Here is a 57671-nt window from a genome sequence, read left to right on the forward strand (position 1 = left end):
TCACCCCCTACTACAGCTTCAAACACGGCTCCTTCAGCTGGATTAAGTTTGCCGGTTAAAGGCTCTCCCTGCCCACGTGCCGAAGGTAACACATGTCCCGGCAAAGAATAAACTTTTCCTTCGCTATCAAAAAAGAGGATTTGTTGATTTGAACGCGCTATTGCTTGCGCTTTAAAATCATCGCCTGCTTTATAGCTTAATTCACAACCATTTATATCATGCCCCTTTGCAGCCCTAACCCATCCTTTTTTTGAAAGTACTACTGTAATAGGCTCATTAGGTAAAATATCTTCTTCTTTTAATGCTTGTGATTCTTGACGAACAATAATGGGTGAGCGACGAACATCACCAAACTCATCTCTGTCATTAATAATTTCTTCTTTCACTAATTTTTTTAGGCGCTGCTCTGAAGCTAAAATATCCTGCAAATTATCTCGTTCACTGCAAAGCTCGTCCAGTTCTCCTCGCAACTTGATTTCTTCTAATTTTGCTAAATGACGCAATTTCATTTCTAAAATGGCTTCTGCCTGACGGTCACTGATATTAAAGCGAGCTATTAATCCTTGTTTGGGCTGTTCATGCTCACGAATAATGGCAATAACTTCATCGATATTCAGATAAGCAATAAGTAAGCCTTCGAGTACATGAATACGATCTAAAACTTTTGCCAGGCGATATTCCAAGCGTCTTTTTACTACAGATATCCGATATACTAACCATTCAGCTAAAATCTCAATCAACCCTTTTACTCTTGGCTTACCATCAAGTCCTATCATATTGAAATTAACACGGTAACTTCGTTCTAAGTCGGTAGTAGCAAATAAATGAGACATTAACCCTTCAATATCAACACGATTGGAACGAGGAACAATGACCAAGCGCGTTGGATGCTCATGATCTGATTCATCACGTAAATCTTCAACCATTGGCAATTTCTTTTGTTGCATCTGTAGCGCGATTTGTTCTAATACTTTGGCTCCTGAGACCTGATAAGGCAATGCAGTAATCACTATATTTTGTTTTTCCTGGTTATACACTGCTCTCATTTTTATAGAGCCATTTCCTGTTTCATACATGGCACTAATTGCTTCAGGTGGTGTAATTATTTCAGCCTCAGTAGGAAAATCTGGCCCTTTAATATATTGGGTGATCGCAGCTAAATCTGCCTGGGGATTGTCTAATAAGTGCACACATGCATTAGCAACCTCTGTTAAATTATGAGGTAAAATATCAGAAGCCATCCCTACGGCAATGCCTGTTGCCCCATTTAATAAAATATTAGGTAAGCGTGCTGGCAGCAATGAGGGTTCTTGTAAGGTGCCATCAAAATTATCAACCCAATCCACAGTTCCTTGTAAAAGTTCTGCTAATAAAACTTCAGCATAGCGGGATAATCGAGCTTCCGTATAACGCATTGCAGCAAAAGACTTAGGATCATCTGGAGAACCCCAATTTCCCTGTCCGTCCACAAAAGGATAACGATAGGAAAAGGGCTGCGCCATGAGTACCATAGCCTCATAGCAGGCACTATCTCCATGGGGATGAAATTTGCCTAATACATCCCCAACGGTGCGCGCTGATTTTTTATATTTGGCCGTAGCTTTTAGCCCTAATTCGGACATTGCGTAAACAATGCGTCTTTGTACTGGCTTTAATCCATCCGCAATATGAGGTAAAGCTCTATCTAAGATAACGTACATGGAGTAATCCAGATAAGCTTTTTCGGTAAATTCGGCTATTAGTTTTCGTTCAGATACATCATTCATTGTTTTTGCATTCATTGTATTAATATCACTATTTCACCATTGCAATGTTATATTGCAAAGTGATTTTAACACAGAATTGATGATGTTGATGTTAGATAACTCACTTTTATTAATTGTGAATAACTTTATATCGCTCTTTCATAATGAATGCACATATCCTTTTAACTTATTGAAAATTAATTATTTTTTATAATTGCCTTTTTTTAAATCATTCCCATCCTGTGGATAACTTTGTGTATTACCATAGGATAAGAGGGCTAACTTATTGTAAATAACACAAAATTTACTATTAAATATCGCAGTTCAATGAACTAAGAAATAGTGATGTATAATTGTATGAGGAACACTTTTAATAATTTGTTATGGACAACAAAGGCATCTTAACTTCTAAATTTAGCAAATTTTTACTTTACGCTATTTTTATCCTTGCACTTACTCTTGTATCAAGCATGGGTTTTTTAGTCTATCGTGAATTGAATAAAATGTTCGACGCTAATAGTTGGGTTACTCATACTTATAAAGTTATTCAAGCTACCGATAAAATACTCATAGCCATTCTCGATATTGACTCGCAGCAAGAGGCCTATCTTCTCTCTGGTAATAAACAGTTCATAGCCAATATTAATAAAGTCAAATTTAACTTAAAACAAGATTTTGATAATTTACTCGATTCAATTAAAGATAATTCAGAGCAAACAAAGCGAGCGTCTCATTTTCTCGACTTAACCAATCAAAGATTCACGCAATTAAATCAAATCATTCAATTAAAAATGGATAACAAGCTTCATACCTCAGAAGGAATGAACTTTTTACTTCAAGAGCATGACCTTTCCAATCAAATTAAGGGCGTTGCTCAAGAAATAAAGTCCGTTGAACTCGTCCTATTAAATGAAAGAAACCAGCTCGCGATCAATAGTGCTAAAATGACTAATATTGCCATTATTCTAGGCAGGGTAGTTAGCATATGCGGTTTAATCATCGCTTTTATTTTAGCAAATAAAGAACTATCAAGAAGTCTCTCCGAGGAACATAGCAGAAAAAATATTGAGAACCAATTAAGAAGCATTTTAGAAGGGGCAACGGATATGATTGCTGCTGTAGATAACAAGTATCGCTACATTATGTTAAACAAAGCATATGAGCGTGAGTTTAAGCGTTTATTTGGCAAACCCATAACCATTGGTATGACCCTGGATGATATTTTTAAGGATAGCCCTAACTCAAAAAATAAATTAATAAAACAGTGGAAAGAATTCCTAAAAGGCGGCGAATTTATACGAAATATTGAATTTGAGATCAATAAAGAACATAACGTTTATGAAATTACATCCAGCGTGATTCAAAATGAAAATAATGAAATCAATGGAACGGTACATATTATTCGTAATGTTACCAAACATGTTCAAGAGCAACTCGAGCTGAAAGAGTCTTACAAAAAACTGAATGAAGGAATACAGGCTTTACAAGATAAAAACGAACAGATAACCCTTCTTGTTGAGATGAGTGATATTATGCTTGCTTGCAGCTCTCAGGAAGAATTATGTCATGTGATGAAAAAATATTGTCAACGCATGCTTCATTTTGCGAGTGGTTATTTATATGTCATGCACCCATCAAAAAACTATCTAGAAATTGCAGCAAGTTGGGGTTCACCAAATACTCAAGAAACAATATTCACCCCCGATGAGTGCTGGGCAATTCGCTTAGGGAGGATGCATCAGGTAAGCCATTCTCGTAATGAATTAATTTGCAACCATGTGAACGCCTCCGGTGAACACGTTTTATCATTTATTTGTATTCCATTAATGGCTCAAAATGATATTTACGGTTTATTATATATGGAAATTCCCCAGGAACCTGCCATTGCATTTTCGCAAAATCAGCAACTCATAATTACCGCTTTTTCTGAATTAACTGCCCTAGCATTTGCGAATGTACGCCTAAGAGAAAATCTCCGTTATCAATCAATGCGAGATCCATTAACCGGATTATATAATCGTCGTTACTTAGAAGATTTTCTTTTAAAACAAATTCATCAATCCGAGCGCACAAAAAGCCCTATTGCCCTCTTAATGTTAGACTTAGATCACTTCAAAAAAATAAACGATACCTACGGTCATGATGCAGGAGATGTTGCTTTAAAAGAGCTCGGTAAAATATTACAAGAAGATATTCGTGTTGGCGATATTGCAGCTCGCTATGGTGGAGAAGAGTTTATTGTGGCTTTTTACAATACCGACGAAGAAACGAGCAAAGCACGTGCCGAACACATTAGGCAGGCTGTTTCTCGACTTCAAATAAAATATGGAGCGCAACACGTAGGTCCCATTACCATTTCCATAGGATTGGCCCTCTATCCAACTCATGGGCGTACTGCAATGGAGTTGATCGAGGCTGCTGACAAGGCTTTGTATTTTGCAAAAGCACATGAAAGAAATAAGGTTATTTTATATTCAGATATTGATAGTAAAAAATCCCATCTCAACAAAAAAAATGAACTCTAGAGATTTAAGGCTATTTGTTTTTATGAACTAATTACCGCATCAGCCAAAAAAGATGATCGGTTTTTTATTGAACGGCTTTTAGAGTATAAGTCAACCCAATTGTATAATTCTTGCATTTCAAAATAAAATCGATTTTTTAAACATCTATTTGCTCATATCGCCTATCCATTGTAGTATCCATTTAAGAAGCAGATACATCATGTAAACTCTATTCATTACTCTTCCAGGATGGTTAAGGCTAATGCGGGATAAAATCTTAGTACTTTACTTGCTTTCGATATTATTAGGTTTATTAACAGGAGCGGTGGGCTCATTGTTTCAGCTGGCAATCCATTGGTTAAATAATGCTTTAATCAGCTGGCTTAATTTCGCAGGATCAAAAGGTTATAACATCGGTATCATTTCTGCACTGACCACGATGGTCATGGTTTTCATCGCCTGGGCATTAGTAAAATGGATTGCAACTGAAGCATCAGGAAGTGGTGTTCAGGAAATTGAGGGGGCTTTGCTTCATAAGCGTCCGATTTTTTGGCGTAGATTATTACCTGTAAAATTTGTTGGTGGAGTCCTATCAATTGGTTCTAAAATGGTGCTTGGGCGTGAAGGGCCTACTATTCAAATTGGCGGTAACCTTGGTGAAATGTTAGGCGAGTGCTTCTCCTTAACAAGAAAAAGGCGTGACTCCCTTATAGCTGCAGGTGCTGCAGCAGGCCTTGCTACAGCATTTAATGCGCCTCTTGCTGGTGTTTTATTTGTACTTGAAGAAATGCGTAGTGAATTTAATTTCTCCTTTACAAATTTTAAAACAGTCGCCATATGTTGTGTGTTTGCTACCATCATGTTGCATATCATTATTGGGCCTCAGCCTGATATTAAAATGGTTGTCTTTACTCCAGCAAGCCTTCAATCGCTTTGGATTTTCTTTGTTTTTGGCTTAATTGTAGGTGTAATAGGCATTATTTTTAATACATTCTTAATGAAGTTACTCTACAGTTTGGATAAGCTAAAGCCATGGATGAAAGACATTTATGTATTAATTATTGGGCTCACAGTTGGATATTTGGCCTATAAACAGCCTAATGTTGTTGGCGGTGGCTATCACATTATTGAACACGCTTTAATTGCTTATCCTGATTTTTCAGTCTTGATGATGTTATTTATAATCCGCTTTATTATGACTTTACTGTGTTACAGCACAGGTGTACCTGGTGGTATTTTTGCGCCCATGTTAGCTTTAGGGACTATTTTAGGATTAGCTGCTTCGCATGTTCTTCAAGCAGTTTCAAGTGAGATAAATATTCATCCGGGGGTATTTGCAGTGACTGGCATGGGGGCCCTATTTGCTGCTTCTATAAGAGCACCGATTACAGGCATTATTCTTGTTGTTGAAATGACACAAAATTATTTATTGATATTGCCATTAATGATTACCTGTTTGACCTCGACCACAGTGGTTCAGTTAGCAAAAAATGCGCCCATCTATACTCAACTTTTGCATAGAACATTAAAAAGGGAAGCAGCTTCATAGCAAGTCTATATACCAAGGTTTTTCGAAGTACTTGTCTGTACTTTACCGCAACAATTTAGGCAAAGCTCCGCAGAGTGATTGGGAATTCCTAAGCTAGGTTCAGGCTCTAAACTGGTGCTGTGACGTAAATAGCTAGGCCTAAATGCTCCCGGTATATTATTCTTAGCCGGACCCCTATTAATTAGGACAGGGTTTTTCTCATAAAGTGACAATCCCTATCTTCAACCCATTTTGATACGGTGCCTATACATTTAAATCCTAATTTTTCATAAAAAGGGCGTGCTTGAAAATCAAAAGTATCCAATTGAATGTAGCGACACCCCTTTATTTTACTGAACTCTTCAAGCTTCAAAATTAATTTTCTACCTAATCCCTGATGACGAAAGTCTTCATGAATCCATACTAAATCAACACGCGTATATTTTCCTTTATAAAAACCCGTTAATCCTGCAATAACGTTTGATTGAATATCTTTTATATAGATGGTAAATGGCTGGGAAGGATTCGCGCCAAAAAATGGAGCGTTATAATCAATTATCCCTTTTTTTATGACCGTATTAATTGCTGAATTTTCAGTTTCATCAATAAAAATAGGTTCATTTGCTATGTTCTTCATGTGAATCATCCTCAAAAATTGATTTGTAATGCTCAATTGTAAACATTCCATTACTCCTCATACTCATAATTAAAATATTTCTATTTAGGACAATAGGCTATAAGATTAAGAAGACTTATTGAACTAGATGAAACAAAAATAAATTTATGAATAAAATGGACACTATCTCTTCAATAGACATGAAAAAATGCTGTGGAATTCAAAGAAAAAAACAGGGAAGAGGCTTTGTTTATTACACCTCTAGAGGTAAAAAAATAAGTGATCCAAAAGTTTTAGAACGCATAAGATTACTCGCCATTCCTCCTGCCTATACTCATGTGTGGATATGCCCTAATGGAAATGGACATATTCAAGCCATAGGGCATGATAGTAAAAAGAGGAAACAATATATTTATCATCCTCTCTGGGTAGAGAAAAGACAAGAATGTAAGTTTAGATCATTGTTAGATTTTGGTTATTCTCTCTCCTTACTAAGAAAGAAAATTAATGATGAAATTCATAAGCCGCCTACTCTCGATAAGAGTCAAATTATTTGTGCAGTACTTTTTTTAATTGACAATTACTCAGTAAGAATAGGAAATGACATTTATGCTAAAAGCAATCAAACCTATGGAGTTACTACCCTTAGAAAAAAGCATATAAAGTATCAGAAAAAATTCGTTTCATTTAAATTCTTAGGAAAAAATAAACACCTTTGGAATTTTGAAGTAACAGATGAAAATATGGTTCAAATTTTAAAGCGGTGCGATAACATTCCAGGGTATAAACTTTTTAAATATTATAATGAACAAAAGAGCATACAGACTATTACTTCTCAAGATGTGAATGAATACTTATATTCCCTAACCCAACATAACTTTACAGCAAAAGATTTTAGAACTTGGATTGCTACGAGAGAGTTTTTTTCACGTGTTATTTCTCTCTTAGATAAAAATATAAGAATGAAGTATATAAAAAATAGCCTGCTGGAAGTTGCTACCTTATTAGGACATACACCTACTATTTGCAAAACAAGTTATATTCACCCTCAAATCTTAGAATGGCTAAAGACTGGAAAATTAATGCAATGGAAGCTTAAAAATAAAAAGTATATTAAAACTAAGAGCATAGAAGAGATGTTGCTGCTTTGGTTAGAGGAGCTGTATTCGTCTGATAAGCGTCACGGTTAAACAATTGAACACTTCCGCTCTTTAAACAAATCCCTGACAAGACTTTTGACCTAATCTATCGCTTTAAGCGGCCTAAGTACATTGATGGTGCCGCTTCTTTAATGAATAATAGAGAAAGTAAAAAATAAAATTTAGAAAATAAATCCGCTTATTTCAGGCCTAATGACTCTATGGGCTCATTAGTTTCCTCGAAGGGAATAGTGTTGCGGGCATTTTTCACCGCTACACCTCGAGAGAGGAAGAAAGTAATTACCCGATTATTTGTCAATAAATGTTTTAGTATTTTTGCTATTTAAACAGCGATAGGCCTCAACAAGATATTCCATAAAAATTTTATGGTGATAAGACATATATTGGTTACGAGGATGAATTAACCACACAGTGAGCGGTGGGCAACGATAGTTTGCTAAAACTTCCACTAACTCCTCTTTGTGGAGATGATTTTGAAAAAAATAGTGCGGGAGGCGAGCAATTCCTATGCCTTCCATAACAGCCTCCAATGCTAAAGCAGAATTGTTGACGCGTAAATTTCCCGAAGCAGTGACAGAGATTAATTGATGATTCTCTTCAAAATCCCAGATTTCGCCTTCATATAAATTAATTTGATGAATAATACAATTATGATGAATCAAATCATGAGGATGTTCAGGTATCCCATGGTGCTGGAGATAATGAGGTGAAGCACAACAAATTAACTGATGATCAATAAGCTTTTGGGATTGTAAGGTGCGGGTGTGAACTTCTTTGTAACGGAAATAAAAATCAAAAGTATCCTCAATGAAATCGGGATAAATATTACTTTTGAAATAATTAATTTTAATCAGGGGGAATTTTTTAATGAATCCCGAAATAATGGGGATTAATTCCATGTAGCCTGAATAGGCAGCAATACTGAGATGAAGCGTGCCTTTGGGCGATTTAATTTTATCCGCAATACTCTGGTGCAATTCCGACACTAATCCGGTAATCATTTGAAAGTGTTGATAACAATACTCGCCATAACTCGTTAATGAAAATCGCCTGGTATTACGGTTTAAAAGAGTGACACCCAGGGAAGCTTCTAATTTAGCAATTTTTCGAGTGACCGATGCAGGAGAAATATTTAACACATTTGCTGCTTTATAAAAACTATTGCTATCAACCACTTGTATAAACACTTGAATCTCAGAAATCATACCACATCGATTATTGCAAAAATGAAATAATATATTACTGAAATAAGCTATTGATTACAAATGAAAAAAAATAAAAAATATCCTGGTTTTCAACAACAAAAGGACAATATGGATATGTTAAACGAGCAAATTTCCAAGCATACAAAAGAGACGTTTTCACCTAAAAAAATACGCAAATTAAGTGAAACTTTCTTAAAACAAGGGATGGTTAAAATACCTGATGTGGTTAGCAATGAGCTTAAAACGCTTGTTCATGCTGAAATCCATCAATTATTAAAAAAATATGCCGAACGCCGTGATTTGATTTTAAAAACCACCGACAATACCCCGCGTTATTTAAGCGTGGTCCGAAGCGAGCTCATTGCAGAACATAGCACTTTCTTAAGTGCAGTCAGAGAGTCGCCGGCATTATTGCAATTTTTGGCGATGCTTTGTCAAGAGCCGCTTTTCACCGATGTGAAAGAAGATGAAAAATTTGTCATCACCAAACAAGAGTTCAGTGGTGATACTCATGGGTGGCATTGGGGCGATTATGGTTATGCTTTAATTTGGATTGTAGAAATGCCGCCAGTAGATTGCGGTGGGATGTTGCAGTGTATTCCTCATACCAGTTGGGATAAAGAGCAACCTGATGTCTATCAATACCTTTGCGATCATCCTATTAATACTTATTCTTTTGTTCCCGGTGATGTGTATCTCTTAAAAGCGGACACCACTTTGCACCGCACGGTTCCCTTACGCTACGATGCAACGAGAATCATGTTGAATATGACTTGGGCAAGTATCCGTGATACGAATAAAAGTTCTCATGAGGTGGATGACCGCTGGTGGGATAATGTGAATGCAACGGCGGCTCGTCATGTCGCATAAAGTCAAACTGGCTGATCCCGCTGTTTTACAGCGGGCAAAGCAGCAATTATTGCGTTACCCTACTTTTGCCGATAAGCGCCATCACTTTATAGAGACTATCCATTGTAATCAAGAATGGCGCATGCAGCGGTGTATCAATTTGGTTGCTGCAGAAGGTCCGTTGAGTCCAACAGCAAGATCTTTATTGTCTGGCGATCTATGTATACGAACAGCAGGAGGCCATATTGGAGCGAAGCAGCGTTATTTTGCCGCAACTCAGTGGATTGATGAAATGGAAGCTTATACTTATGAGAGCATCAAATCACTCTTTCAATGCCAATTTTGTGATTTTCGGCTTATTGGCGGCACCCAGGCTTGTCAAGTGGTCTATTCTCTCCTTACCAAACCAGGCGATACGGTCATTGCTGTTATGCCGGAACAAGGCGGGGATTCAAGTCATAGTGAACAAAGTATGCCGGGGTTATTACAACTCCATGTAATACCTATGCCTTTTTTGGAGGATAACCTTAGCATTGATCTAAACCGGCTGGAACAATTGGTTGACCAGTATCATCCCACACTGATTAGTCTGGGATTATCGGTGTCTTTATTTGAGCTGCCATTGCAAGCGATACAAACCATTGCTCACCAGCACGGCGCCAGGGTTTTTTACGATGCAGCCCATGAATTAGGATTAATAGCCGGAAGATGCTTTACCAATCCTTTTTTACAAAAAATCGACGTAGTGAGTGGCTCCACGGGAAAAACATTCAGTGGCCCTCAAGGCGGACTTTTGTTATGGAATGATGAAACGCTTAATACGCATTTTTCATCATTGATCTTCCCAGGTTTTGTCGGTACGTACCAGTTAAATCGTGTTGCCGCATTAGGGCTAACCGCACTGGAATTTTTAGAGCATGGAAATGCGTACATGTCACAAGTTATTAAAAATGCCCAAGCATTGGCTCAATCTTTAGATGCCTATGGGATGACGGTTTGGGCAAAAGAAAAGGGGTTTACTCAATCTCATCAAGTCCTCCTTGATATGACTGCGTATGCAGGAGGGTGGCGTGCCACGAGGAGATTAGAGCACTGTGACATCATTGGAAATCCTGTTTTCGTTCCTGGAACAGCATCTACTTTACTCACAGGCTTAAGATTAGCAACCACTGAAATGACGCGCCGAGGCATGAAGGAACCTGAAATGAAAATTATTGCGAATCTTATCGCCAGGGCATTGTGCACGGATGAGCCAAGCAGTCAAATTGCGCATGATTCAAATAGTCTGGCTGCCTTGTTTCAAACAATCCATTACTGTTAAGGATAACAAAATGACTTACTTTTTAATGATGGCTATTTTATTAAATATAATGCCTGGCCCAGCGATGTTTTACGTAATGCATCACAGTATGCAAAAGAATAGCCGCAGGACATTATTGTCGCTGTTCGGAATTGAGTGTGGTACTTTTATGCATACTATAGCGGCTACCCTTGGCTTAACCGTTCTGCTGCTTAAAATTCCCTTCTTTTTGATAGGAGCCAAATATTTATGCGCTCTATTTTTAATTTATCTTGGAGTATCGGCCTTAAAAAAGCAAACATTAAAACCAGCAAACAATTTCTCTTTAACCAGCAAAGATTATTTTATCTTTTGCAAAGGTGTAGTGATTAATCTTTTGAATCCTAAAGTTCTTCTTTTTTTTATAGCCATTTTACCACAATGTATCACCATTGAGGCCTCTGATGCGAAATATCAAATTTTTGTACTCGGCTCCCTATTTTGTCTGTTTGGCATCCTTATTCGGGGAATAATTAGTATCGCCCTGATGATTACCTTACCAAAACAGCGAGCAAATCCATCAGAAAAAATATCCTGGTTGGATAAAGGCATGCATTCTTTATTTATTTTATTTGGAGTTATCTTATTAACTTGGCCTAAGTAGTGTTACAAATTGGGCAATAAATGTGTCGGTTCTAACCCAATAAATTCGATGATTAGCCATAATCTTTCTACTCTTCAGGTTTTTTGCTGAGAATGTTCTATTATATATAGAATAACCTCCGCTGCCCTTATTCAATGGTTATTCAATTGTTGGAAGTATAAATATGAAAAACTTATTAACCGATTTGATAGTACAAAGGTTGAATGAAGCTAAAGACGATTTGAAAAAGCAATTTTTCTTTGAACATCCCATAAAAGTTGCTCACTTTTTCGCTCTTGATAATCTTCTACCGACTGAAATTGCAGAAAAAATATATGAAAATTTTCCTAAGCCAAAACAAATGCGCTTATTAAATAATTATGGAGAATTAAAGTTAAAATATAGCTATGTAAAGCGGGAATCCAGTTTATTGCAAGATCTTCATTCTGCTATTCAAGATCCGAAGGTTATTTCTGTAGTTGAAGAAATAACTGAAATTAAAAATCAAGTTCCTGATAAAACACGTCTTGCTGGTGGAATTAGCACTCTACTTAAGGGTCATTATATAAATCCTCATCTAGACAGTTCGCATGATGTGGATGGAAAGCTCTATCAGGCAGTAAATTTACTTTATTATGTTTCTCCGAATTGGAAACTCGAAAATGGTGGTAATTACGAAGTATGGGATGAAGAAATAAAGAATTGCATTGTTGTTCCGAATTTTTTTAATCGTTTAGTGGTAATGGGAGCAAGTCGAACAGCTTGGCATGCAGTTAATCCCGTTTTATGTAATGCACCTAGATGTTGTGTATTTAATTACTTTTATACTGAAGACTCACCTGAGGGTGAAGAATATTTTCACAAGTCCACCTCTTTATTGTTTAATTCATTAATTAAACCACGTCCTGAACAAAAAATTCGTCGTGCTATTAAGGACATATTACTAAAAAAGATATGGTGAGGACATCTATAAATAATTTAAAAGGCCCCCACTGATTTTTAAAAAAGCAGCTTTAGGCAAACTCAACGGAAGAGTTTACCGCCTACTTTAATTGATCTTGTGAATTTACGGATAAACTCGCTCAGAGCTCCTTCGGCGCCGGCGATTCGAAATCCTAATTCCATCGCTTATCCATAATTGGCGTGAGCTAATATCTTTTAAATATTTGTTATTTTACTTTCTTTATAAACTTCAGAAATTCGTGCACCGTCCCAAATATATCTTAAATGACATCCTTGCATAGGTAGAGTAAGTGCGGGAGGTCTGAATATAGCCATACACAGACCATTTAAATTTCTTACACTTGGATAAAGTAAACCCCAGTATTTTTCTTCATGAATTTTTTTTCCAAACTCCTGACTTTTCTTATAATAAGCTGGGTCTGAATTTAATAAGCCTTCATACTTTTTATTGGTAATATCTATTAAGGGCTTTTTTATCTTCGCAATATACTCTCTCATGGATATAGTGCACGGTTTTTCATTTGATGCACTATAAAACCTTTCTCGATGGAAGCTCGTTTCTTTGATTGCTGTTTCAAGTGATGAGGCAGCATAATAAACACCAAAACTACCATCACTAAATCGTGATTCAAATCCAGTATGTGTAAACGCAGCCATAACAGGAGTCGCTCCTGGGCCGCTGAGCCAATCCTCTTTATCTATCAAATTTATTTTCCCATACTCTGCAAGAATTCTTTCATTAGTCAGCCCCTCAAGAAGAGCAATTTGTTCGAGCTCTTCTGCAGAATCGGCCCAATCAAATAAAGTGATTGGTGGAAACTTGGAAGGTATCAGTCTATAAACCTTTTCATTAAAATTAATAAAGGGATACATCCTAATAGCCCCTCCAAAAATCCAGAAATTTTCTTACCTCTGCAAGACGAACCATTCCCCCTTCCAGCATATATTCTTTTGGAGTTAAGCCATTAAAAGGAGGTAAATTATTTTTACGATTAATCCATGTTCTAGCTTGCTCCCCATCTTCGAACAAAATACGTAACGATTTATAAATTCCTAAAAGGTAAGAAACACGCTCTTTTTGATCTCTATTTAATTTTGCTTTATGAGAAGTATAGGTGGAACGAGGCATATCCCCCATTAAAATGCGGGCTTCACTTTCTTTTAAATCAAAACGATCTACAAGATTAGTTAAGGACTTCCATACAATTTCATCGGGTATGTTTTGTAAAGAACGGGTATTAGTTTGCATAGTAAACTCCTCGTACTTTTATTATACTATAGCACGCATGGAGACAAAATGTCCACAAAAAGACATTTTACTCGATAAATTGTTAAAACGATAGCTTATTTATAAAGTGCCTACTTCATTTTGGATGATGTCTGCCGTGACGTTGATGAAATACATAATACAATCCGGGCAAAACAAGTAATGTTAAAAACGTCGATGACAAAATCCCACCAATCACGACAGTTGCTAAAGGTCTTTGTACTTCAGAGCCGGTCCCTGTTGCCAAAGCCATAGGGACAAAACCTAATGAGGCAACAAGAGCAGTCATTAACACGGGACGAAGACGCATAAGAGAACCTTGCAATACTGCGTCCTTTAAATAAAATTTCTTTTGTTCGTGCAGTTTATTGATAAAGGTAATCATTACTAAGCCATTTAATACAGCCACTCCAGAAAGAGCAATAAATCCAACACCTGCTGAAATCGATAAAGGAATACTACGGATCCACAAGGCAAATACCCCACCTGTTAAAGCAAGAGGAATACCTGAAAATACTAATAATGCATTTTTTACATTGCCAAAACTCATAAACAACAGTAGAAAAATTCCAATTAATGTAATAGGAATGACTATTTGCAACCTGTGAGAAGCGGATTGCAATTGTTCAAACTGTCCTCCCCAAGTAATCCAATAACCACTGGGTATTTTAAGATTTTGTTCGATACGTTGTTTGGCATCATTTACGAATGAACTTAAATCAATACCACGAACATTTGCACTCACTACTACACGTCGCTTGCCAATTTCACGACTGATTTGATTAGGACTTTCACTACGCACCATTTTGGCCACTTCACTTACAGGAATATAATGACGTACACCATCTTTAGTAGGAGGCAATGGAATAAAAATCTGTCGCAATACATCAGGACTTGAACGTAAAGACTCGGGCAACCGAACGATTAAATCAAATCGTTTATCTCCTTCAAAAAGCTCTCCACCTTTTTTTCCACCTGTGGCAATCACAATAGCATCTTGGACTGCGCCAATTTGTAAGCCATATCTCGCTAAGGCATCACGATTAATTTCTACGGTTAACAGAGGCAATCCACTTACCTGTTCTACCTTGACATCTGCAGCCCCAGGTACTTTTTTAAGTTGAGTACTGATATTTTCAGCAATATCCAATAAAGTATTCATATCATCGCCAAATACTTTAACAGCTACATCACTACGCACTCCTGAAATTAATTCATTAAAGCGCATTTGAATAGGTTGTGTAAATTCGTAATTGTTACCTGGAATTTGCTTCACCGCCTCTTCAATTTCCTGTACCAGTTTTTGTTTGGTTTTCTTAGGATCAGGCCAGTTTTTCCGTGATTTTAAAATAATAAAGGTATCAGCAACATTCGGTGGCATAGGATCAGTGGCCACCTCAGCGGTCCCCAGCTTCGCAAATACTGTTTTGACTTCAGGAAATTGTCGCACACGTTGCTCAACCAAGTCTTGCATCTCTATGGCTTGGGTCAGACTCGTTCCTGGAATACGCATGGCATGCATCGCAATATCGCCTTCATCAAGGCTCGGGATAAATTCCCCTCCCATACGAAAAACAATTAAAAAACTAATCATCACTAAGGCTACAGCAGCACTTATAACCCATACTCGAGCGTGAAAACAATACCGTAATATACGTGCATAGCCTTGAGAAATATAATGAACGAGCTTATTTTCCTTTTCTTGTACCTGCCCTCGTAAAAAAATTGCAATCGCAGCCGGGACAAAAGTTAATGCAAATAGCATTGAAGCCATAAGGGCAATAATGACTGTTTCAGCCATAGGCAAAAACATTTTTCCTTCCACCCCTGTCAACGTCAGGATAGGAAGATAAACTACCGTGATAATAAAAACCCCAAAAATACTGGGTCGAATAACCTCCGTAGTGGCATAGGCAATCACCTTCAAACGCTCTTCAAGGAGTAAAAGACGCCCTACCTCATGTTGTTTTTCGCCTAAATGTTTCATGCAGTTTTCAACGATAATCACTGCACCATCTACAATTAAACCAAAATCAAGTGCACCTAAGCTCATGAGATTAGCGCTGATTTTATTGGTCACCATACCTGTAATAGTGAGTAGCATGGATAAAGGTATCACCATCGCCGTAATCAGTGCTGCGCGAATATTCCCCAGAAACAAAAAGAGAATAATACAAACGAGCAATGCCCCTTCCAATAAGTTCTTTTTCACCGTATTAATCGTGGCATTCACCAATACCGTACGATTATAAACGGTGGTCGCCTCCACTCCATCAGGAAGTGACTTGTTGATTGCTTTCATTTTAGCAGCCACTCGTTCAGAAACAGTTCTGCTGTTTTCGCCCATCAACATAGACACAGTGCCTAATACCACCTCTTGGCCGTTTTCAGTAGCAGCTCCTGTGCGTAACTCGGTACCTAAGCCCACTTGAGCTACATCGCGAATTCGTATTGGCGTGCCTTCAAAGCTGGCGATGACAATATTTTCAATATCAGGTATGTTTTGCACTTGTCCAGGAACTCGAATAAGGTTTTGCTCTCCATTATGTTCGATATATCCTGCCCCCACATTTGCATTATTGCGTTGGAGCGCATCAACCACCTCATTTAAGCCTAAATTATAACGGACCAATTTCGCCGGATCAGGGGTAACGTGAAATTGTTTTTCATAACCCCCAATTGTGTTGATTTCAGCAACACCCTCTACATTGCGCAATTGAGGCTTAATAATCCAATCCTGAATTGTACGCAGCTCCGTGGGATTATAACGTTGGGCTTTAGGTACATTCGGCTTATTGGTGATCGTGTACATAAAAATTTCACCTAGTCCCGTAGAAATGGGGCCTAAGGTTGTTTCTGCTTCGGGCGGTAATTTATCTTTAACCTCTTGTAGGCGTTCATTAATTAATTGCCGAGCAAAATAAATATCTGTCCCGTCTTTAAAAACGACGGTAACTTGTGATAACCCATAACGCGATAGAGATCGAGTATAATCAAGATTAGGTAACCCACTCAGTGCTAACTCAATGGGAAAAGTAATGCGTTGTTCTACTTCAAAAGGAGAATAGCCAGACGCTTCCGTATTAATCTGTACCTGAACATTAGTAATATCAGGAACCGCATCAATAGGAAGCCTGTGAAAATTGTAAATCCCAAGCAGAGCAATAATGAGCGTAAACAACAGAATAAACCAGCGATGTTTTAAAGAAAAGCGGATGATTTTTTCCAGCATCTTTGATCCTTAGTGCTCGTGGCTTGCGCCTTCTTTGCCAAGTTCGGCCTTAATATAAAAACTGTTTTTAGTCACATAGCACTGTCCTGCTTCAAGCCCTGATAGTATTTCAACCCATTGCTCATCTCGTTGCCCCAACGCTACTGGTGTTGCTTCGAAATAATCTCCTTGTTGCACAAAGACCACGTCTTGTTCATCCATACGCTGAAGTGCAGAAAGTCGCACTGCTACCGGCACTATTCTCTCTTTGATTATAATTTCACCATTTACATACATACCAGGCAGCCAAAGACGGTTTTCATTGGGGAGAACCGCCCGCGCTAAAGTCGTTTGCGTGTCTTCAATCCCTAAAGGTGCTATATAAGAAATGCTACTGGTCGACTTGGGTGTTCCCTCATCGCCCATTACAATAATACTCATCCCTTGTTTTACCAACGGCGCTTCCTTGCGATATAACGTGAAATCAGCCCAGACATTATTTAAATTAGCAATTTCATAAATAGGTTTGGTGTTTTGCGCTAACTCACCATTAGTGGCATATTTTTGCACTATGGTACCGGTAATAGGCGCAGTGATGTTGTAATTTTGTAAACTTTCATTACTTTCAATGATTGCCAATAGCTCTCCTTTAGTTACTTCATCTCCTAAATTTTTATTCATGGATTTAATAATCCCTGAATAACGTGCATAAATAGGAGCCATTGTGTCGCGATTAGGAGTAATTTTCCCCACTACTTTGAGTTGTGTTTTAATGGTTTGGCGTTGTGCTGTTGCCGTTTGTATCTCTGCGGCTTGAAGCATGGCAGGGGCAAGCTTTACTCGGCCCTCATAAGCTGAATAATGCCAACTGTAGGATTTTTCAGAATAGGCTAATTTAAGCGACACATCAAAGGAATGAGGCTCTTGAATCACTTGCTTACTTTGTAAAAAATTATCAACAGGAACAAAGGTAACTCTCTCTTTTTTTTGATTAAACCGGGTTAGTTGTATGGTGAGTTGGGTGTGTACAGGAGAAATTGCTTTTCCCTTTTGGTAAATATAAGCACGAAAATGAGGAGGCATTCCACGCTCAATGAGCAGCAATTCAAGCGCCAAATCTCCTTTTCTAAAAAGTCGACCGCCCTGAGGTCCTTTTTCAATTTCATGCTGCTCGTCTTCTGCTTGATTATTCTCACTAGCCCACAGAGAAAAAGAACTTGTTCCAAACAAAAAAACAAATAGAAATAAAAAGGGAATGAATATTTTTATAAATTTCATTTACTCTCCTTAGTAGGATGCAATCCTAAAAGTCCAGTGAGTTGAATCAATGCCTTATGGTAATCAGCATGGGCTTGTTGGTAGTGACGCTCTTCTTCATAGAGCGTATTAAGGGAGAGGGATAATTCAATATAGGTATAACGTCCCATTTGATAACCTTCTTGAGCCAATTTGATTGATTTACGTGCTAAAGGCAATAATGAGCGAGTGACTTGTGTTGCCTCATACTCACTTTGTTGAGCCTGTAAGAACAGAGTATAGGTGTTTTGTCGAACATCCAATCGGGTTCCTTGGTATTCATGGGCCGTTTGCGTGTATTGTGCTTCCGCAGTCAGAATTTTTCCTTGATTTCGATCAAACACAGGAACTTGTGCATAAGCAGACATCACTGCAGCATTACTCCCATCATCTGAAAAATGCCGCCCGCCAAGTTGGATATTTAAATCAGGCCATACCGATTTTTTAACGGCTGTAATAGTTGCACGTTTGGCTTGAAGTTGTAATTGCATTTGTTGCAGCTGTGGGCTTTGTGGTAGTTTCTTTAACAACTTATCCCACTTTAATTCTACATCAGGAAATCCCTTATCAATTAACGGTCGCTCTATTCTTAAACCATCACCTAACAACCGAGATAATTTGGCCCTTTGCGCCAACTCATCTCGTACTGCCTTATTTTCTTGGATACGAGCCTCGCCTAAACGTACTTGTGCTAAGCGTAAATCTAATTCAGCGCCAGCACCTGCCTTAACGCGTCGCTCAATAGCAGCCACAATATCTTGATTAAGGCGAACTAATTTTTTAGTCACTTGACGCCATTGCCCTGCATAAAATGCATCAACATAGGCAACTCCAACTGTTATATAAAGTGTGGCTTTTTGAACCTGGATTTGTGCTAAGGATGCTAAATAATCAGCATAGGTGGCCTTTTTTAAATAGCCCAAGCGATTCCCTAAAGGAATAGGTTGGGTCACAGAAGCAGTAGTTTCTGCAGCCTCATAGCTTGAATAAGAACCCGAACCTCCGAAATTTTCAGCAGTTAAGGTCAGTTGTGGATTAGGATAGAGACCGCTTTGAATAAAGTATCCGCGCATTGCTTGTGCTTTCTCTATTTCCGCTTGTAATTCAGGGTTGTTACGATACGCAATTTCTAAGGCTTGTTTAAAAGTAAACGGCTTCGCTGCAAGGGCTTCACTCATCAAAAAGCTCATAGCTATAAAAAGAACAAAATAGAATCGCTGACGCATCCCACAACCATTAAGTAATCTATAAAATATGGATTCCTAGTGTACCTTTATTTTAAATATTGATATAGCCCAATGATACTTCTATAAAACAGCAATTCATTGGCTCCTAAAGGAATCATAAGCTCTGAAATTGTGCCGGGAATTTGCGTTTAGGGAACAGAGTACATTCATTTATGAAAAGTAAGTAGCAACTATTCAATACAGTTGCTACTTTCATTCTGAAATAATTAAAAGAGTAGGTTCTGAATGTATGGGTGTGAGGAGGTCCTCCAGTTACTTTTATTCCCCGGTCCTTAATGTATCAATTAAGCTCCTCAAGAAATTAGCATCACTTCTAATTTGCTGTAAAATTCCCAAAATATACTCCTATAAAACTATAAACCGTGCGAAGTATATAGTTTGAATTAATGCAACGCAATTCAATTGCATACGAGGGCAAATCGCAACTTTTTATCTATTAATATGCTTTTAGTTTAAGGATGACGTGATACAAGAGGATTTTGATGAATAAGAGCTTCTCTTAGAGAAGAATGATAAAAGAAGCTCGTAATAATGCGAGAAGAAATGAATAATTACTTAACTATTTTTCTAACTTTTTGAATCGCACGAATTTGAGCAACTGCTCGTGCTAATTCAGCAGCAGCAACAGAATAATCCATCTCACCGCCTTTATTGGCCATTGCTGCTTCAGCATGAGCTTTTGCAGCAAGAGCAGCTGCTTCATCAAGATGATCAGCGCGCTCAACCTCGTCGGCAAGAACAGTAACACAATTAGGCTGTATTTCCAGCATACCACCTTGAACATAATAAATTTGTTGGCTACCGCCAGGTAAAGTAAGTCTCACTTCACCTGGTTTCAGAACAGTAAGTAGAGGAGCATGACCAGCGGTAATACCTATCTCGCCTAATTCTCCAGTTGCAATAATCATTTCAACTAAACCGGAAAATATTTCATGTTCAGCACTAACTATATCTAAGTGCGTTGTTCTAGTCATATTTGCTTACCTCATAGGGTTTTAGCTTTAGCAACCGCTTCTTCTATGCTACCAACCATATAAAATGCTTGCTCTGGTAACTCATCATATTCACCAGCAAGAATGCCTTGGAAACCTTTAATCGTATCTTTTAAAGATACATATTTTCCTGGAGAACCAGTAAAGACTTCTGCAACGAAGAATGGTTGTGATAAAAATCTTTGAATTTTACGCGCACGAGTCACAACACGCTTATCTTCTTCAGAAAGCTCATCCATACCAAGAATTGCAATAATATCTTTTAATTCTTTATATCGTTGTAATGTCTGTTGGACACGACGGGCTGTATCGTAATGTTCTTGTCCTACAATGAGAGGGTCCAATTGACGTGAAGTTGAATCTAATGGATCAACTGCAGGATAAATACCCAACTCTGCAATTTGACGTGACAATACCACTGTAGCATCTAAGTGAGCAAACGTTGTTGCAGGCGATGGATCAGTTAAGTCGTCTGCAGGTACATAAACCGCTTGAATTGAGGTAATAGAACCTGTTTTTGTTGAGGTAATACGTTCTTGTAACATACCCATTTCTTCCGCCAATGTCGGTTGATACCCCACCGCAGAAGGCATACGACCCAGCAACGCAGATACTTCAACCCCTGCGAGCGTATAACGATAAATATTGTCAATAAATAACAACACATCACGCCCTTCATCACGGAATTTTTCTGCCATAGTCAGACCAGTTAAAGCAACGCGTAAACGGTTACCTGGTGGTTCATTCATCTGACCATAAACGAGTGATACTTTATCCAATACATTAGAATCTTTCATTTCATGATAGAAGTCATTTCCTTCACGAGTACGCTCTCCCACACCCGCAAATACTGAATATCCACTGTGCTCAATGGCGATATTACGAATTAATTCCATCATATTAACGGTTTTACCTACTCCGGCACCACCGAATAAGCCCACTTTACCTCCTTTAGCAAATGGGCAAAGTAAGTCAATAACCTTAATACCTGTTTCAAGTAACTCTTGGCTACCTGCTTGGTCTTCGTACGTGGGTGGCTTACGATGAATAGACCAATGCTCTTCAGCCCCAATAGGGCCTGCATCATCAACTGGACGCCCCAAAACATCCATAATCCGTCCCAAAGTTTTTTTACCAACAGGGACTTGGATAGGATCACCTGTATTTTCAGCTTTTAGTCCGCGCTTCAGGCCATCCGTTGTTCCCATGGCAATAGTACGAACGACACCATCACCCAACTGTTGCTGTACTTCAAAAACCAAATCACCATCAACAAGTTTCAATGCATCATTAATTTTAGGGACATTATCACGGGGAAACTCTACGTCCACAACCGCGCCAATAATTTCTACTACAGTTCCTAAGCTCATTTTATACCCTCTTATAAAGCGCTTGCGCCACCGACAATTTCCGCCAATTCTTGTGTAATAGCAGCTTGTCGAGCTTTGTTATAAGCCAATTGAAATTCTTTAATCAAATCACCAGCGTTTTCCGTTGCATTTTTCATTGCAATCATCTTAGCTGCTTGCTCGCAAGCAATATTCTCAACTACCGCTTGATAAATTTGTAATTCGATATAACGTTCTAAAAGATTATCCAGTAACTCTTTAGCATCAGGTTCATAAATATAATCCCAATGATGTCCCATTGTCTTACTGTCTTCTTCTGATTTTGGCAATGGTAATAATTGTTTCACCACAGGTTTTTGTGTCATGGTGTTCACAAATTCATTGTATACGATGTGCAATGCGTCAATGGTGCCATTGTTAAACGCATCCAGCATCACTTTTACAATTCCAATAAGGTCATTAATACTAGGGGTATCACCTAGATGATCTTTTGAACCGAGAACATTACTCCCAACACGCTTGAAAAATGCCTGTCCTTTACGACCAATAACAGCAAGATCAACTTCTTTTCCTTGCTCTTTCCAACTGCGAATTGTTTTTACAGTTTCGCGGAGTAAGTTAACGTTTAAACCACCACACAAACCTCGATCTGTAGTCACAACAATAAGACCTATACGATTAATCTCGCGATGACTCATAAACGGATGTCTGTATTCTGAGTGTGCACGAGCAATGTGTTTTACCACTGCGTAGATCTTATTAGCATAAGGTTTAGATGCGCGCATTCTTTCTTGAGTTTTACGCATTTTACTTGCTGCTACCATTTCCATCGCACGAGTAATTTTTCGAGTTTTATTAATACTCGAAATTTTCGAACGGATTTCTTTTGCTCCAGCCATATCTCATTTCGCCTTAAAATTGACTTACCAACTTGCTGTACGTTTAAAGTCTTCTACAGCATTCTTCAATTTCATTTCAATGTCATTATCATAACCGCCAGCTTCATTAATCAACTGCAACAAGTCAGGATGCGACGTACGCATGTAGTCATGCAACGAGGCCTCAAATGCTGCAATTTCATTTACAGGCACATCATCCAAATAACCTTTTTCTACGACGAACAATGCGGTGCCCATTTCTGCAACGGATAATGGCGAGTATTGTTTTTGTTTCATAAGTTCGGTAATTCGTTGGCCACGCTCTAATTGCTTTCGTGTTGCATCATCAAGGTCGGAAGCAAATTGAGAGAATGCTTCTAACTCACGAAACTGAGCAAGCGCTAAACGAGTTCCACCACCTAGCTTTTTCATGATCTTGGTTTGTGCAGCACCACCCACTCGTGATACAGAAAGACCAGAGTTGATCGCAGGTCTCACACCTGAGTTGAATAAATCAACATCAAGGAAAATCTGACCATCGGTAATAGAAATAACATTCGTGGGTACGAATGCAGATACGTCACCTGCTTGAGTTTCAATAATTGGCAATGCTGTTAATGAACCTGTTTTTCCTTTAACGTCGCCATTAGTCAGTTTTTCCACTTCATCAGCATTAATTCGTGCTGCTCTTTCTAATAAGCGTGAGTGTAAATAGAAAATATCACCTGGATATGCTTCACGACCTGGTGGTCTTCTCAACAATAATGATATTTGTCGGTAAGCCCAAGCTTGTTTGGTTAAGTCATCGTATACAATTAAAGCATCTTCACCATGTTCCATGAAATACTCACCCATGGTACAACCCGCATAAGGCGCAATAAATTGTAAGGCAGCTGAATCAGAGGCGCCAGCGACGACAACAATAGTATGCTCTAAAGCATCATGTTCTTCGAGTTTACGTACAATTGCCGCAACAGAAGAAGCTTTTTGCCCCACTGCTACATAAATACACTTAACACCTGTACCTTTCTGATTGATGATCGCATCAATTGCAATTGCTGTTTTTCCTGTTTGACGGTCACCAATAATCAATTCACGTTGACCACGTCCAACTGGAATCATCGCATCAATTGCTTTTAATCCAGTTTGTACTGGTTGATCTACCGATTTACGTGCAATAACGCCAGGAGCAACTTTTTCGATTGGTGACATACCGGATGTTTCAATTGGGCCTTTACCATCAATTGGATTTCCTAATGCATCAACAACACGGCCGAGAAGACCTTTTCCAACTGGAACTTCAAGAATACGACCGGTGCATTTACCTTTTTGCCCTTCAGCTAAAGAAGAATATTCACCTAGAACAACTGCTCCTACTGAATCTCTTTCAAGGTTAAGAGCCAAACCATAAGTGCCGCCTGGGAATTCTATCATTTCACCAGCCATTACATCTTCAAGGCCATGCAAACTTACAACACCGTCTTTCAAACTAACAATAGTACCCTCATTACGTGCTTCGGATACTACACTAAAGTGTTCTATTTTCTTTCTGATTAATTCGCTGATTTCAGAAGGATTTAATGCGACTTGTTCTGACATGGAAACTATCCTCTAAATTAAGCGGCTAAGTCGGTGCGAAGCTTATTAAGCTTGCCGCGAACTGAACCATCTATAACTAAATCACCCGCTCGAATTATTGCTCCACCAAGCAAGGAAGGATCAATACTGATTTTTAACGAGACCTTACGCTTTAAGCGTTGACTCAATGATTCTATTAAGCGTTGTTGTTGTGCACTTGATAACTCAGAATAACTGCATACATTCACATCTAGGGTTTTTTCTTGATCTGCGCGATGTATTTCATAAAGTGCATAAATCTCTGGTAATAACATAAGGCGCTTATTCGTAGCTAATAATGCGATAACGTTATTTATTGGTCTATCATCATTTGACTTTATACCAACCGCTGTCTGCAGCAATTCGATATGTTGTTCAACAGTTGTTGCTGGATTAGCTACAAACTTCTCCGCCTCTGGAGTCAACACGGCTAGAACAAGATTTCTCAAATGCGCTGACCACTCAGCTAATTTATTTTCCCCTAAAGCATATTCAAAAATTGCCTTAGCATAGGGTCTGGCTATGGTGGTACTATCAGACATTTTAAATCTCTTCTATCAAGTTATCTAACAATGCAGTGTTTGCTTTGGCATCTACTTCACGCATCAGAATTTTTTCAGCACCGGTTATTGCTAAGCTTGCTACTTGTTTACGCAAATCATCTTTTGCATGATTTATCTGTTGCATCAATTGTTCTTGTGCAAGCTTCATCTGTACTTGAGCTTCATGCTTAGCGGCTTCCTTTGCTTCTTCAATGATTTGAGCAGCGCGTTTATTTGCCTTTTCAATGATGTCAGTCGATTGAATTTTTGCCTGCTTTAATTCATCTTTGACGCGATGTTGCGCTAGCTCAAGCTCTTTTCGACCACGTTCTGCAGACGCTAAACCATCAGCAATTTTGTCTTGTCTCTCTTCCATAGCTTTTGCCAAAGGAGGCCAAACTAATTTCATTGTAAACAAAACAAAAGCTGCGAATACCAGCATTTGTACTATTAGTGTTAAGTTAATTTCCACCGTTATCTCCTGTAACAATTAGGGCGCTTTGCGCCCTCAACTATGTGTTATCAAGAACCTATACCGCTAAGGAAAGGATTTGAGAAAGTAAAGAATAACGCAATACCTACTCCAATCATGGTTACGGCATCTAATAAACCAGCAACGATAAACATCTTAACTTGTAGCATTGGAACCATTTCTGGTTGACGAGCTGAGCCTTCAAGGAATTTGCCACCAAGCAAACCAAATCCTATCGCTGTACCCAACGCACCCAAACCAATTAACAAGGCAACCGCAACAACGGTCATACTTTGAATTTGTGCTATTAAACTAGCGGCTTGCATATTTATCCCCTTTACAATGAATGGATGAAAATTAAAATCGGTTAGTGATCTTCATGCGCTAAACTAAGGTAAACAATAGTTAGTACCATGAAAATAAATGCTTGCAATGTGATCACCAAGATATGGAATATTGACCAAGCCAAAGCCAAAATAAATTGAGCTGAGCCTAAGGTCGCAGTACTTACTGGTGATGATGTTGCAGCATTTAAGGTTAACAGCGCGATCAATATAAAAATCAATTCGCCTGCATATAAGTTCCCAAATAACCGGAGTGCCAAAGAAATAGGTTTAGCAATAAGGCCTACCAACTCAAGCAACAGGTTAAAAGGTATGAATCCGGGATGATTAAAAGGTTGTAGTGTAAGCTCTTTTAGAAACTTTTTAGGACCTTTTATTTTAATGCTATAAAAAATAATAAGCATAAATACTGTGATTGATAGTGCAAAAGTCAAGTTTAAATCTGTTGTAGGTACTACTTTAAGGTAATGAATACCTCCAGCCTGAGCAATATCTGGTAATATATCTACTGGCAGGATATCCATAAAATTCATTAGAAAGACCCATAAAAAGATGGTTAACGCCAGAGGGCCTATTAAATTATTTTTTCCATGAAAACAATCTTTTACTTGGTTATCCGCAAATTGCAGCATGATTTCCGCAAAATTCTGCAGCTTACCAGGAACTCCTGTTGTCACCTTACGGGCACCAAAATACATTAGAGCACAAACTACCACGCCTAATGTAATAGAAAAAAACAGTGTATCAAGATGTAAAGTCCAGAAACCACCTGAACCAAAGGTCATATCACTAACATTATAATTAAGATACGTTAAATGATGTTTAATATAGTTTGAACTAGATACCATTTCAGTCACTTTCAGGCCTATTCTGTTTATTAATAATCAACGGGGCGAACCAATGCGTCATCAGTATCATAATATATGATACAAAAAACGCGAGCGGCGTTATTTTAAAGAAAAGAAACACCGCAGTGAATAGGAATATGGATATAAATATCTTTAGCGCTTCGCCTTTATAGAAACTATTTACAATTTGCCTGGCTGAGCGTGCACCGTGGTACTTAAATAGTTTAATTGCGAAATATGCATTGGGAATGATACAAACCATCCCACCAAGCAATGCCGAAATTGCTGCATTAGCACCATATGCTAGTACACAAAAAACTGTAAAGACCAATGTAACGCTTATTTGCACAAGCCAAAGCCGAACAATGCCGCGCCTACTTAGCTGTTTGTTCACATATTCACCTAAGTTTCACCGCGCGAATTATAATGCAACCTGAATGAATAATCAATGTTCTATTTTATTTACTGCTTGCTCCCAAATAGTATCCAATACGCTAAACGGAAGAAACCCTCTCATAAATGAACATAATTATCTGATTTCTATTGTACTAATAACAACAGTACCCAGCTCTATTACCTCAAATGGATGCTGCGGCTTAAGTTAAGTTTGGGTTAAAAACTATTAACTCTTAATATTAACTTAACGTGAGTTTCGGATAAAGAATTTATTTAGATCCAGCCTCCATTTTGGCCCGTTTGGGCTGAGGAGGCATTCATGCCGTCTCGAAGCCTGAACACAGATCTTGAAAATTCGTGCTAAGGCTTTGAGACAGCGCTACGCGCTTCCTCAGCCCGAACAGATCGTGATAGAGAATCGTTATAATTATATCCTTATCCATAACTCACGTTAACTTATTGAAATTAATAAATTATCAAATATTTTGATACAACATATACATATATTAAATTGGACCAATATTACACGATAAGATTTAATAGAAACCATAATAACAAAAACTACTTATCCAATACGTCATCAGAGACATCATTATTTAAATCAGTTTAATTTTTTATCACGTATGTGGTACACAATGAGGTTACTAAAATGTTTGCAATTACAAAAAATTATCCTAAAATCTATCGTGATAAATTTGTTGCTAACTCTCTAGATGGAATGTTTAGTCGGGGAATATCCTCCTATGCTGCTGAAAGATTTACTCAGGAGTGGAATAAACCTGAAAAGCAATTGATTGCAAAAGAGATTACATTATCAACAATTGTACCAACATTTCATTCATCACGAGAAAATGCTGCTTTACAGCCACCATTTCCAAATGGAAAAAGACCACATCCCTCCGTTGTACATGCCTTAGGAAAAACCTATGGCAAATTATGTGCAATTGATAAAATATCAGCTGTTTGTCCAGAACATTATTTATTAATGCGCACAGCAGTTGGCATTGCTAGAAATCCAAAACCAGAAATTCTTCATGCTGCTACTATTATTGGTTTTGAGCTGGGTACAGAATTAGAAAAGCTAAATCGAAATGCGCTTAAGAGTCTTTTTGAGATAGGAGCAAGCGCACCAGAAAGCCGCTCTAGAGACGTACTGGAGAACCATGATTTATTAATAAAAATACTAAAAGGGGAGCATCAAACCACACCCCAACAATTTTTAAGAGTACTTGAAGTTGTCCTTTCACCTCTGGGTATGATTGCTAATGCTTATGGAAGTAACAACTGCAAAATTGAAAGAGCTAAAAATGCTGGAAAAGACGTAGTTGGCTTAGAGAATTTCATAAAAGAATTAATGGATTCATTAAAGAGTTTTCATGTTCCATACATCAAAGCGCCAGGATCACCTTTTGCTCATTTACAAATGCAACTATACACACAAGGTGCTCAAATATCAGATGCAGAACTTGTTACGGTAAGTCATTTTCTGGAATCTCTTGCAAATAAAAGTACTGATGATCCTATGCCTAACATTCCCCAGCTTCGTAGTGTAATAGTAAATGATGCAACTGGCAGAACACTTCACCTCCATGATCATATGAATCTTCCCCATTTTTTTGACGTGTCAGGAACTACAGGTGCGATAATGCAAGCATCATTAGGCCTTTTGTTCAAAGCAGGCCGATTAGATCTAGCAAAAGATCCACATGAAACGCTACTTCTGGGTATGGTGATAGCTGGCTGTAATTTTTACAAGCAAGGATATCATAACTATTATGAGGTTCTACCAGCATTAAACTGGGTTAACCATAATGTATGGAAAGAAGAATACAAACAATTAACCCCTACGGAACTTCTTCATACAGTTCCATCCTTGTTAAAAGAATGTGTGGATCCCTCATCTCAAATGGCTACAATAATTAATGACACTACGAATTTAGTTACAGAACACTTCGAATTACACTATGAGTTATATAAGGAAGATCTTCAAAATAGAGCAAAAATAGAGCAAGATCCCTCAGCCCCTATGTTAGGGATGAAAAACGAATAAGATTTTAGGAGTAACTTCTCGTTAGTTTAACGTCAGTTATAAAGTCTCTATCACGCTCCGTTCGGGCTAAGAAGGCATTTACGCCGTCTCGAAGCCTTGTCATCGAGTTCCAAAGTACCTGCCAAGGCTTCGAAGCGGCGCTGGGGCGCCTCCTCAGCCCGAACGGAGCGAAGTAATCACTCGATCTCTTATCCATAACTGGGACGTTTCGGATAAAGAATCTTTTTAGATCCAGTCTTCATTGCGAATCGTTCGGGCTAAGAAAGCGTTTACACCATCTCGAAGCCTTAGCATCGAAGTCCAAAGTACCTGCCAAGGCTTCGAGACGGCGCTGGAGCGCCTCCTCAGCCCGAACGGAGCGAAGTAATCACTCGATCTCTTATCCATAACTGGGACGTTTCGGATAAAGAATCTTTTTAGATCCAGTCTTCATTGCGAATCGTTCGGGCTAAGAAAGCGTTTACACCATCTCGAAGCCTTAGCATCGAAGTCCAAAGTACCTGCCAAGGCTTCGAAGCGGCGCTGGGGCGCCTCCTCAGCCCGAACGGAGCGAAGTAATCACTCGATCTCTTATCCATAACTGGGACATTTCGGATAAAGAATCTTTTTAGATCCAGTCTTCATTGCGAATCGTTCGGGCTAAGAAAGCGTTTACGCCATCTCGAAGCCTTAGCATCGGATTCCAAAGTACCTGCCAAGGCTTCGAAGCAGCGCTGGGGCGCCTCCTCAGCCCGAACGGAGCGAAGTAATCACTCGCTCTCTTATCCATAACTGGGACGTTTCGGATAAAGAATCTTTTTAGATCCAGTCTTCATTGCGAATCGTTCGGGCTAAGAAGGCATTTACGCCGTCTCGAAGCCTTGTCATCGAGTTCCAAAGTACCTGCCAAGGCTTCGAAGCAGCGCTGGGGCGCCTCCTCAGCCCGAACGGAGCGAAGTAATCACTCGATCTCTTATCCATAACTGGGACATTTCGGATAAAGAATCTTTTTAGATCCAGTCTTCATTGCGAATCGTTCGGGCTAAGAAAGCATTTACGCCGTCTCGAAGCCTTGTCATCGAGTTCCAAAGTACCTGCCAAGGCTTCGAAGCGGCGCTGGGGCGCCTCCTCAGCCCGAACGGAGCGAAGTAATCACTCGATCTCTTATCCATAACTGAGGCGTTTCGGATAAAGAATCTTTTTAGATCCAGTCTTCATTGCGAACCGTTCGGGCTGAGGAGGCATTTATGCCGTCTCGAAGCCTTGGCACAGAACTTGAAAATTTGTGTTAAGGCTTCGAGACAGCGCTATGCGCTTCCTCAGTCCGAACGGTTCGAAATAAAACCATGTTCTCTTATACAAAACTTATAGTTAGTCTAGGGAAAGAAAGCCCATCCACATTTAAAAGCTTATCCACTAGATCCAGCGTAATTTCTATTGCTCTAAAAATATCATTTAACTTTCACACCAATGCTAATTTTAAAAATCAGATTTTGGGTATTCCTTTAAATCTTCTACGACGAGATTAAGTGGATTATAAGACTTTGCTTCTAGTAAGCTATGGTCAATATAGTACATAGATATACCATTTTCTGATTTGCTCGTGAGACAATTAACATCACATAATAGTTCATATTGACCTACTTGTGCATAATAATTCTTAGCCATTTTCAACCATTCTTGTTTTTCATTTTGAGAAAGCGATTTTAATATTTGCGGTTGATATACTGGAGCAGTACTTAAAAAATGGGGCTCTGCCTGAGTTATATTTAATCCAATAAGCTGTGTGCCCCGGGATAAAAAAGTCACCTCTACGGGTATTTTTTTAAATTGAAATAACTTTTTTTGCAACTCAAGAAATTCTTTACTATGTGGAGCAGGTATACTGTTTGAAAACATACGATTATTGTAGGTCCTAATGCCTTTTACTGTTGAACGAACAAAGAAGTTAGAGCATTTCGAAAACATGACTCTTCTTTGTTCAAAAATCATTCACTTATGAATGAGCATTATATCACATAAAAAGATCATTACGACCTTAACTTAGTCATAAAGCAATGTTTTTATACTAAAAAGCCGCCAGTTCCTGCCAATTCATTGTCGCTTACTCACAAGTCAAAAAACTTGGAGTAAATTCAGGCCAAGTCAAGAGGTAGGTATTAGGTAGTGAATCACTGGCAAAGCGGCTCCTTGTAAGCGTGTATCTGGATAATGCCTACCAATGACCAATATTTGGTTCAGACACCCATGGCTCTTGGAGAGGTAGCGCATCTCCTTTTTGCAGTAATTCTATAGAAATATTGTCTGGAGAACGAATAAATGCCATATGACCGTCGCGTGGCGGCCTATTAATGATGACACCTAATTTTTTTAATCGTTGGCATGTTTCATAAATATTATCAACGCGATAGGCTAAATGACCAAAATTACGACCTTCATCATACGCTTCAGGATCCCAGTTATAAGTAAGTTCTAACAGCGGAGCGTTAGACTGTTTTGCTTGTTCTAAATCATTGGGTGCAGCGAGAAATATGAGTGTAAATCGACCTTTTTCATGTTCTGTACGCTTGACCTCAATAAGTCCTAATTTATTGCAGTAGAAATCAAGTGATTGCTCTAAGTTTGACACTCTAACCATTGTATGTAGGTAATTCATTCATTTTCCCTCTAAAATTATGGTAATTCGATCACCGCCGGAACAGTGAACGCTTTTGAATCAGATAATGAGTCTACTATTGCTTTTCCTGGTGCATAGGAGCGTAATATCAAATAGAAGGGCTGGCCGTCTTTGCTCGAAGGCAACCAATTTGCTTCCTTATCTTTTCCCGGGCTCGTATTTTGAATATAAATTGTAAGCGATCCATCCGCATTCCGTTTCATTTGATTATCACTACCAAGTGAATATCGATGAATTGGATTTTCAACAGTATAATTATTATGCAAATTATATAAAGTTAAAGACCAAAACCCCGGAGCAATATACGGAGGCAACTGTTTGAAAGTTATTGTATATTTTTTACTACTCAATAAATCGTTCGATTCGCTGTCTCTTTTTGTCATAAAATAAATCGCTTCACGTGGAATATTCGCTGTTAATCCAACACGTGCGATAATTGCCCGCAAATAATAATTGTTTTTCGCATTACCAATATCAGGTGGTGGAATGAACCATCCGTTAACAAACATACCAAGGGGTAAATTTGCATTAAGAGGGCCAATTTCTTGTGCGGCGCGTTTCATAGACTCTAAAATAATAGGTGAAACTTTTCCCGCATCCCATTGTTTTCCGTATTCAATTCCAAGTGGTTTAAACATGGGTAATAAAGCGCTGATCTGGTCTTTTGGCGGTGGATTTTCATTGATTGCTGCCGATAAAATCTGCCAAAACTGCACAGGATCTTTAAAATCAACCGCACTGACTGGTAAGTTAGGATTAACCAATTCCGGTTTGATAAAATTATATGGGGGTAAAGGCGTGGGTGTTTGCCCCAGATATTGGGCCATACCTGTGACCGTTATTTCATTCAAGACCTTTTGGGCACCTGGCAAGTCTGCATCATTAACAACATGGACGCGTGGCTGGATTAAAATCCAAGGTGTAGGCGCCTCAATACGCGTGATGTGGTTAGGTAATTTCCCTTTCCAATTTGGCCCTACAAGCGCATAAGTTCCTCCTTTATAGCCTGTAGTAACCCCACCTACATAAGCAAATGAGTTAGTATACATATCTAAAAGCTGAACCATATAATAACGATTATTTGAATCAGGAACACTTAAAATGATTGGTTCTTTGGATAAATCTAAGAAACCAAATCCATAGATGACATTTGTATTTGGAGTAACATAACCTGCTTGTTCAGAAAGAGATGGAGTCGCTATATTTTCCAGACGCCAAATTGAGTTTGGCCTGGATTTAGCATCAAGCTTCAATGCATCGTTATAGCGCAGATTATACATAGTAACAATAGGTAACCCCCAAGTAGCTGCTTGTAATGCTAGTGAATAAGAATATTCACTTACATTTTTATCCATATTTTTGGGTAATTGTGCAAATGTAGTGGAGAGAAAAGGAAGGGTTATGCAACAAGCTAACAAAAACATACGTATACAATGCGTCATCATGATCCTTATATGAATACGCTTTTTTTCAAGACACTATCAAATGATTCTTTAATTGTAAATGAGGCGGCCCTCATTTGAATTTACCGTCTATACTTAAAGTGTGGAGCTTATTATCACCATTCAGGTAATAAGTAGTGTTTATTAACCTCGAAAAAGGAAAAAACATGCCTGATAAGATCCAACATACAGCAGCTAATCTGCAACAAAAAATGCTCGTTCGTTATGGCGATGGCCTACACCATAAACATAACAAACATCATCTCGAATACCGACAACACTGTAGAACCCACCCTTGTAATTCGAACAATAAATTCGACGAACTAGAAAATATTAATGGATCTACGGGATTGTTGCGTCAATCTAATTTAAAGAAAATGCGTAAACGACCTGATAGAGGACAGTTTCATTAAAAGTATATCCTAAGAAAACAGTTGGGTTTATTTTGAAACTCAATTGTTTTTTAGGACTATCACGCAAGCTGATTCTGATAAGTAAAATATTTAAGTAACTTTACGACGCGAACAACATCTGCTGTTCTTCTTGAAATATTAATTACTTTTACCGCCTGTTCCTCATGCGCATCCCCCATTAAATAAACAACTCGATCAGAAGTAATCACTTTAAATGCATTTGGATCGATAGAGCCATCAGCAAAAATTTGGCTTCTAATTTTGGTAGTGATCCAACTGTCTTCCAGGGAGGTAGAGGGCGCAGAGCTCACTCCTATCTGGTTAAACATCCGTCGATAACCTTTTACCATGGTTAATCGCCGATGTAATTCATTCTTCATTTCCTGAGTGGGTACATGGCCAACTAATAAGATATCCCCTTTGAAAACGGCTATATCGATAACGCATTGATTATTTTTAAATAAATTATCAACCATTATTGCGTTATTCACTCTTAAAAATAAACTGTAATCATCGAGCTTTTTATAGACATCATGCCGATCATAGACTAAAGTTGCCCCTGTCCATAGTCCACCAATGCAGCCTGGAAGCAATAAGAAAATTCCTATTATAAATAAAATCAAACGTCCTTGTTTTAACATATTTAACTAGTGTATGTACTGAAACGTTTTAACAACTTTACGTACCCCATTAACTCGACGGGCGGCATCCACTGCAAGAGCAGCTTGCTCATCATGGACAATACCCATCAGATAAACAACACCATTTTCTGTCACGATACGTATTGATCCTGACTCAAGACCTTTTTTGGCTAACATTCTGCTACGTACCTGACTTGTAATCCAACTGTCCTTAGAACGTTCTGTAAGTGGAATAGGATAACCTACAGTGATTTCGTTATAAACGCGATGAACTCCTGGAGTTCCCCGAGCAATTTTTTCCGCTAGAATACGTAAAGAAGGTGTTGGAGTTTGTCCTACAAGTAATATTACACGATTAAAACTTGTTACAATAATACGCGAATCACTAAACTGATGGTTTGTTATTATGGCTTTATGAATAAGATGAAATAAACGAGCATCAGCTTCCATTGTAACTACACCACGCCGATCATACACCATGCCAGCGACTGCCCCTGCCCCCGTAACTACAGCAGCGACACACCCTGTTAATAAAGACGCTATTAAAAGAAAAAAGATTGATTTTAATTTTAAATGCATGTTTTACCCCAAAAGTTGGCCAAATAACGACTGGTCAATTAAATCACAAAAGCAATGTAAGATGAACAAATGCATTTCCCTAATTCGGGCAGAATGGTCAGATGTAACCCGCAACTCAATATCTTCGGGTCCTAAATGATTTGCAAGAACTCCCCCATCCCGTCCACTTAAAGCAATAGTATCCATGCCTCTTTCATTTGCTGCATGAAGTGCATGTAACATGCTATCCGAGTTCCCTGAAGTAGTTAATAAAAGCAAGACATCATTTTCTTGGCCTAAGGCTTGTATTTGCCGAGCAAAAACCTGATTGTAATGATTGTCATTAGCTGAAGAACTTAAACTGGTTGCATCCGTACTTAAATTAATTACCGGAAGTGATGGTCTTTCCACCTCAAAGTGATTGAGCATGGCACTCGCAAAATGCATGCAATTAGCACTTGAGCCACCATTCCCACAAAGTAATATTTTCCCATCAGTAAGCAAACAATTTACTAAACGTTGGCCTGCTCTGGCAATTGAATCGGATAAAGCATCAGCAAGAGCAATTTTGGTTTCAATATTTACACCAAATAAATGCCTCACTCGTTCTTCCAGTTGTACCATAATATTAAACCTCTACCTCAGTAAAAAACGAGAGTCTGTTGGCAATCGCACCCCACTGTCTCCGCGCTGCATTTTATGCGCACGTAATAGGGATAGAAATGAATGGTCAACAAACCCTAAATGTTAAATCAATAATCGGCTCCAAAAGCATCTTTTATCCAGCTAATCGATGCTGCATCTCCATCAATACTTACAACGTCAAAACGAAGAGCACATTGATGATACTTTTGATGTTCAAGTATAAAAAATGTAGCTGTTTTTAGTATTTTTTGTCTTTTTGTATAAGTAACACTTGAACTACCACCACCAAACTGATTGGAAACTCGTGAACGAACCTCTATAAAAACAAGGTGATTATTGTCATGCATAATTAAATCAATTTCGCCAAAACGACAACGATAATTTTTCACAATCAATTTAAGGCGTTGTTTTGTTAAGTAGGCTAAAGCTTTTTCTTCAGCCACACGTCCTTTCTCTTGAGTCATCAATTAAACTGTCTCACCTAAAGAATGTACAAGACCATCTCTAAACTGTCCCCATTCTAATACATGTGCCACTTGTTGTGATGGCTTAAGGTATAAAATACCATCCCCCATGTGCTCCTCATCTGCAGGGAATAACATCAACTGATTCAGTTGTGTTGCCAAAGTATAACTATCTACTCCCAAGGCATACAGCCTATTATAACTATTAAATTGTTCTGGCCAATTTCGTGAACCTGCTTGATGCGCAAAAACCCAAGGAATATCACAAAAAATAATTCCATCAAGATCCTTATCTTTCAATGGATTGGCGCTACCTCCATAAACACTTGCGGTGGCAAAAACGGGGACATCTCCAGCATAATAATAATTTAACAAGGGCATAATCTGTCGTGCTTTAGAGGGATACGCCAATAAAAAAATCATATCAAAATCTTGTCTACGACTGGTCACAGGTTGAATTTTTTGACCTAACAATTCTCTTATTTTTTTTTCACGCTTTTGGCTATGGCTAATTTGTAAAAAATCTTTCATTTTTTTATTTAAATCATCATTGGAACCATATAAGAGCGTATCAACAACACGCCCCCCACTTTTTTGCCATTGTTGACTAAATGATTTCCTGATCTCATTACCCCAAGCATTTCCAGGGGCAATAATTAAAGCACGACTATATCCTTTATTTTTTGCTCTTAGTGCTACTTGAATTGCTTCATTAGCTGGTGAAAGGGCAAATGAATAAGAATTTTCTTGAATAGGAGTAGCTGAATCATTTAATAGCAAAGTAGGAACAGGATGCGATAATGCTGCAACTGCAGCCGCCTGTGATTTTGTTAAAGGACCTACAATATAATCTGCACCCTCATTTATTGCTTTTTGGTACAATACGGTCACATCACCACTGTTAGTATCATAAGTTTTCACATTTATTGGCGTATCACCCTGGTTATTTTTAGATGCAGCCATAAATCCATCCCGTACCGCAGTTCCTGGCCCTTGTAATGCGCCAGTTAGCGGTAATAAAAGAGCTACTTGTTTGGGTCGATCATGAATTTTGTTTGCAATCGAATCCAGGGGGTTAGGTAGAATATGGTTTGCTGGATGATCGCTAAAATGAGATTGCCATTGATCTAAAGCCGCAAGTAAGGATTTTGAATGATCGCGATATTGATGTGAAATCAAAGCTAATTGAATCCATCCTTGTAACACTGATTGTTCAGGCAGCTTAGCAGCTAAAGCAGTTAATTCAGCCTGAGGAATACGCATGAGTGTCAACCAAAGCGCACGACGGTTATTTGTTTGGTGTTCATCATCGGTGATTAACGATTCAAGTTTTATACGTTCCTTTACTGAGTCTAAAGGTCTACCTATAGTGCCATAGGCTTTTGCTAGAAGCTCATGATATTGAACCTGTTGATAAAGAGATAACTCGTCTTGCGCTGTAATTTTGGTTAATTGACTTAACGCCTTTTGCGGACGCTCACGAATCAAATCAATTTGTGCTAATAAAAGATTTTTTTCATCTGCAAGTATCGGCGTTAAATCCGAAGTCTGTGCTAAAATAGCAGAGCCTTGTCGCCACTTGCCCTCTGAAATCAAATGGCCTGCAGCTTTAAGTAAAGATTGTTGCTTTTCTATTCCCTCTTGGGTTTTAGCTTGAGCAAGGTAACTTGAAGTAGGTTTAGAATATGGACTTACTAATTTTTTCTTTTCTGCTTTGGGTTCTGACGCCAATACAGGGGGTGCCATTTCAGGAGGAGTAACTGCTGTAGTGCATTGGCAAAGAAAGGAAGTAGAGATCAGTAAAAAAAATGCCCTAATTTTTATTGAATTTATTAACATGTTTCATAACATTAAGTAAGCAATAACCCAAGAGGATAAACCATGAATAACTCACTAGCAACAGGCATAGGAACGCTCTATATTGTTGCCACTCCTATAGGAAACCGTGAGGATATTACGCTTAGAGCATTAGAAATACTTAAGTCTGTTGATTTTATTTTAGCTGAAGATACACGGCATTCAGCACAATTATTAAACGCTTTAGGAATAAAAAACCATCTCGAATCTTTGCATGCACATAACGAAAACAATAAAAGCAAAGAGTTGATCGAACAAATTCTAGGAGGAAAATCTGCAGCCTTAATCAGTGATGCAGGAACCCCTTTAATTAGTGATCCTGGTTTTTTATTAGTGAGGCTAGCACACCAAAATGCTATCCCTGTTATCCCTATTCCTGGTCCTTGTGCCCTCATTACAGCACTTTGTGCCGCTGGAGTTCCTTGCGATTCATTTCTCTTTCTAGGCTTCCTACCGGCAAAACAACAAGCAAGAAAAGTAAAGCTTGAATCTTTGCGCACCGAGCCTCATACGTTAATCTTTTACGAATCAACTCATCGCATCGTTGATTGTATTAATGACATGGGCGATATATATGGTGAAGAATGTGATATTGTTTTAGCAAAGGAATTAACCAAAACGTTTGAACGTTTTCTTATTGGCACTATTTGTGACATTAGAAAGTGGTTATTAGCAGAACCTGCTCATATAAAAGGGGAATTTGTTTTGATTATTCCTCCACGTCCCACTCCTCTGGAACATGATGCTCATGAAAAATTACTCAAAGTCTTACTGGAAGAACTTCCATTAAAACAAGCAGTAGCTATTGCCTGTAAGCTTAGTAATGCAAATAAAAATGAATTATATGAAAAAGCGTTAATTCTAAAAGATAAATAACGTGAGCTTCTTATAAAGAATCTTTTTAGAGCCCCTCGCTATCTCGCCCCGTTCAGCCTGAGAGGGCATTTATGCCGTCTTGAGCTATCCCCACGCAATTTAAAAATAAGGATCCAGTGACTATTTAAGGCCGTTCAGCCTGAGGAGGGGCAAAATGCCCCATCTCGAAGGCCTGGTATAAGGCTTCGAAACAACGCTACGAACGGGTCGCAATAAATCCACGTTCGCTTATACGATACTCACATTAATTTAACTCACAATAAAATCTTCCCCAATTCCAGGTATAATTTTCCATTGACAAGTTGCGCCGTGATAACCTAAAGCCTGAATATCTGGTTGTGCCGGGCCATTGGCCGTGACCACAAAGACACAAGCTTTAGATTCAAAACTTGAACCCTTCGTCAACTGCACAGCAGTTACTGTATAGGCAATATCAAAAGTAGCATCTTCCTTAAAACCAAATCCATAGGAGAGAGGATTAGCAGTTGAAATTTGTACTCGATTGATCGGCTGGCATGCTTGATCAACAAAGAGTCCTTTTTCGTTTATCATACGCAAATTGACTTTCCAGTCGCCATTCAAACTACTCACTTTATGCCAAGTATGAACAGGACAATAGGAAAAAAAATGATTAGCAAATGCACATGGAGTCAAGCCGAGAAAAATTGCTATTTTGCAAATATGTTTCATTTTTTAATGATCCTTTCTTTAAATCCAACCCTATCTTATTACATAAATGAGAATCATTTGCAAATACACTACTGCTTTTTTTCTTGATTCTAGCTGAGCAATCGCAAGTTACGCTGCAAAAAGGGGGATTTTTTCATGGGTTAAATAGACCCATTAAGCAGTGAATAAGAAGAATCATAAATTTATATTTAGATATTAAAAAAGTAGATTACAATACCCGATTTCACATCATTATAATTACGAGGACTTTTATGGAAGAGCAAGATGATCAATTAGACTACATTATAATGAGTGAAGAACCTTTACCTATATGGGATTCAATCATAGATACTATTATTGAAAAGGTTCAAAATATTGCTTCATATGTTTCTAAAATATGGAAAAGTAGCTCGCAAGAAATAGACACAAAAGAAGAAAAAGATACCGTTGCCAAATTAACCTATCCTTCAGTAAGCCATTATCTTACATTTTTAAAAGACATTACTTTATTAAAAACTAATCCTGCTAAAAAAGCACAACTGCAATCTTATTTTATGACTTTTGTTGCAGATCTTGGTGCTCGTTCTCTTGACGAAGGTTCAGGCATAGCTTGTTTCAGTTTACCTGACTTAACGAAAGTATTTGTTCTTTCTAATCAGCAGGCAATTAAACAACTCTACGAAAAATCTAATGAGAAAAAATTTAGCCAAAAACCCTTTTTTCAACGTTTAGCGCTTATATTAGGCCCTGACAATTTAATGTCTTCTGTTTTAGGATCAGAAACCCATTCGAAAATTCGTGCATCCATTCTTTCTCGTAATGAATCAAATAGACGGCATGTTGCCAAAATTGTTGCTGATTTTTTTAAAGAATATGAATTGGAACAAATTATTCAAAGACAATCGTTAAGTGAACTCATGGATAAACTCTCGCGCCGAGTATTAATTGCGACTTACTTTGGGGAAAATGTGGTTCAACCTTTTGAAAAACTTTATAGTTCAACCATAACAAAAGAGTTAATAGATTGCTTATTTAGCTTAGATCCTATTAAAAATTCAGAGGAAGAAGAGCTGTTGGCTTTAAGAGGCAAAGTATTAGGCTTAGGCTACAAACTCATCTTTTCGCAAGAAGCCATTTCAAAGCAATTAATGGTGGAACAGAGTTGGCTTAATTACTTGTTAAAGGTGCGCGTTTTAAGCAATCCAGATGCAGCTCCTGAATTGCAAAAAATGGAAATCAACTCCACCACAAAACTAACTGCAGAACAATGCGAATCTTTGATCAAATATTCACAATTGCACTTAGATAATACGCCACTATCTACCTTGATAAGGGATGTCATCAATGAAAGCTTGTTTATTCCTTTATTAGGTTTTGATGCGACTGCTACAGCCTTGATTACCTCTCTAAAAATCGCGCTCCAAGATAAAAGAATCCATACCATCATCAAACAAGAAATTCAGCAAAAAATGTTAGCAGGAGAGGCGTTCGAATTGCATTCTCCTTGGGATGTGGTTAAAAAAGAAGATGCTTTATCTTATACTGAGGCTGTTTTACTGGAAGCGTTACGATTATCCCCTCCCGCTCCTATGGTGCCCGAAATAATTAATGAGGCGATCACTCTTAGTATTGATGATTTTTCTTTCACTTTACCGGCGGGCGCCTTAGTGTTTATACCTATGCAAAGTTTGCACACCCATGAGAAACATTTCCCAGACATTGTTCTTTCTGAAGAGGGACAAAAAGCTGTTGGTAAAAAATTAATTACTGCAAATGACATCTTCCCTGAACGATGGGGACCTAAACAAAGGAATAAAGAAATTTATAATGCCAATTTTTTTTCCGAAAGCCCAGACTCTTATAAGCCTGGAGCATTGCAAAAAGAAGGTAGATTTCTTACCTTCAAAACCGGAGCAAGACGCTGCCCAGGTCTTCGAATTGCACTGACGGAATTACTTTCTTTATTTCGTATCTTGGCAACCTACAAAATTGAACTCATTGGAGAAGAAAATTTGCAGTTATCATTCAATTATGAAACTCCTTTACAGAGAAATGGTGGGATGGGTTTAGTGAAAATTACGCCTAAAAAAACATTAACTACACCAGCAAACATTCCCTCTAAAGAGGAGCAAAGTACTCTTTCACGAAGTGGTGTCCATTTCTTTTCTCAGGCACAAACCTCTGACATGCAAGACCTTAGTAAAAGAGAACCTCTATCAGAAAATTCAAATTTTTTGAAAATGGCAGGAAATGTATCGGTTTAACTGGATGTTCATTTTTGCTGTTTTAAACTTTAGATTCTTTAAGATATCTAGAAAGAATTAAATACACACCATTAGTCCATCCAAATCCAATCTCATTACTCGTATAACTGTATTTAATTTTATTATCGGTCTGAGTACTTATGATATTAACATCGTATTTTTCAAATATTGCATGATCCTTTTGGAATCCTCTATTTATTGTATTAATAAATTTAGTAGCTACTTCTATAGCAAATTGATTATAACCATATTTATCAAGTCCAAATACAGCAAAATATTGCATAGGAGCCCAGCCAAATGGAGCATCCCATTGTAATCCAGAATAATTCGTGCTAGTTACAATGCCTCCTTTCATGAGTAAATCGGGTAAATGCTTTACTACAGCTGCGGCTTGTTCTTTAGAGGCGATTCCAGCCCATAAGGGATAAAAAGTTGTGGCAAATGGATAATATTTTCGCTCTTGCTTTTTAAAATTGTAATCTAAATAATAACCTGTGGCTTCATCCCATAAATAGAAATTTATATTATTTGCACGAATTTTTGCTCGTTTCTGCCATTTATTTGCTGCATTATTATTGCCTAATATTTCATATATTCTTTGTATATCGCATTCCATTTGATACAACAAAACATTTAAATCTACCGGAGCATAATCTAAAATAGCAGCACCAAAAGGCCCATATTTTGCTGTAATATCAAAACCAGACTCTCTAATTGTTCGATCTGCAATATAAAAATAGTTTGTTAACTGATTTTTTTTGTTATCATAGAAAAGAGTCTTATCATAATCAGTGACAGAGTGTGTATTAAAATAATTTACTACTTTTCTATAATACAGTGGTGACTCTTCAGGGGTTTGCCCCTCTCCACTGGAGTAATATCGGGACAAACCAATATTAGGAATCGCATGTGGTGGGGATGTCCAAAACTGATAAAGTTTCTCAATCGCTGGCAATGTGGATTTTAACCACATATTATTTGGAACTTTATTATAATAAGCTAATATCATTTCTGTGAGTAATGGAGGCTGGGTTCTTCCTAAATAATAGGTACGATTGGCATTTAAAATCATTCCATAATTTATTACTTCATAAATTAAATTGTCTACCATATTTTTGGCAAGATTAAATCGCTTATTTTCTAGTAGTCCCAATTCAATGAAAAAGCTATCCCAAGCATACATTTCATTAAATCGACCTCCAGGTACCACATAAGGATAGGGCAAATAAAGCAAACCATGCCTCATGATCGATGTACGATCCTGGGGTAAATATTCAAACTTAACTTGGCTTGCTATTTTTATATTTTTTGATTTGACTTTTTTGAGGTTTTCACCTTGAGGTAAATAAACTATAAATTCGCTTACTGATAATTTAGGATCGAAACTAGATTGAAGCCAATCCTCTCTTACTAATAAATCCCAACTTTTATCAATGTATTGAGTAACTTTTAAATCAATATCATCTCTTGTACTCGAAAATGCATTTTTAAATAATACAAGGAATATAAATAAATAATAAACGTATGGGCTTTTATAAATTTTACGCAAGTTAATATCCATTATTCGATTAAATAAAAGTAGAACTTACAAGCAAGTAGCGTTTAAGTTTTATTATTTATGGAGCAATTGACTCATGAATGCAAAAAGCAAATTTGCAACCAGCTTGAAGCTAAAAATTTTTGTTAACTACGCGTTAATGAAGTATTTAAGCGATTAATCATAGTTAAAATTCCTTATTAGCATCCCTTACCAAAAGCGGAGTATTCAACCTAATGATCATAGTATACTATTTAATATTGATTGTTAAATCAATGAACCAATTTGTTCGCCCATTCGATACCATTCATCATATCTCAGGAAATCACCTTATTTAATTAGCTTCTAATCCAAATCTCGCCTTAATAGTTGAACTATCATCAGGAAAAATGGTTCTACGATATTCTTCTTTAAATTTATTAGAGAGGCCAGAGGAGTGTTGCTCTTCTGTCTGTTGATTACTTTCTTGATTATTTTGACTCACCTGATTTAGTCGATTTGATAGAATATCTTCTCCAAGTTTGTTCGCTCGGACTTCCAGCTCCTTATATTCATTGTCGCTCAAGGAATGATCATTTATTAACTGTTTATTCATTTCACTCCATCTCTTTATTTTCTCTTTCTTTTGTTGCACTTGTGCTAAAAAATCACCCGAATCTGTTGCAGGAGCAACCGAACTTAATGGCGAAGGATTTTTGATATCACCCTTATGTTGAGACAAAGTTTCCGCGATACTCTTTAAAGATTGCGGGGAAAGATCGGGTTGAGGTATTGGATTGGCTTGTGGATTACCTGGCGATTTATATATGGGTTCCCATGCTTTTATTATACTATTTATTATATTAGAACCAGCAGTAAAGAGTCCTCCACCAGCAATAAAACCGCCAACTGCGAATACAGCAGCAACTAAGCCAACTTGGGCTATTAAATTGGCGCCAGCTAGAGCCCCTAGAGTAAGGCCATAGACCCCGAAACCCAGAACAGCAGATGCAACAGCAGGCCAAGCAAAAAAGGCAACTACGCCTAAAACAGCAGTAGCCAACACAGCAGCACTTATAGCCATGATCGCTCTTTTATGTTTTTTGATAAAAGATTCTTTCGGTTTTGGTATCTCCAATATAAGCTCTTGGGGATATATCTCCTGAATAACTGGTGAACCTAATGCTGGCGGTGATGTAACTTTATTTATGTTTTTGTTTTGTTTTGAGTCGTGAATTGGCATATTTTACTCCAAATCTTATACAAATTATTTAATAGTTTGAGGCTAAGGATACTGAGTATTCCTTTATCATTTCTTAATGTTGGTATTTAAGACTTTCTTTTCACCAACAAGTGGTTAATATAAAATCATTTATCTTGAAAAATAACCAATCAATTAATTTTATGTGTCATATCAACCATTTTAATATTTTATTATTTTCAATAAATTGAATACTGATTTCTATTTTAGAGCTCATCAAAATGAATTAATATTTGTCAGTGGAAGTTATACCGCAAACCTAAAAGGTAGAGAGAAAAAATTACTCCCATTCCGAGTAATTCTTAGAGAAAGGGAGAATTTAAATGTATCGCTTAGATCTTAGAACAAGACTATTCGTCGTCGGGAACTGAATTGTCGAGAGACTCTGGAACGCAGTATTATTTAACTACTATGTTCGTATACTTATTTAACCATCGAGTGACTTCTTCAACCGTTTGCTGATTCACTTCAATTACCTGATGATAAAGTTTATCCCGCATCGATTGATTTCCCGCTTTCGAGTATTGTTCTAGATATTGACAGGCTAAAAACATACGTCTAGTTCCTATACAGGCAACCCCTCCTTTTATTTTATGCGTCAAGTGATCAATTTGACTCCAATCCTGCTCCAGGTAAGCCTTCTTCATGTTTTGGATGTCTTGTTGTATGGTTGGGGAAGTAAATTCTTTCAATAACTGAAACAATAATGAGACGTCATTAATGTATTTCATTCCTTCTTGCGTATCAAAAAGAGAAACTGAATCTAAGGAGAGTAATTCTTCAGATACAGGAACGGAAATAGAGGGTTGTGAACTTTGGTTTACCGTAATCACGCTAGATACTTGCTTATCCAAATGACACTGCTTCACCATCTCTTTTAGCATCTGAATATTGATGGGCTTTCTAAATACCTCATTCATTCCTGCATGAATACATTCAACTCGCGCTGTTTCTAGTGCATGGCCTGTTAAACCCACAATGGCAACCGCAGGAACATTATTTATTTTTTCCCAATGCCGAATGTGTCTTACTAATTCGATTCCGGATATTTCCGAAAGACCAATATCCGTAATAATGAGATCGAAACGAGTGGATTTAATGCATTCCAAAGCCTCATTAGCATCCATAGCTGAGGTGAATCGATATCCTTCACTAGCAACAAATGATTCTAAAACTTTTAAAGCAATAGGGTTGTCTTCGACTAATAACACGTGAAGAGAACTCCCATCAATTTGGTTCACATACGACTCATTGCTTTTTTCGTTGGGTATTAAATTTTCTTTAAATCCAATACGGCAATTTAAATCAAAAGAAATAGTAGTTCCCTCTCCTTCCTTACTTTCTAAAGTAAGATGGCCGCCTAATAAAGTAACGTACGATTGAACAATATGAAGACCTAGACCGTATCCCATTTGATTTCCTTCATAAGAAGGATTAACACGAAAAAATTGCTCGAACACTTTATCTTTTTGCATTTCAGGAATGCCAATCCCCGTATCTGAAACACTAAAATGCAACAGCGTATGAAAAGCAGTAAAAGATAATGGCTTGATTGTAAGCGTAATACCTCCAGCTTGAGTAAATTTTACTGCGTTTCCCAAAAGATTTAATAAAATGTGATGGATTTTTTTTCTATCACTAACAATAAATTGAGGCACATTAGAATCAATAGTGCAGGTGAAGGTTAAATTTTTTGTTACAATTGTTGGAGCTTCCAGTTTTATTAAATCATCAATGCATTGACGTAATTCAAAAGTTTCTTCATGGATGTCCATTTCATTGGCACTGCCCGCGCGCACATCCTCTAATATCTCATTAAGCATCGTTAAAAGTTGATTGCCACTTTCATACAATAAGTGCGCCTCTTCCTTATGCACAGGATTGGTTAAATTCTTTTCCAATATCTCAGAAAGACCAATTACCCCTGTGAGCGGCGTACGGATATCATGGCTCATATTGGCAATGAATTCAGTTTTAGCAATTTCTGCTTGCTTTTCCTTGGTAATATCAATCGTGATACCTAATACACCAATCGTAGAGCCATTTTCGCTGGTAATAGGTACTTTACTCACTAGAGTATGAAAGATTTCTCCATTATGGCGCACCAAAATTTGCGGCAGTTTCAAAACAGGTTTTCCATGTTGTAATATTTCCTTATCGACTTCACGATAACTTTCAGCAATTACCTTATCTGAAAATAAATCGAAATCAGTCTTTCCAATGATATCATCGGAGGATTTTAGGCTAAAAAACTCAGCAGCCATTTCATTACAACCAACGTATTCTAGATCTTTATTTTTCCAATAGACATAACAGGGGATTCGATTGATCATGCTCGACAAAAAATGGCGAATTTCATCCACATACTGATTCACGGGAAGATGTTTTTCAAAAACATGTCCCGTCATTTTTTCTATTTCATGTTCTAAAGTGATGTAGGTATCATCGACCTCTGAAATATCCTTATCGAGTAAAAACCAATGTGTTTTATTGTCTATAATGACTCTTACTTTACTCCATACTCGATAATATTTATTAATAATCATGATCTTGGGGCAAATGAGATTCATATTTTTATCTAAAATGGGCGGAAGCCTTGCTTCTTCCCAAACGGATAGAAAGGGCTTTCCTATCCAAGAAGATGCTTTAATATTTAATATTTTTTTAGCGCAACGATTAACCAAAACTACATTCATGAACCGATCAATGACGATTAAGGAACATGAGGCAATGTCATAGGCTTTAGCCATCACAGGCAGTTCTTCTTGGGTTATTCTCATAAATTAGTTATTTTCATGATTAAAAATTTGTATCCTTTCATTGATAAAAATCGTTTTTTTGCAGAAATTCAGCAATCATTTTGCTATTTTCTTCATTCATAATCGTGTCATGATTCGCATCAATAGTCTGACACATAATATTTCCTTTATTAAATTTAGCCCACCCATTATAAGGATCATCAATCTCTTGATAGCCTTCGTTCAATTCCTTAGCTTTAAACAGTATCATATCCTGGCTTGTCATTGTTGGTTGATGCTCTAATAACAACCGCATCCGTTCTGCAGCCAAATCAGCAAGCGCTTTAGTTTTTTTATCGTCCATTGAGAAAAGGTGTTCTATAGAATAACTGTCCTCACGCTGCCTCGGTGAAAATACAGACCAGCTTTCAATTAAAGCTAATAAACCTATTTTATGGTGTTGTTTTCGTAAAAGGTAGGCTATTTCATAAACCATTGTCCCACCAAAAGAGTAACCAACAAGATAATAAGGCCCTTTAGGTTGAATCTGTAAAATCGCATCAACATACTGCTTGGCCATAGACTCAATACTGTCATACAACATTTTTCCAACGGAAATGCTTGGATCTTGTATGCCGTAAATCGATGCAGATTTCCATAAGGATGCTATTTCATTAAAACAATAAACCAAGCCGCTCACGGGATGACAAAAGAATAGTTTAGGTTTTACCTCATCAATTTCATTTAAAGGCACAATAATATCAATAGATTGTTTCTGACTTTCGCTAATCAATTGACGCAATAAAGCGATAGTAGGTGCTTTGTACATATGTTGTATCGATAAAGAACAATCGAACATCGCATTAATTTTTTCAATCAATGTCATCGCCTTTAATGAATGACCACCTAAAGCAAAAAAATTATCTTCTCTACCTATGGAGTCTATGTGTAAACACTCCTGCCAAAGTTTGGCAAGCTGTTTTTCCAATTCGTCCTGAGGCTCTAAATAAGTATTTTTAATGTTCAAATGCTCCCGTGATATTCTGTTTTTTACCTCCTCATTCTCATTCACAGGATTTGCCAAAAGTTCTTGGTATCGAGCAAGCTCATAATTAGAAATGATAAGATGTCTATATGAAGTGGACAATGCGTTTAAAAATAAAGATTGGCCTTCTTTAGAACTGATGTCATTGCCCAGATTAAACAAATTTAAAGCATCAGTTTTCGATAAACACACACTCATACCCACATCACGCCAAGTATTCCAATTGAGACTTAAGGTAAATTTTGAATGAAACAAATTCGATTGCGCCATAACATCCAGGCTCGCATTAGCAGCGCTATAGTCTATCTGGCCTTTCGCTCCCACTATAGCTGCGATGGAGGACATCAATACCACAAAATCAAGTATCGGTAGGTTTTGAGTTGCGTTGGCAAGATAATAAGCCCCATAAATTTTAGGGGAGAGTACCTGATGCGCTTTATCAGGAGTCTTTAAGTGAATAATCCCTTCTCCTGCGATACCTGCCGCATGAATGAGTCCATTTAGTTTTCCATAGTTTAGAAAAATCCAATGGAACAATTGAGATACATCCTGTTCATTAGTTACATCACAAGGATACAGATTTATTGAAGCACCTAAGCTTTGGATGTATTTTAATTGGCTTATGGTGTCATATTCTTGATGGTTTTTGTCCTCTAAAATCTGGGCCCATTGTTCTTGGGGGGGATAGGACTTTCTAGAACTTAAAATGAGAACTGGTTGATGTACCTGGCTTGCTATCGCCTCACTTAATGCCAGACCTATTCCTCCAAAACCCCCAGTGATAAGATAAATGCCCTTATCAGAAAGTCGCGATTTTAAGGAATTATTTTCAATGGCTACGTAGGCAGGAAACCAACGATAATTATTGCGGTATGCAATAAGAATATCCTTGGTTTCACTGATGGTGAGCGCGGCGAGGATATCCGCAAGTATCGATGTTAAATCAACTCCTTTTACCTCTCGCATAATATCAACCACAAGACAACGAATTAAAGGATGTTCTAAGGGTACTACATGACAAAAACTCGATAGAGTTGCATTAACGGGAGATAAACGCTCTGTTCCTAAAATAGGTTGCGTTCCATGCGTCATGATACAACAGCTCAATTCAGTCTGAGCTCCAATGACCTCAACATAGGCTTGGATCACATACAAGAGACTATAAAACCCCTTATCGAAACACACATCAATAGCGGTGCCCTCTTGTACTTCTTCTTCAACTCCATCAAGTGACCAACAATGAACAAATTTTGGGTGATTTAATGCCTCCCTTAAGCACTTAAAACAGTCAATATAGTGCTCTTTCAGCACAGGATTAATAGTAAAATGGGTTTGAGAATGAATAATAAAGGCATCACCCGCTTCAATAATAATAGGTCGTACGTTATAGAAACTCAAAACGTTGATAAGCTGTTGCCCTATATCTCTGGTGTCTTTAAAAATCACCCATTGGTAATCGCCTAGCGTGATATGATTCACTTCACTCAAAGCCTCACGTGTCCAAACAGGACTATATAGCTTTGTCTGTCTATTAAGCTTTAAAGAGCTTTCATCTGGATGTATCCAATAGCGTTGCCTTTGAAATGCGTAAGTAGGTAAGGCAATACTCTTTCGCACCGAAGATTCATGCAAAGGCTCTAAAAGAACAGGAACCCCTTTTGTCCACAATTGTCCAAGGGTAGTAAGAAATTGAGTCAGATCAGATACAGGCTTATAATGACTTGGAAGAGTGGACGTTACAAAGACATGCTTCGATGACATAGTATTGACAAACCCGCATAAAGATTGGCCTAAACCTACCTCCACAAAAAGTGGATGCTCATCTTGTAAGAGAAGATGAACTCCTTGAGCAAACTGAACTGTATACCGTAAGTGGCGGTACCAATAATCAGGACTCATCGCGTCTTCAGCAGAAAGCCAATCCCCGGTGACATTCGATACTATAGGTATCGTTGGAGGTGAGAGTGTGATATTAGAAAAGAGTTCTTTAAATGGTTTTTCCAAACACTCCATCATGCCACTGTGAAAAGCATGACTTACCTTTAATTTGTGATACTGTTTTTTGTGTTTTATCAAGTGTTTTTCTAGCACTCCAATGCTTTCAGTATTTCCTGCAAGCACGTATTGATGTGTCGCATTATGTAGTGCCAAGCTCACACCTGAAACTAATTGATATTCTTGGCACTCTTCATCCGAACATTCTAGTGACAACATCTGTCCTGCAGGTACATTAGCCATCAAAAGGCCTCGTTCACATACAAGTGCAATACCGTCTTCAAAGGAAAAAACACCAGCAACACAGGCTGCCACATATTCCCCAATACTATGTCCTATAAGTACATCAAGTTGAACCCCGCACTCCATAAGTAATCGTGCCAATGCGTATTCAATAATAAATAATGCCGGTTGAGTAAATTGTGTTGGTGCTAATGAATCCGTATCTGAATTTTTTATGAGATGAAGTAAATCACAATTTAAATAATGATTTGCTGTTTTAATGCCCTGTAATACATATTCCCTAAAACGAGGAATAGTATCAAATAACTCCATAGCCATTCGAGGATACTGCGTGCCTTGGCCACTAAACATCAATACGATACTATGCTGTACTTCATCATCACAATATACAGAATGAGTTTCCTGCAAACCTTTTTGGATTTCGACAATGTTCTTACCCACACTAAAACGACGCCAATTAAAATCATCTCGTCCCCTATGCAGGGTATAGGCGATATCACGAAGCATGTCATCATTACATCTATCTGAGCTTAAATACTGATCGAGTTTTTGAATTTGTTCTTCAAGAGCGCGTTGTGTTTTTCCTGATACAAACACCAACTCTTCAGTTTGCAAAAAGGGCGCTGTAGTGTGTTGAGACACATCATAGTCACTTAAAATCATATGAACATTGGTTCCCCCAACACCAAAAGAACTTACTCCTGCATAACGCGCTCTATGAACGTTTTCCCAATCCATCAACTGGTCATTCACATAAAAAGGGCTTTCTTCAAGACCCAAATCGGGATTAGGTTTATCAAAATAAATCATAGGAGTAATTTTTTTATGATACAAACACAATGCTGTTTTAATTAATCCTGCCATGCCTGCTGCCACATCTGTATGTCCTATATTGGCTTTCACAGAGCCTAAAGCACAATAATGGCTAAGCTCCGTTTGTTCACGATAGACTGCAGATAATGCATGAAGCTCAATAACATCACCTAGCGCGGTGGCAGTTCCGTGTGCTTCAACAAAACTTATTTGATCCGCAGTCAGTTTTGCCTGACTTAAAGCATCTTTAATACAAGACATCTGTCCACTCATGCTCGGAGCGGTAAACCCTAATTTATCGACTCCATCATTGTTAACACCCCGTGATTTAATGACTGCATAAATAGTATTGTGATCGTTTATAGCATCTTCCAGACGTTTAAGGACTACTACTCCTACCCCATTTGAAAATACAGTACCATTTGCTTTAGAAGAAAAAGGTCGACAATAACCATCAGGTGAAACAATGCTTCCTGGCTGATAGATGTATCCATCGATTTGCGGAACCGTAACGCAACTAGCACCTGCTAAAGCAATATCACTGTGTCCTAGAATCAAATCCTGACATGCATGATCCACCGCAATTAGTCCAGTAGAACAGGCTGTGTTCACATTCACACTTCTTCCTTTTAAATTAAGACGATATGAAGTTTGGGTGCTTAGCATACTGAGACTGGTAGCTATACGTTGGTGAAATAAATCATATTCACGACAAAATCGATTATTTTTTAATAGATTTTCATGTAAATAAGTGCTGTCTGTCATTCCAGCAAAAACACTAATCGTCTTTACTTTTTGTTTTTTAGGAGCTATAGCAGCAGACTCTAATGCCTCCCATGCACATTCTAGAAAAATTCTTTGTTGCGGATCGGTAATGTTCGCATCCACGGGGCTAAAATTAAAAAATGATGCATCAAATTGATCTATGTCTGAAAGTATTCCTTTAACAGGTACAAAATTAGACGTTTTTTGCAACGAACCACCAAAATCTTCAGGATTAAATCGAGTTAAACAATCCTTTCCCTGACACAGGTTATCCCAAAATTGATCAATATTGTTTGCCCCTGGAAAACGACAGCTCATACCAACAATGGCAATATCCGAGGAAGTAGTGGAGTGTATTTCTCGTACGAGAGGAACATCAATATCCCCTTCGATATACTTTGTTAATTTATGAATGGTTGGGTGCTCTAAAAGATCGACGACTTGCAACTCGGTATGTAATGCATGATTAATGAGCGTGCATGCTTCGGTAATCAACAGCGAGGTAGCTCCTAAATCGAATAAATTTTTATTAACTTCAATATGAGAACGATTTAACAGATGATTCCAAATGTCTTTTAAAGTTTCTTCGGTTTTGTTGGTTAATGATTTATCGATATGAAAAGATAAATCCGTATGGGATATTTGATCTAACTTTGCCTTATCAATTTTACCTATAGGTGTTAAAGGTAACTCATCTACCATCACGTATTTAGCAGGCAACATGTAGCTTGGCAATTCTTGGCTTAAAAATTCTCGCAGCTCGTCTGCATGAATTTTCGTATGTGGCGAAGAGAACACAATATAAGCGGTGAGCATTTTATGCAGACCACCACCCATTTCTACCACCACAGCAGCAAGACTCACCTCATTATGCTTCATGAGTTTTCGCTCTACCTCGCTAAGATGGATGCGATAACCACCGACCTTTACTTGATCGTCAACCCTACCAGTATATAAAAGTTCACCTGTGGATAGTTTCTTTACTAAGTCACCGGTTTTGTACATTCTTTCAAAAGGTGCAATTTGACAAAATGGATTTTTAATAAATTTTTCAATAGTTATGTCTTCACTACGGTGATAACCCAAAGCCAAATGAATGCCACTTAAATACAACTCACCTTCATCTACTTCATTCATCTGCTCATCAAGAACATAAGTTTGAGTATTTTTAAAAGGAACTCCAATCGCAGACAGATGTTCATCGCTTGTAAGTAATTCTTCATTAATAATATGACGACAAGCAAATGTAGTGCCTTCTGATGGTCCATATCCATTAATCAAAGTCACTGGTTTGTTTATTTTATTGCGATGTACTATAAATTGTCTTAAAAGAGCAGGATTTATTTGCTCTCCACCAAAAAGGATGGTTTTAGGTTGATTCAGGGTTTTGGGTGCCGATTTGATTAATTGATGAAACAATGCGGTGGGTAAGAGTAAATATTCCACTGCATTATCTTCAAGAGTTTTTTTTAACGCCATAGGATTTGCGCGAATCTCTTTTGAAATAACACAGAGTTTTCCTCCATTTAATAACGAACTCCATATTTCGAAAGTACTGGCGTCGAAGGCCAAATTGTTACATTGAGCTACAATTTGGCCACGCTGCACGGAGGCATAATTTTCAACAACTGCCAAATTTACTACAGCCTGGTGAGGGATAATGACTCCTTTAGGTTTTCCAGTTGATCCCGAAGTATAAATCATATAAAGAGGCTCTTCAGGATGGATCATTTCCCCAATATTTTCCTTAGAGTAACTGATTGATTCGAAGTGAAGTTGCCTCACAAGATATTGAGGTATACTAATTTCTTGCAGCTTTTGCTTTAATTCATCGTTGGTTATAACAAGCCTAGGATTTGTCTCCTTAAGCAGATGATTTAATCGAGTTACTGGAGCCAATGTATCCATAGGAACATATACAGCACCAAGTTTGACGATTGCTAAAATACACAATATAAAATCGGTGCTTGGATCAAGAAGAATCGCAACACAATCCCCTTTAATTATGCCATTTTTCCTTAAACATTGAGAAAACTGATTTACTTTTTCATTTAACTCACAATAGGTATATTGTGATTTTTTATCACTTAAAGCAATGTAATCTGAAGTTGCGTTGACTTGAGATTCAAATAATTCAATGACGCTGTATGCATATGAGCGTTTTTTTTTATTCATTATTTAACCTCATTTTCAGGTTATCTATTTGTGGTTAATCCATAACTTAATTTCAAAAATCAAACATAAGTTCATTAACATATAGTACAAAACAAACACAATTGAATATTTTATCATCAATAAATAATAAAAAATATCAGGAGCCACTCCTCCTGATTATACATTACGCGCTATGTTTAAGAGATACTCACAAAATTGAAACTAAAAAAGGATTTGGGCTATTCTACATTTGGAGCGTTCGGGCTGAGGAAGCACAAAGCTCTGCCGCTAAGTCTCATACCGGCCTTAGCGACAGGGTTTTATTTTAAATCATTCAGCGCTTTAAGAACAACAATAACTACCCTCAGTTATTTTCTCTTCAGAAGGGGCAGCTAAAGCAAGCTGTGTAGCTTCTTTTTTACTCTTGTGTTGATCATAAGCATGATAAATTTCATAGCCTACATACATTGCTGTTAATGCAATTGCTGCAGGCCAGCATATAGCAAAAGTAGTAATCAAGAGCGCAGGCATTACTGTATTTTTCACCATAGTAAATATAAAGTCATTACGTGCAGCTTGATACTCCTTAAACGCCACCTCAAGATCTTTTCCTGCAAGTTGTGCTTGCTCCAATCGCAAACTTTTCTCTTGGAAATTTGAATAAGCACCTGCAGAAAGATACATTGCTGTAGCCAGGGTACATACAAAAAAACTCGCAACAATAATACCAGGAGGAGTAAATAACAAAGAAGCTGTAAATCCAAGCATTAATAAAGCTGCTGCTGCTGCAACAAAATAAAAAGTTCCTTGTTTGGTTCGCCAATCGATTTCCAATTCTTTTAATTGAGCCTGTAACATAGCTATATGCGCTGCTGCATTTTTAATTTCTGCAACATCTTTAAGTTGCATTAAACGTTTATTGTACTCTTCGATTTCCTGCTCATACTGCGCTTTCTTAATGAGATATTCTTGTTTTGCCAGCTGACATTTATATAAAGTCATACAGACATCAAATCCTAAAAAGACTGCGGTAATTGCTCCTGCAACAGGGCCTGGGATATGAGTAATGTGATTAAAATTAGTCAAGAAATTAACAGTTGCCCACACTAAGTCATTTGCAAAATTACAATGCCGTTTATAGAGTTCATATTTAAAACGCTCAAGCGCTGTTGTTTTATCCTTTTTTTCTTCGTCAGTTGGAAAAAAAGTATGTCTAATCAATAGACCTGCATCGATCATAAAGCGCATGAGGAAAAAACCAACACTCAAATAATTAAGCACGCCATTTGGTGCTTGAATGACTGAGATTATTTTATCCACATCTGTGTGGGTGCCTAAAACGGCATCCAATTTGTCAATAAGTTGCAGATCTTTTGCTAACGTAAGGCCTGTTGTTAAAGTGAGTCGACAAAAAACCCAGTACACACGACATAAATTAGAGAACGCTACATAATCACGAATTTGTGATATATGAAATGGTGAAGACATTAAATTGCGGAAACCTTTCAGATAGCTTTCTTTTAAAGACTCAATAAAAGCTTCTTCGGAAGCTACATTCTCTTTAATATTTAATAAACGACTTTTAATCTTTAGCCTTAAATTTTTGTATTCTGTCTCTTTGCTTTGTTGTGAATAGGCTTTATAAAAATTTTCCAATAAAGTGGCACAATAATAACAATATAACCAAAAGGCTTCATTATTTTTATCTTTTTGCTTTTGCAAAACGGCAAAAGTATGCGCAAACTCAGCTTCCAGTGTCTTTTGGTTTTGCAACAAAAAGGTATAACCTATATGATTTGCTCGGTTTTCTACCTTTTCAATTTTATTGATTACCATATCGGTTTTAGGAAGTTGTAGAAAAAACTGGTTTTTATCGCTTTTAAAGGCCATATTTTGCTTTGAATAAACCACTCTAAACCTCACAAAAAATATACAGTAAGTATCGTACGTTATCATTTGATTTTGATTTTGACAAGATATTTATGTATGTTTTTATTACACAATGTTTTCAAAAAATATATACACCACTAGCTCATCATATGATCTATATTTAAAGAAACAGAAGAGGATATAAAAATAATCAGTGCAAGAAACACATGTGCAGTAAGTATTCATGGGATGTTTTGTCATTGCACTCAAAATATGACCATGTAACCGTTTATCTCATTAATTAGGTATATGAATGAATGATTTTGGCTTAGCGCTTGAGCCCTTAATATGATGATTTATTTACCAATACAAAAGCTTGAAAAAATACGCCCTAATAAATCATCAGAACTGAATTCACCCGTTATTTCGCATAACGTTTGATGAGCAAGACGCAAATCTTCTGCAAGTAATTCTCCAGCTCGATGTTCTGCCAATTGTTGTTGTCCCATAAGAAGTATATTTTTTGCCTTATCTAATGCTTGAAGATGGCGTCTTCTTGCAAGAAATTGTCCTTCATTAGGTTGATAACCTACAACTTGTTTGATCAATTGTTTTAAGGCATCAATTCCTTCACCAGACTTTGCACAGAGGTATACTGAATGATTTTGCACTTGTGCACAGCGACCTAATGTGTCAATTTTATTAAATAAAGTAATAATAGGAACTTCTTCCGGTAAAGCAGTTCGAATTTCTTGGGTTAAATCGTAATGATGTTCTAAATCATTAATGTCAACAACTAATAAAACACAATCCGCTTTTTTTAATTCTTGCCAAGCTCGTTTGATTCCTTCTTTCTCCACTAAATCTTCAGACTCTCGTAAGCCAGCGGTATCAATTATGTGTAAAGGAATATCATCCAATAAAATGTGTTCTCGCATTACATCGCGAGTAGTTCCTGCGATTTCAGTAACGATGGCTACATCTCGCCCTGCTAAGCAATTAATTAAAGTTGACTTACCTGCATTAGGTCTTCCAGCAATAACGACAGATAATCCCTCGCGTAAAATAACGCCTTGATTCGCCTGAGAACGTATGGCATCTAATTGGGCTAATATGTTTTGTAACAATTGAGCAACTTTACCATCATTAAGAAAATCAATTTCTTCTTCTGGAAAATCAATTGCGGCTTCAACATACAAACGTAGATGTATGATCTGCTCATTTAACTGAGTAATTTTAGAAGAAAACTCTCCCTGCAATGATTTAAATGCCATTCTTGCCGCTGTTTGTGAACTGGCTTGAATTAAATCAGCTATGGCTTCTGCTTGGGTCAAATCAATTTTATCATTTAAAAAGGCACGTTCAGAAAATTCTCCAGGTCGTGCTAAACGAGCCCCCAAATGGATGCATTCTTTAGTTAACATATCCAGAACAATAGGAGAACCATGTGCTTGAATTTCAACTACATCTTCCCCAGTGAATGAATGTGGTTGTTTAAAATAAATCATTATTCCTTGATCAATTACTGACTCAAGAAACTCTTCTTCCTCAGTGTGGGAACATGCATAAAAGGAACAAAAAGTAGCTAATCGAGGTTGTAAGGCCTTATTACCATTTAAGGAAACTGCAATAGAATATGCTTGAGGTCCTGATAATCTAAGAATACCTACCCCACCTCTTCCTGATGGGGTAGCTATAGCTACAATGGTTTCTGTGAACATTTATTTAACAACGGCAAGTTTTTTAACCGGTTTTTCATCAGAAAATTTACGTGTAATATACCATT

At 37.6% G+C, this 57671-nt stretch carries 44 protein-coding genes (2 of these 44 only partly in view); 11 read left to right on the forward strand and 33 right to left on the reverse strand.

The window, feature by feature from the left end; genetic code table 11:
• Nucleotides 1-1781 carry the 5' portion of a DNA topoisomerase IV subunit A gene (gene parC, locus DYH34_RS17335; RefSeq protein ID WP_058464272.1) on the reverse strand. It extends 481 nt beyond the left edge of the window, so the window shows 1781 of its 2262 coding nt (coding positions 1-1781); its start codon is at nt 1779-1781; the stop codon falls past the left edge of the window.
• A gap of 347 nt (nt 1782-2128) precedes the next feature.
• On the opposite strand from parC, the gene DYH34_RS17340 reads away from it, so the two are divergent.
• The gene (locus tag DYH34_RS17340; protein ID WP_058464271.1) at nt 2129-4270 is read left to right on the forward strand and encodes a diguanylate cyclase; all 2142 of its coding nucleotides are present in this window, start codon (nt 2129-2131) and stop codon (nt 4268-4270) included.
• A 241-nt stretch (nt 4271-4511) separates the two neighbouring features.
• Nucleotides 4512-5798: a H(+)/Cl(-) exchange transporter ClcA gene (clcA, locus tag DYH34_RS17345; protein WP_058464270.1), complete on the forward strand. Its 1287-nt coding sequence runs from the start codon at nt 4512-4514 to the stop codon at nt 5796-5798.
• 181 nt (nt 5799-5979) lie between these two features.
• On the opposite strand, the gene DYH34_RS17350 is transcribed toward clcA, so the two are convergent.
• Complete coding sequence (locus DYH34_RS17350; RefSeq protein ID WP_058464348.1) at nt 5980-6414, reverse strand: GNAT family N-acetyltransferase; 435 nt, start codon at nt 6412-6414, stop codon at nt 5980-5982.
• A 146-nt stretch (nt 6415-6560) separates the two neighbouring features.
• Between DYH34_RS17350 and DYH34_RS17355 the strand changes: the two genes are divergently transcribed.
• The gene (locus tag DYH34_RS17355; protein ID WP_238589454.1) at nt 6561-7583 is read left to right on the forward strand and encodes a DNA topoisomerase IB; all 1023 of its coding nucleotides are present in this window, start codon (nt 6561-6563) and stop codon (nt 7581-7583) included.
• 257 nt (nt 7584-7840) lie between these two features.
• Here the strand turns inward: DYH34_RS17355 and DYH34_RS17360 are convergent, their stop codons facing one another.
• On the reverse strand, nt 7841-8758 hold the full coding sequence (locus DYH34_RS17360) for a LysR family transcriptional regulator (protein ID WP_058464269.1): 918 nt from the start codon (nt 8756-8758) through the stop codon (nt 7841-7843).
• Between the two features lie 60 nt (nt 8759-8818).
• Here DYH34_RS17360 and DYH34_RS17365 point away from each other — a divergent pair, with 60 nt between their 5' ends.
• The 4 genes from DYH34_RS17365 (at nt 8819) to DYH34_RS17380 (ending at nt 12490) form a co-directional block, all read left to right on the forward strand.
• Nucleotides 8819-9628: a HalD/BesD family halogenase gene (locus tag DYH34_RS17365; protein ID WP_238589453.1), complete on the forward strand. Its 810-nt coding sequence runs from the start codon at nt 8819-8821 to the stop codon at nt 9626-9628.
• Nucleotides 9618-10928 (forward strand): aminotransferase class I/II-fold pyridoxal phosphate-dependent enzyme, encoded by a 1311-nt coding sequence (locus tag DYH34_RS17370; protein WP_058464268.1) that lies wholly within the window; start codon nt 9618-9620, stop codon nt 10926-10928. Before DYH34_RS17365 ends, DYH34_RS17370 begins: the two co-directional genes overlap by 11 nt.
• 10 nt (nt 10929-10938) lie before the next feature.
• Nucleotides 10939-11550: a LysE family translocator gene (locus tag DYH34_RS17375; RefSeq protein WP_238589452.1), complete on the forward strand. Its 612-nt coding sequence runs from the start codon at nt 10939-10941 to the stop codon at nt 11548-11550.
• Nucleotides 11551-11713: 163 nt separating this feature from the next.
• Nucleotides 11714-12490, forward strand: a complete 777-nt coding sequence (locus DYH34_RS17380; protein ID WP_058464266.1) for a 2OG-Fe(II) oxygenase — start codon at nt 11714-11716, stop codon at nt 12488-12490.
• Between the two features lie 197 nt (nt 12491-12687).
• Here the strand turns inward: DYH34_RS17380 and DYH34_RS17385 are convergent, their stop codons facing one another.
• The 14 genes from DYH34_RS17385 to DYH34_RS17450 form a co-directional block, all read right to left on the reverse strand.
• Entirely contained in the window at nt 12688-13365 is a 678-nt protein-coding gene (locus DYH34_RS17385; RefSeq protein ID WP_058464265.1) for an RES family NAD+ phosphorylase, read from the reverse strand.
• Nucleotide 13366: 1 nt separating this feature from the next.
• The gene (locus DYH34_RS17390) at nt 13367-13741 is read right to left on the reverse strand and encodes an antitoxin Xre-like helix-turn-helix domain-containing protein (RefSeq protein WP_058464264.1); all 375 of its coding nucleotides are present in this window, start codon (nt 13739-13741) and stop codon (nt 13367-13369) included.
• 115 nt (nt 13742-13856) lie between these two features.
• Nucleotides 13857-16991, reverse strand: a complete 3135-nt coding sequence (locus DYH34_RS17395) for an efflux RND transporter permease subunit (protein WP_058464263.1) — start codon at nt 16989-16991, stop codon at nt 13857-13859.
• Between the two features lie 9 nt (nt 16992-17000).
• Complete coding sequence (locus tag DYH34_RS17400; protein WP_058464262.1) at nt 17001-18248, reverse strand: efflux RND transporter periplasmic adaptor subunit; 1248 nt, start codon at nt 18246-18248, stop codon at nt 17001-17003.
• Entirely contained in the window at nt 18245-19492 is a 1248-nt protein-coding gene (locus DYH34_RS17405) for a TolC family protein (protein ID WP_058464261.1), read from the reverse strand. Before DYH34_RS17405 ends, DYH34_RS17400 begins: the two co-directional genes overlap by 4 nt.
• A 572-nt stretch (nt 19493-20064) precedes the next feature.
• Nucleotides 20065-20487, reverse strand: a complete 423-nt coding sequence (locus DYH34_RS17410; RefSeq protein ID WP_058464260.1) for a F0F1 ATP synthase subunit epsilon — start codon at nt 20485-20487, stop codon at nt 20065-20067.
• A gap of 11 nt (nt 20488-20498) precedes the next feature.
• Nucleotides 20499-21875, reverse strand: a complete 1377-nt coding sequence (gene atpD / locus DYH34_RS17415) for a F0F1 ATP synthase subunit beta (RefSeq protein ID WP_058464259.1) — start codon at nt 21873-21875, stop codon at nt 20499-20501.
• 11 nt (nt 21876-21886) lie between these two features.
• On the reverse strand, nt 21887-22753 hold the full coding sequence (gene atpG, locus DYH34_RS17420) for a F0F1 ATP synthase subunit gamma (protein ID WP_058464258.1): 867 nt from the start codon (nt 22751-22753) through the stop codon (nt 21887-21889).
• A gap of 24 nt (nt 22754-22777) precedes the next feature.
• Nucleotides 22778-24331 carry a F0F1 ATP synthase subunit alpha gene (gene atpA, locus DYH34_RS17425; protein WP_058464257.1) on the reverse strand — a complete coding sequence of 518 codons (1554 nt, stop codon included), beginning with the start codon at nt 24329-24331 and terminating at the stop codon, nt 22778-22780.
• Nucleotides 24332-24348: 17 nt separating this feature from the next.
• A complete protein-coding gene (locus DYH34_RS17430; protein ID WP_058464256.1) occupies nt 24349-24891 on the reverse strand; it encodes a F0F1 ATP synthase subunit delta in 543 nt (180 codons plus the stop codon).
• Nucleotide 24892: 1 nt separating this feature from the next.
• Complete coding sequence (locus DYH34_RS17435) at nt 24893-25363, reverse strand: F0F1 ATP synthase subunit B (protein WP_058464255.1); 471 nt, start codon at nt 25361-25363, stop codon at nt 24893-24895.
• A gap of 50 nt (nt 25364-25413) precedes the next feature.
• Nucleotides 25414-25689, reverse strand: a complete 276-nt coding sequence (gene atpE, locus DYH34_RS17440) for a F0F1 ATP synthase subunit C (protein WP_003633911.1) — start codon at nt 25687-25689, stop codon at nt 25414-25416.
• 41 nt (nt 25690-25730) lie between these two features.
• On the reverse strand, nt 25731-26555 hold the full coding sequence (gene atpB, locus DYH34_RS17445) for a F0F1 ATP synthase subunit A (RefSeq protein WP_058464254.1): 825 nt from the start codon (nt 26553-26555) through the stop codon (nt 25731-25733).
• Between the two features lies 1 nt (nt 26556).
• Nucleotides 26557-26949, reverse strand: coding sequence for a F0F1 ATP synthase subunit I (locus DYH34_RS17450; RefSeq protein WP_058464253.1), 393 nt, complete (start codon nt 26947-26949; stop codon nt 26557-26559).
• Nucleotides 26950-27600: 651 nt separating this feature from the next.
• Between DYH34_RS17450 and DYH34_RS17455 the strand changes: the two genes are divergently transcribed.
• On the forward strand, nt 27601-29001 hold the full coding sequence (locus tag DYH34_RS17455) for a hypothetical protein (RefSeq protein WP_058464252.1): 1401 nt from the start codon (nt 27601-27603) through the stop codon (nt 28999-29001).
• 1458 nt (nt 29002-30459) lie between these two features.
• On the opposite strand, the gene DYH34_RS17460 is transcribed toward DYH34_RS17455, so the two are convergent.
• The 3 genes from DYH34_RS17460 to DYH34_RS17470 form a co-directional block, all read right to left on the reverse strand.
• Nucleotides 30460-30948, reverse strand: coding sequence for a hypothetical protein (locus DYH34_RS17460; protein ID WP_058464251.1), 489 nt, complete (start codon nt 30946-30948; stop codon nt 30460-30462).
• A 247-nt stretch (nt 30949-31195) separates the two neighbouring features.
• Nucleotides 31196-31636 (reverse strand): VOC family protein, encoded by a 441-nt coding sequence (locus tag DYH34_RS17465; protein WP_058464250.1) that lies wholly within the window; start codon nt 31634-31636, stop codon nt 31196-31198.
• Between the two features lie 17 nt (nt 31637-31653).
• Complete coding sequence (locus DYH34_RS17470) at nt 31654-33099, reverse strand: DUF1254 domain-containing protein (protein ID WP_058464249.1); 1446 nt, start codon at nt 33097-33099, stop codon at nt 31654-31656.
• A 167-nt stretch (nt 33100-33266) separates the two neighbouring features.
• On the opposite strand from DYH34_RS17470, the gene DYH34_RS17475 reads away from it, so the two are divergent.
• Entirely contained in the window at nt 33267-33512 is a 246-nt protein-coding gene (locus DYH34_RS17475; protein ID WP_058464248.1) for a hypothetical protein, read from the forward strand.
• 59 nt (nt 33513-33571) lie between these two features.
• On the opposite strand, the gene DYH34_RS17480 is transcribed toward DYH34_RS17475, so the two are convergent.
• The 5 genes from DYH34_RS17480 to DYH34_RS17500 all read right to left on the reverse strand — a co-directional run bounded on the left by DYH34_RS17480 (nt 33572) and on the right by DYH34_RS17500 (nt 37659).
• Nucleotides 33572-34153, reverse strand: coding sequence for a BON domain-containing protein (locus tag DYH34_RS17480; RefSeq protein WP_058464247.1), 582 nt, complete (start codon nt 34151-34153; stop codon nt 33572-33574).
• Nucleotides 34154-34159: 6 nt separating this feature from the next.
• Complete coding sequence (locus DYH34_RS17485; RefSeq protein WP_058464246.1) at nt 34160-34732, reverse strand: BON domain-containing protein; 573 nt, start codon at nt 34730-34732, stop codon at nt 34160-34162.
• 3 nt (nt 34733-34735) lie between these two features.
• On the reverse strand, nt 34736-35335 hold the full coding sequence (locus DYH34_RS17490) for a D-sedoheptulose-7-phosphate isomerase (RefSeq protein WP_058464245.1): 600 nt from the start codon (nt 35333-35335) through the stop codon (nt 34736-34738).
• 128 nt (nt 35336-35463) lie between these two features.
• Nucleotides 35464-35820 (reverse strand): YraN family protein, encoded by a 357-nt coding sequence (locus DYH34_RS17495; RefSeq protein WP_058464244.1) that lies wholly within the window; start codon nt 35818-35820, stop codon nt 35464-35466.
• 3 nt (nt 35821-35823) lie between these two features.
• Nucleotides 35824-37659, reverse strand: coding sequence for a penicillin-binding protein activator (locus tag DYH34_RS17500; RefSeq protein ID WP_058464243.1), 1836 nt, complete (start codon nt 37657-37659; stop codon nt 35824-35826).
• Between the two features lie 42 nt (nt 37660-37701).
• On the opposite strand from DYH34_RS17500, the gene rsmI reads away from it, so the two are divergent.
• Nucleotides 37702-38553: a 16S rRNA (cytidine(1402)-2'-O)-methyltransferase gene (rsmI, locus tag DYH34_RS17505; RefSeq protein WP_058464242.1), complete on the forward strand. Its 852-nt coding sequence runs from the start codon at nt 37702-37704 to the stop codon at nt 38551-38553.
• A gap of 249 nt (nt 38554-38802) precedes the next feature.
• Here the strand turns inward: rsmI and DYH34_RS17510 are convergent, their stop codons facing one another.
• Nucleotides 38803-39243 (reverse strand): hypothetical protein, encoded by a 441-nt coding sequence (locus tag DYH34_RS17510; protein WP_058464241.1) that lies wholly within the window; start codon nt 39241-39243, stop codon nt 38803-38805.
• Nucleotides 39244-39494: 251 nt separating this feature from the next.
• Here DYH34_RS17510 and DYH34_RS17515 point away from each other — a divergent pair, with 251 nt between their 5' ends.
• Nucleotides 39495-41486 (forward strand): cytochrome P450, encoded by a 1992-nt coding sequence (locus DYH34_RS17515; RefSeq protein WP_058464240.1) that lies wholly within the window; start codon nt 39495-39497, stop codon nt 41484-41486.
• Nucleotides 41487-41508: 22 nt separating this feature from the next.
• Here the strand turns inward: DYH34_RS17515 and DYH34_RS17520 are convergent, their stop codons facing one another.
• From DYH34_RS17520 to yidC, 7 genes are all read right to left on the reverse strand, one after another.
• The gene (locus tag DYH34_RS17520) at nt 41509-43047 is read right to left on the reverse strand and encodes a trehalase family glycosidase (protein ID WP_058464239.1); all 1539 of its coding nucleotides are present in this window, start codon (nt 43045-43047) and stop codon (nt 41509-41511) included.
• A 310-nt stretch (nt 43048-43357) separates the two neighbouring features.
• Entirely contained in the window at nt 43358-44245 is an 888-nt protein-coding gene (locus DYH34_RS17525) for a DUF5336 domain-containing protein (RefSeq protein ID WP_058464238.1), read from the reverse strand.
• Between the two features lie 416 nt (nt 44246-44661).
• On the reverse strand, nt 44662-47043 hold the full coding sequence (locus tag DYH34_RS17530) for a PAS domain-containing sensor histidine kinase (protein WP_058464237.1): 2382 nt from the start codon (nt 47041-47043) through the stop codon (nt 44662-44664).
• 37 nt (nt 47044-47080) lie between these two features.
• Nucleotides 47081-54037 carry a type I polyketide synthase gene (locus DYH34_RS17535; protein WP_058464236.1) on the reverse strand — a complete coding sequence of 2319 codons (6957 nt, stop codon included), beginning with the start codon at nt 54035-54037 and terminating at the stop codon, nt 47081-47083.
• Between the two features lie 321 nt (nt 54038-54358).
• Nucleotides 54359-55927 carry a hypothetical protein gene (locus DYH34_RS17540; protein ID WP_058464235.1) on the reverse strand — a complete coding sequence of 523 codons (1569 nt, stop codon included), beginning with the start codon at nt 55925-55927 and terminating at the stop codon, nt 54359-54361.
• A gap of 314 nt (nt 55928-56241) precedes the next feature.
• Nucleotides 56242-57606 carry a tRNA uridine-5-carboxymethylaminomethyl(34) synthesis GTPase MnmE gene (gene mnmE / locus DYH34_RS17545; protein ID WP_058464234.1) on the reverse strand — a complete coding sequence of 455 codons (1365 nt, stop codon included), beginning with the start codon at nt 57604-57606 and terminating at the stop codon, nt 56242-56244.
• Nucleotides 57607-57671, reverse strand: the final stretch of a protein-coding gene (yidC, locus tag DYH34_RS17550; RefSeq protein ID WP_058464233.1) for a membrane protein insertase YidC. 1603 nt of this gene lie beyond the right edge of the window; only the last 65 of its 1668 coding nucleotides appear in the window; its start codon lies off the right edge, out of view; it ends in the stop codon at nt 57607-57609. It abuts the gene before it with no gap.

The organism is Legionella cincinnatiensis (assembly GCF_900452415.1).
Classification (GTDB): domain Bacteria; phylum Pseudomonadota; class Gammaproteobacteria; order Legionellales; family Legionellaceae; genus Legionella; species Legionella cincinnatiensis.

Excerpts from the sequence above, each read along its gene's own strand:
- DYH34_RS17340 (WP_058464271.1), top strand. The coding sequence starts at position 2,129 with ATGGACAACAAAGGCATCTTAACTTCTAAATTTAGCAAATTTTTACTT.
- clcA (WP_058464270.1), top strand. The coding sequence starts at position 4,512 with ATGCGGGATAAAATCTTAGTACTTTACTTGCTTTCGATATTATTAGGT.
- DYH34_RS17350 (WP_058464348.1), bottom strand. The coding sequence starts at position 6,414 with ATGAAGAACATAGCAAATGAACCTATTTTTATTGATGAAACTGAAAAT.
- DYH34_RS17355 (WP_238589454.1), top strand. The coding sequence starts at position 6,561 with ATGAATAAAATGGACACTATCTCTTCAATAGACATGAAAAAATGCTGT.
- DYH34_RS17360 (WP_058464269.1), bottom strand. The coding sequence starts at position 8,758 with ATGATTTCTGAGATTCAAGTGTTTATACAAGTGGTTGATAGCAATAGT.
- DYH34_RS17365 (WP_238589453.1), top strand. The coding sequence starts at position 8,819 with ATGAAAAAAAATAAAAAATATCCTGGTTTTCAACAACAAAAGGACAAT.
- DYH34_RS17370 (WP_058464268.1), top strand. The coding sequence starts at position 9,618 with ATGTCGCATAAAGTCAAACTGGCTGATCCCGCTGTTTTACAGCGGGCA.
- DYH34_RS17375 (WP_238589452.1), top strand. The coding sequence starts at position 10,939 with ATGACTTACTTTTTAATGATGGCTATTTTATTAAATATAATGCCTGGC.
- DYH34_RS17380 (WP_058464266.1), top strand. The coding sequence starts at position 11,714 with ATGAAAAACTTATTAACCGATTTGATAGTACAAAGGTTGAATGAAGCT.
- DYH34_RS17385 (WP_058464265.1), bottom strand. The coding sequence starts at position 13,365 with ATGTATCCCTTTATTAATTTTAATGAAAAGGTTTATAGACTGATACCT.
- DYH34_RS17390 (WP_058464264.1), bottom strand. The coding sequence starts at position 13,741 with ATGCAAACTAATACCCGTTCTTTACAAAACATACCCGATGAAATTGTA.
- DYH34_RS17395 (WP_058464263.1), bottom strand. The coding sequence starts at position 16,991 with ATGCTGGAAAAAATCATCCGCTTTTCTTTAAAACATCGCTGGTTTATT.
- DYH34_RS17400 (WP_058464262.1), bottom strand. The coding sequence starts at position 18,248 with ATGAAATTTATAAAAATATTCATTCCCTTTTTATTTCTATTTGTTTTT.
- DYH34_RS17405 (WP_058464261.1), bottom strand. The coding sequence starts at position 19,492 with ATGCGTCAGCGATTCTATTTTGTTCTTTTTATAGCTATGAGCTTTTTG.
- DYH34_RS17410 (WP_058464260.1), bottom strand. The coding sequence starts at position 20,487 with ATGACTAGAACAACGCACTTAGATATAGTTAGTGCTGAACATGAAATA.
- atpD (WP_058464259.1), bottom strand. The coding sequence starts at position 21,875 with ATGAGCTTAGGAACTGTAGTAGAAATTATTGGCGCGGTTGTGGACGTA.
- atpG (WP_058464258.1), bottom strand. The coding sequence starts at position 22,753 with ATGGCTGGAGCAAAAGAAATCCGTTCGAAAATTTCGAGTATTAATAAA.
- atpA (WP_058464257.1), bottom strand. The coding sequence starts at position 24,331 with ATGTCAGAACAAGTCGCATTAAATCCTTCTGAAATCAGCGAATTAATC.
- DYH34_RS17430 (WP_058464256.1), bottom strand. The coding sequence starts at position 24,891 with ATGTCTGATAGTACCACCATAGCCAGACCCTATGCTAAGGCAATTTTT.
- atpE (WP_003633911.1), bottom strand. The coding sequence starts at position 25,689 with ATGCAAGCCGCTAGTTTAATAGCACAAATTCAAAGTATGACCGTTGTT.
- atpB (WP_058464254.1), bottom strand. The coding sequence starts at position 26,555 with ATGGTATCTAGTTCAAACTATATTAAACATCATTTAACGTATCTTAAT.
- DYH34_RS17455 (WP_058464252.1), top strand. The coding sequence starts at position 27,601 with ATGTTTGCAATTACAAAAAATTATCCTAAAATCTATCGTGATAAATTT.
- DYH34_RS17460 (WP_058464251.1), bottom strand. The coding sequence starts at position 30,948 with ATGTTTTCGAAATGCTCTAACTTCTTTGTTCGTTCAACAGTAAAAGGC.
- DYH34_RS17465 (WP_058464250.1), bottom strand. The coding sequence starts at position 31,636 with ATGAATTACCTACATACAATGGTTAGAGTGTCAAACTTAGAGCAATCA.
- DYH34_RS17470 (WP_058464249.1), bottom strand. The coding sequence starts at position 33,099 with ATGACGCATTGTATACGTATGTTTTTGTTAGCTTGTTGCATAACCCTT.
- DYH34_RS17475 (WP_058464248.1), top strand. The coding sequence starts at position 33,267 with ATGCCTGATAAGATCCAACATACAGCAGCTAATCTGCAACAAAAAATG.
- DYH34_RS17480 (WP_058464247.1), bottom strand. The coding sequence starts at position 34,153 with ATGTTAAAACAAGGACGTTTGATTTTATTTATAATAGGAATTTTCTTA.
- DYH34_RS17485 (WP_058464246.1), bottom strand. The coding sequence starts at position 34,732 with ATGCATTTAAAATTAAAATCAATCTTTTTTCTTTTAATAGCGTCTTTA.
- DYH34_RS17490 (WP_058464245.1), bottom strand. The coding sequence starts at position 35,335 with ATGGTACAACTGGAAGAACGAGTGAGGCATTTATTTGGTGTAAATATT.
- DYH34_RS17495 (WP_058464244.1), bottom strand. The coding sequence starts at position 35,820 with ATGACTCAAGAGAAAGGACGTGTGGCTGAAGAAAAAGCTTTAGCCTAC.
- DYH34_RS17500 (WP_058464243.1), bottom strand. The coding sequence starts at position 37,659 with ATGTTAATAAATTCAATAAAAATTAGGGCATTTTTTTTACTGATCTCT.
- rsmI (WP_058464242.1), top strand. The coding sequence starts at position 37,702 with ATGAATAACTCACTAGCAACAGGCATAGGAACGCTCTATATTGTTGCC.
- DYH34_RS17510 (WP_058464241.1), bottom strand. The coding sequence starts at position 39,243 with ATGAAACATATTTGCAAAATAGCAATTTTTCTCGGCTTGACTCCATGT.
- DYH34_RS17515 (WP_058464240.1), top strand. The coding sequence starts at position 39,495 with ATGGAAGAGCAAGATGATCAATTAGACTACATTATAATGAGTGAAGAA.
- DYH34_RS17520 (WP_058464239.1), bottom strand. The coding sequence starts at position 43,047 with ATGGATATTAACTTGCGTAAAATTTATAAAAGCCCATACGTTTATTAT.
- DYH34_RS17525 (WP_058464238.1), bottom strand. The coding sequence starts at position 44,245 with ATGCCAATTCACGACTCAAAACAAAACAAAAACATAAATAAAGTTACA.
- DYH34_RS17530 (WP_058464237.1), bottom strand. The coding sequence starts at position 47,043 with ATGAGAATAACCCAAGAAGAACTGCCTGTGATGGCTAAAGCCTATGAC.
- DYH34_RS17535 (WP_058464236.1), bottom strand. The coding sequence starts at position 54,037 with ATGAATAAAAAAAAACGCTCATATGCATACAGCGTCATTGAATTATTT.
- mnmE (WP_058464234.1), bottom strand. The coding sequence starts at position 57,606 with ATGTTCACAGAAACCATTGTAGCTATAGCTACCCCATCAGGAAGAGGT.